At 65.5% G+C, this 57,351-nt stretch carries 54 protein-coding genes and 1 pseudogene (2 of these 55 cut by a window edge); 31 read left to right on the top strand and 24 right to left on the bottom strand.

All coding sequences use genetic code 11. From position 1 onward, the window contains the following. The 3 genes from gatC to ACH438_RS09070 form a co-directional block, all read left to right on the top strand. A protein-coding gene (gene gatC / locus ACH438_RS09080) for an Asp-tRNA(Asn)/Glu-tRNA(Gln) amidotransferase subunit GatC (RefSeq protein ID WP_397002943.1) crosses the window boundary here: on the top strand, positions 1–96 show its end. It extends 204 nt beyond the left edge of the window; only the last 96 of its 300 coding nucleotides appear in the window; its start codon lies beyond the left edge, outside the window; the stop codon is at positions 94–96. Next, complete coding sequence (gene gatA, locus ACH438_RS09075; protein WP_397002941.1) at positions 93–1,616, top strand: Asp-tRNA(Asn)/Glu-tRNA(Gln) amidotransferase subunit GatA; 1,524 nt, start codon at positions 93–95, stop codon at positions 1,614–1,616. Before gatC ends, gatA begins: the two co-directional genes overlap by 4 nt. 280 nt (positions 1,617–1,896) lie before the next feature. Further along, positions 1,897–4,038, top strand: a complete 2,142-nt coding sequence (locus ACH438_RS09070) for an ADP-ribosylglycohydrolase family protein (RefSeq protein WP_397002938.1) — start codon at positions 1,897–1,899, stop codon at positions 4,036–4,038. Between the two features lie 3 nt (positions 4,039–4,041). Here ACH438_RS09070 and ACH438_RS09065 read toward each other — a convergent pair whose 3' ends face one another. Together ACH438_RS09065 and ACH438_RS09060 are read right to left on the bottom strand one after the other, a co-directional pair. Beyond that, complete coding sequence (locus ACH438_RS09065) at positions 4,042–5,496, bottom strand: alpha/beta-hydrolase family protein (RefSeq protein WP_397002936.1); 1,455 nt, start codon at positions 5,494–5,496, stop codon at positions 4,042–4,044. A 5-nt stretch (positions 5,497–5,501) separates the two neighbouring features. Next, positions 5,502–6,278 (bottom strand): hypothetical protein, encoded by a 777-nt coding sequence (locus ACH438_RS09060; protein WP_397002934.1) that lies wholly within the window; start codon positions 6,276–6,278, stop codon positions 5,502–5,504. A gap of 166 nt (positions 6,279–6,444) precedes the next feature. On the opposite strand from ACH438_RS09060, the gene ACH438_RS09055 reads away from it, so the two are divergent. The 5 genes from ACH438_RS09055 to ACH438_RS09035 all read left to right on the top strand — a co-directional run bounded on the left by ACH438_RS09055 (position 6,445) and on the right by ACH438_RS09035 (position 11,785). Beyond that, positions 6,445–7,647, top strand: a complete 1,203-nt coding sequence (locus ACH438_RS09055; RefSeq protein WP_397002932.1) for a sensor histidine kinase — start codon at positions 6,445–6,447, stop codon at positions 7,645–7,647. 202 nt (positions 7,648–7,849) lie between these two features. After that, positions 7,850–8,080: a CopG family transcriptional regulator gene (locus ACH438_RS09050; RefSeq protein WP_397002930.1), complete on the top strand. Its 231-nt coding sequence runs from the start codon at positions 7,850–7,852 to the stop codon at positions 8,078–8,080. Then, positions 8,068–8,493: a type II toxin-antitoxin system VapC family toxin gene (locus ACH438_RS09045; protein WP_397002928.1), complete on the top strand. Its 426-nt coding sequence runs from the start codon at positions 8,068–8,070 to the stop codon at positions 8,491–8,493. The genes ACH438_RS09050 and ACH438_RS09045 overlap by 13 nt, the downstream gene beginning before the upstream one ends. A 277-nt stretch (positions 8,494–8,770) precedes the next feature. Next, positions 8,771–9,430 (top strand): response regulator, encoded by a 660-nt coding sequence (locus ACH438_RS09040; RefSeq protein WP_397002926.1) that lies wholly within the window; start codon positions 8,771–8,773, stop codon positions 9,428–9,430. A 66-nt stretch (positions 9,431–9,496) separates the two neighbouring features. Continuing rightward, on the top strand, positions 9,497–11,785 hold the full coding sequence (locus ACH438_RS09035) for a protein kinase (RefSeq protein WP_397002924.1): 2,289 nt from the start codon (positions 9,497–9,499) through the stop codon (positions 11,783–11,785). 15 nt (positions 11,786–11,800) lie between these two features. Here ACH438_RS09035 and ACH438_RS09030 read toward each other — a convergent pair whose 3' ends face one another. Then, positions 11,801–11,977, bottom strand: coding sequence for a hypothetical protein (locus ACH438_RS09030; RefSeq protein ID WP_397002922.1), 177 nt, complete (start codon positions 11,975–11,977; stop codon positions 11,801–11,803). A 377-nt stretch (positions 11,978–12,354) separates the two neighbouring features. Here ACH438_RS09030 and ACH438_RS09025 point away from each other — a divergent pair, with 377 nt between their 5' ends. The 3 genes from ACH438_RS09025 to ACH438_RS09015 all read left to right on the top strand — a co-directional run bounded on the left by ACH438_RS09025 (position 12,355) and on the right by ACH438_RS09015 (position 13,878). Continuing rightward, on the top strand, positions 12,355–13,236 hold the full coding sequence (locus tag ACH438_RS09025) for a helix-turn-helix domain-containing protein (RefSeq protein WP_397002920.1): 882 nt from the start codon (positions 12,355–12,357) through the stop codon (positions 13,234–13,236). After that, positions 13,233–13,436, top strand: coding sequence for a DUF397 domain-containing protein (locus ACH438_RS09020; RefSeq protein ID WP_397002918.1), 204 nt, complete (start codon positions 13,233–13,235; stop codon positions 13,434–13,436). The genes ACH438_RS09025 and ACH438_RS09020 overlap by 4 nt, the downstream gene beginning before the upstream one ends. Before the next feature lie 175 nt (positions 13,437–13,611). Further along, complete coding sequence (locus tag ACH438_RS09015) at positions 13,612–13,878, top strand: hypothetical protein (RefSeq protein ID WP_397002916.1); 267 nt, start codon at positions 13,612–13,614, stop codon at positions 13,876–13,878. 77 nt (positions 13,879–13,955) lie between these two features. Here ACH438_RS09015 and ACH438_RS09010 read toward each other — a convergent pair whose 3' ends face one another. The 6 genes from ACH438_RS09010 to ACH438_RS08985 all read right to left on the bottom strand — a co-directional run bounded on the left by ACH438_RS09010 (position 13,956) and on the right by ACH438_RS08985 (position 21,011). Further along, positions 13,956–14,987 (bottom strand): ATP-dependent 6-phosphofructokinase, encoded by a 1,032-nt coding sequence (locus tag ACH438_RS09010; protein WP_397002914.1) that lies wholly within the window; start codon positions 14,985–14,987, stop codon positions 13,956–13,958. 58 nt (positions 14,988–15,045) lie between these two features. Beyond that, complete coding sequence (locus ACH438_RS09005; RefSeq protein WP_397002912.1) at positions 15,046–15,924, bottom strand: hypothetical protein; 879 nt, start codon at positions 15,922–15,924, stop codon at positions 15,046–15,048. Positions 15,925–16,093: 169 nt separating this feature from the next. Next, positions 16,094–16,930: a hypothetical protein gene (locus ACH438_RS09000; protein WP_397002910.1), complete on the bottom strand. Its 837-nt coding sequence runs from the start codon at positions 16,928–16,930 to the stop codon at positions 16,094–16,096. Positions 16,931–17,036: 106 nt separating this feature from the next. Next, positions 17,037–18,917 carry a protein kinase gene (locus tag ACH438_RS08995; protein ID WP_397002908.1) on the bottom strand — a complete coding sequence of 627 codons (1,881 nt, stop codon included), beginning with the start codon at positions 18,915–18,917 and terminating at the stop codon, positions 17,037–17,039. Positions 18,918–18,975: 58 nt separating this feature from the next. Then, positions 18,976–19,662 (bottom strand): response regulator, encoded by a 687-nt coding sequence (locus ACH438_RS08990; protein ID WP_397002905.1) that lies wholly within the window; start codon positions 19,660–19,662, stop codon positions 18,976–18,978. Next, positions 19,659–21,011: a sensor histidine kinase gene (locus ACH438_RS08985; RefSeq protein ID WP_397002903.1), complete on the bottom strand. Its 1,353-nt coding sequence runs from the start codon at positions 21,009–21,011 to the stop codon at positions 19,659–19,661. Before ACH438_RS08985 ends, ACH438_RS08990 begins: the two co-directional genes overlap by 4 nt. Positions 21,012–21,196: 185 nt before the next feature. Here ACH438_RS08985 and ACH438_RS08980 point away from each other — a divergent pair, with 185 nt between their 5' ends. From ACH438_RS08980 to ACH438_RS08960, 5 genes are all read left to right on the top strand, one after another. Then, positions 21,197–21,526: a hypothetical protein gene (locus ACH438_RS08980; RefSeq protein WP_397002901.1), complete on the top strand. Its 330-nt coding sequence runs from the start codon at positions 21,197–21,199 to the stop codon at positions 21,524–21,526. A 28-nt stretch (positions 21,527–21,554) separates the two neighbouring features. Beyond that, entirely contained in the window at positions 21,555–22,337 is a 783-nt protein-coding gene (locus tag ACH438_RS08975; RefSeq protein WP_397002899.1) for an ABC transporter ATP-binding protein, read from the top strand. After that, positions 22,334–24,829 carry an FtsX-like permease family protein gene (locus tag ACH438_RS08970; protein ID WP_397002897.1) on the top strand — a complete coding sequence of 832 codons (2,496 nt, stop codon included), beginning with the start codon at positions 22,334–22,336 and terminating at the stop codon, positions 24,827–24,829. The genes ACH438_RS08975 and ACH438_RS08970 overlap by 4 nt, the downstream gene beginning before the upstream one ends. A gap of 43 nt (positions 24,830–24,872) precedes the next feature. Next, complete coding sequence (gatB, locus tag ACH438_RS08965; protein ID WP_397002895.1) at positions 24,873–26,387, top strand: Asp-tRNA(Asn)/Glu-tRNA(Gln) amidotransferase subunit GatB; 1,515 nt, start codon at positions 24,873–24,875, stop codon at positions 26,385–26,387. 212 nt (positions 26,388–26,599) lie between these two features. Then, positions 26,600–27,412: a MerR family transcriptional regulator gene (locus tag ACH438_RS08960; RefSeq protein WP_397002893.1), complete on the top strand. Its 813-nt coding sequence runs from the start codon at positions 26,600–26,602 to the stop codon at positions 27,410–27,412. 66 nt (positions 27,413–27,478) lie between these two features. Here the strand turns inward: ACH438_RS08960 and ACH438_RS08955 are convergent, their stop codons facing one another. Then, complete coding sequence (locus ACH438_RS08955; protein ID WP_397002891.1) at positions 27,479–28,630, bottom strand: PQQ-dependent sugar dehydrogenase; 1,152 nt, start codon at positions 28,628–28,630, stop codon at positions 27,479–27,481. 137 nt (positions 28,631–28,767) lie between these two features. On the opposite strand from ACH438_RS08955, the gene ACH438_RS08950 reads away from it, so the two are divergent. Beyond that, entirely contained in the window at positions 28,768–29,673 is a 906-nt protein-coding gene (locus ACH438_RS08950) for a DoxX family protein (RefSeq protein ID WP_397002889.1), read from the top strand. 143 nt (positions 29,674–29,816) lie between these two features. Here ACH438_RS08950 and ACH438_RS08945 read toward each other — a convergent pair whose 3' ends face one another. The 3 genes from ACH438_RS08945 to ACH438_RS08935 all read right to left on the bottom strand — a co-directional run bounded on the left by ACH438_RS08945 (position 29,817) and on the right by ACH438_RS08935 (position 32,462). Further along, entirely contained in the window at positions 29,817–30,116 is a 300-nt protein-coding gene (locus ACH438_RS08945; RefSeq protein WP_397002887.1) for a hypothetical protein, read from the bottom strand. A gap of 15 nt (positions 30,117–30,131) precedes the next feature. After that, positions 30,132–31,973, bottom strand: coding sequence for a dihydroxy-acid dehydratase (gene ilvD, locus ACH438_RS08940; protein WP_397002885.1), 1,842 nt, complete (start codon positions 31,971–31,973; stop codon positions 30,132–30,134). 78 nt (positions 31,974–32,051) lie between these two features. Then, positions 32,052–32,462: a PH domain-containing protein gene (locus tag ACH438_RS08935; protein ID WP_397002883.1), complete on the bottom strand. Its 411-nt coding sequence runs from the start codon at positions 32,460–32,462 to the stop codon at positions 32,052–32,054. A 373-nt stretch (positions 32,463–32,835) separates the two neighbouring features. On the opposite strand from ACH438_RS08935, the gene ACH438_RS08930 reads away from it, so the two are divergent. The 4 genes from ACH438_RS08930 to ACH438_RS08915 all read left to right on the top strand — a co-directional run bounded on the left by ACH438_RS08930 (position 32,836) and on the right by ACH438_RS08915 (position 37,022). Next, a complete protein-coding gene (locus ACH438_RS08930) occupies positions 32,836–34,788 on the top strand; it encodes an acetolactate synthase large subunit (RefSeq protein ID WP_397002881.1) in 1,953 nt (650 codons plus the stop codon). Beyond that, positions 34,785–35,288: an acetolactate synthase small subunit gene (ilvN, locus tag ACH438_RS08925; protein WP_397002879.1), complete on the top strand. Its 504-nt coding sequence runs from the start codon at positions 34,785–34,787 to the stop codon at positions 35,286–35,288. The genes ACH438_RS08930 and ilvN overlap by 4 nt, the downstream gene beginning before the upstream one ends. 48 nt (positions 35,289–35,336) lie before the next feature. Further along, positions 35,337–36,338 carry a ketol-acid reductoisomerase gene (gene ilvC, locus ACH438_RS08920; protein ID WP_397003707.1) on the top strand — a complete coding sequence of 334 codons (1,002 nt, stop codon included), beginning with the start codon at positions 35,337–35,339 and terminating at the stop codon, positions 36,336–36,338. A 72-nt stretch (positions 36,339–36,410) separates the two neighbouring features. Further along, positions 36,411–37,022, top strand: coding sequence for a Uma2 family endonuclease (locus tag ACH438_RS08915; protein ID WP_397002877.1), 612 nt, complete (start codon positions 36,411–36,413; stop codon positions 37,020–37,022). Here ACH438_RS08915 and ACH438_RS08910 read toward each other — a convergent pair. Next, complete coding sequence (locus ACH438_RS08910; protein WP_397002875.1) at positions 36,950–37,654, bottom strand: hypothetical protein; 705 nt, start codon at positions 37,652–37,654, stop codon at positions 36,950–36,952. The genes ACH438_RS08915 and ACH438_RS08910 overlap by 73 nt on opposite strands. A gap of 95 nt (positions 37,655–37,749) precedes the next feature. On the opposite strand from ACH438_RS08910, the gene ACH438_RS08905 reads away from it, so the two are divergent. Further along, complete coding sequence (locus ACH438_RS08905) at positions 37,750–38,499, top strand: TetR/AcrR family transcriptional regulator (RefSeq protein ID WP_397002873.1); 750 nt, start codon at positions 37,750–37,752, stop codon at positions 38,497–38,499. A 63-nt stretch (positions 38,500–38,562) separates the two neighbouring features. Here the strand turns inward: ACH438_RS08905 and ACH438_RS08900 are convergent, their stop codons facing one another. Then, positions 38,563–38,778 (bottom strand): hypothetical protein, encoded by a 216-nt coding sequence (locus ACH438_RS08900; protein ID WP_397002871.1) that lies wholly within the window; start codon positions 38,776–38,778, stop codon positions 38,563–38,565. Positions 38,779–39,045: 267 nt separating this feature from the next. Continuing rightward, positions 39,046–39,819 (bottom strand): SDR family NAD(P)-dependent oxidoreductase, encoded by a 774-nt coding sequence (locus ACH438_RS08895; RefSeq protein ID WP_397002869.1) that lies wholly within the window; start codon positions 39,817–39,819, stop codon positions 39,046–39,048. A 124-nt stretch (positions 39,820–39,943) separates the two neighbouring features. Here ACH438_RS08895 and ACH438_RS08890 point away from each other — a divergent pair, with 124 nt between their 5' ends. Continuing rightward, the gene (locus ACH438_RS08890; RefSeq protein ID WP_397002866.1) at positions 39,944–40,579 is read left to right on the top strand and encodes a TetR/AcrR family transcriptional regulator; all 636 of its coding nucleotides are present in this window, start codon (positions 39,944–39,946) and stop codon (positions 40,577–40,579) included. 89 nt (positions 40,580–40,668) lie between these two features. Further along, the gene (locus tag ACH438_RS08885) at positions 40,669–41,436 is read left to right on the top strand and encodes an NgoMIV family type II restriction endonuclease (protein WP_397002864.1); all 768 of its coding nucleotides are present in this window, start codon (positions 40,669–40,671) and stop codon (positions 41,434–41,436) included. Positions 41,437–41,545: 109 nt separating this feature from the next. On the opposite strand, the gene ACH438_RS08880 is transcribed toward ACH438_RS08885, so the two are convergent. After that, positions 41,546–42,850 (bottom strand): DNA cytosine methyltransferase, encoded by a 1,305-nt coding sequence (locus tag ACH438_RS08880; RefSeq protein ID WP_397002859.1) that lies wholly within the window; start codon positions 42,848–42,850, stop codon positions 41,546–41,548. Positions 42,851–43,142: 292 nt separating this feature from the next. On the opposite strand from ACH438_RS08880, the gene ACH438_RS08875 reads away from it, so the two are divergent. The 3 genes from ACH438_RS08875 (at position 43,143) to ACH438_RS08865 (ending at position 45,541) form a co-directional block, all read left to right on the top strand. Further along, positions 43,143–43,556: a very short patch repair endonuclease gene (locus ACH438_RS08875; RefSeq protein ID WP_397002857.1), complete on the top strand. Its 414-nt coding sequence runs from the start codon at positions 43,143–43,145 to the stop codon at positions 43,554–43,556. A gap of 250 nt (positions 43,557–43,806) precedes the next feature. After that, positions 43,807–44,583: an HNH endonuclease gene (locus ACH438_RS08870; RefSeq protein ID WP_397002855.1), complete on the top strand. Its 777-nt coding sequence runs from the start codon at positions 43,807–43,809 to the stop codon at positions 44,581–44,583. Positions 44,584–44,722: 139 nt separating this feature from the next. Next, entirely contained in the window at positions 44,723–45,541 is an 819-nt protein-coding gene (locus ACH438_RS08865; RefSeq protein ID WP_397002853.1) for a hypothetical protein, read from the top strand. Positions 45,542–45,746: 205 nt separating this feature from the next. Here the strand turns inward: ACH438_RS08865 and ACH438_RS08860 are convergent, their stop codons facing one another. Further along, a complete protein-coding gene (locus ACH438_RS08860) occupies positions 45,747–46,433 on the bottom strand; it encodes a hypothetical protein (RefSeq protein WP_397002851.1) in 687 nt (228 codons plus the stop codon). Between the two features lie 201 nt (positions 46,434–46,634). Between ACH438_RS08860 and ACH438_RS08855 the strand changes: the two genes are divergently transcribed. From ACH438_RS08855 to ACH438_RS08845, 3 genes are read left to right on the top strand one after another with little or no spacing between them, the layout of a single operon-like run. Next, positions 46,635–48,047 (top strand): ParB N-terminal domain-containing protein, encoded by a 1,413-nt coding sequence (locus ACH438_RS08855; protein WP_397002849.1) that lies wholly within the window; start codon positions 46,635–46,637, stop codon positions 48,045–48,047. Between the two features lie 44 nt (positions 48,048–48,091). Then, positions 48,092–49,873 carry a DEAD/DEAH box helicase gene (locus ACH438_RS08850; RefSeq protein WP_397002847.1) on the top strand — a complete coding sequence of 594 codons (1,782 nt, stop codon included), beginning with the start codon at positions 48,092–48,094 and terminating at the stop codon, positions 49,871–49,873. After that, the gene (locus ACH438_RS08845; protein ID WP_397002845.1) at positions 49,857–50,717 is read left to right on the top strand and encodes a protein NO VEIN domain-containing protein; all 861 of its coding nucleotides are present in this window, start codon (positions 49,857–49,859) and stop codon (positions 50,715–50,717) included. The genes ACH438_RS08850 and ACH438_RS08845 overlap by 17 nt, the downstream gene beginning before the upstream one ends. Before the next feature lie 168 nt (positions 50,718–50,885). Here the strand turns inward: ACH438_RS08845 and ACH438_RS08840 are convergent, their stop codons facing one another. The 5 genes and pseudogenes from ACH438_RS08840 to ACH438_RS08820 all read right to left on the bottom strand — a co-directional run bounded on the left by ACH438_RS08840 (position 50,886) and on the right by ACH438_RS08820 (position 55,867). Continuing rightward, entirely contained in the window at positions 50,886–51,254 is a 369-nt protein-coding gene (locus ACH438_RS08840) for a hypothetical protein (RefSeq protein ID WP_397002843.1), read from the bottom strand. A 701-nt stretch (positions 51,255–51,955) separates the two neighbouring features. Next, complete coding sequence (locus tag ACH438_RS08835; RefSeq protein ID WP_397002841.1) at positions 51,956–52,303, bottom strand: hypothetical protein; 348 nt, start codon at positions 52,301–52,303, stop codon at positions 51,956–51,958. A gap of 285 nt (positions 52,304–52,588) precedes the next feature. Beyond that, entirely contained in the window at positions 52,589–53,680 is a 1,092-nt protein-coding gene (locus ACH438_RS08830) for a transposase (RefSeq protein ID WP_397002839.1), read from the bottom strand. A 61-nt stretch (positions 53,681–53,741) separates the two neighbouring features. Next, positions 53,742–53,981: pseudogene (locus ACH438_RS08825) on the bottom strand (transposase); the annotation flags it as partial. 407 nt (positions 53,982–54,388) lie between these two features. Further along, complete coding sequence (locus ACH438_RS08820; protein WP_397002837.1) at positions 54,389–55,867, bottom strand: DUF222 domain-containing protein; 1,479 nt, start codon at positions 55,865–55,867, stop codon at positions 54,389–54,391. A gap of 260 nt (positions 55,868–56,127) precedes the next feature. On the opposite strand from ACH438_RS08820, the gene ACH438_RS08815 reads away from it, so the two are divergent. Continuing rightward, positions 56,128–57,006 carry an alpha/beta fold hydrolase gene (locus ACH438_RS08815; protein ID WP_397002835.1) on the top strand — a complete coding sequence of 293 codons (879 nt, stop codon included), beginning with the start codon at positions 56,128–56,130 and terminating at the stop codon, positions 57,004–57,006. On the opposite strand, the gene ACH438_RS08810 is transcribed toward ACH438_RS08815, so the two are convergent. Next, positions 57,003–57,351 carry the 3' portion of a class II aldolase/adducin family protein gene (locus ACH438_RS08810; RefSeq protein ID WP_397002833.1) on the bottom strand. Its footprint extends 308 nt past the window's final position, so the window shows 349 of its 657 coding nt (coding positions 309–657); the start codon falls outside the window, past its right edge; its stop codon occupies positions 57,003–57,005. The two genes, ACH438_RS08815 and ACH438_RS08810, sit on opposite strands and share 4 nt — an antisense overlap.

Raw genomic sequence — 57,351 nt, 5'->3', positions numbered from 1 at the left:
CAGCCCTGCCTGACTCCCGAGCAGGCGCTGGCCATGGCTCCGGCCGTGGACGAACAGCGGTTCATGGTTCCGCAGATTCTGGGAGAGGGCGAATGAACGCAGCATCGCAGGGCGATTCCGTGAGGGGTGGCGGTCGGGCGACGGGTGGGCCGGACCTGACCAAGCTGTCCGCGGCCGAGCTGGCGGACAAGATCCACTCGCGCGCGGTCTCCTCGGTCGAGGTCACCGAGGCCCACATCCAGCGCATCGCCGAGGTCGACGGGGAGATCAACGCCTTCCTGCACGTCGCCGGCGAGCAGGCGCTGCTGACCGCCGCCGAGGTGGACCGGCAGGTCGCCGATGGCAAGGTCGTCTCGCCGCTGGCCGGTGTTCCCTTGGCGCTCAAGGACGTTTTCACCACCACCGACATGCCGACCACCTGCGGGTCGAAGATGCTCGAAGGCTGGGTGTCGCCCTACGACGCGACCCTGACCAGCAAGCTGCGCGAGGCCGGCATCCCGATCCTCGGCAAGACCAATATGGACGAGTTCGCCATGGGCTCCTCCACCGAGAACTCCGCGTACGGCCCGACCCGCAACCCGTGGGACAAGGACCGCATCCCGGGCGGTTCGGGTGGCGGTTCCGCCGCGGCGCTCGCCTCCTACCAGGCGCCCCTCGCGATCGGCACCGACACCGGCGGTTCCATCCGGCAGCCGGCCGCGGTCACCGCGACCGTCGGCACCAAGCCCACCTACGGCACCGTCTCCCGCTTCGGCCTGGTCGCCTGCGCGTCCTCGCTGGATCAGGGCGGCCCGTGCGGCCGGACCGTGCTGGACACCGCGCTGCTGCACGAGGTCATCGCCGGCTACGACCCCAAGGACTCCACCTCCCGCAACGTCCCGGTGCCGCCCGTCGTGGCCGCCGCGCGCGCGGGCGCGAACGGTGATCTGAAGGGCGTGAAAGTCGGTGTGGTGAAGGAACTTCACTCCGACAGCTACCAGCCCGGCGTCATCGCCTCCTTCGATGCCGCGGTCGCGCAGCTGAAGGACCTCGGCGCCGAGGTGATCGAGGTGTCCTGCCCGCACTTCGAATACGCGCTGCCCGCCTACTACCTGATCCTGCCGTCGGAGGTGTCGTCCAACCTGGCGCGCTTCGACGCCATGCGGTACGGCCTGCGCGTCGGCGACGACGGCACGCATTCGGCCGAACAGGTCATGTCGCTGACCCGCGAGGCCGGGCTCGGCCCGGAGGTCAAGCGCCGCATCATGATCGGCACCTACGCGCTGTCGGCCGGCTACTACGACGCGTACTACGGTCAGGCCAACAAGGTCCGCAACCTGATCGCGCAGGACTTCGACAAGGCCTACGAGACCGTCGACGTGCTGGTCTCGCCGACCAGCCCGTTCACCCCGTGGAAGCTGGGCGAGAAGGTCAACGACCCGCTGGCCATGTACCTGTCCGACCTGTGCACGCTGCCCACCAACCTGGCCGGGCACTGCGCCATGTCGGTACCGTCCGGTCTCAGCGCCGACGACGGCCTGCCGGTCGGCCTGCAGATCATGGCGCCGGCCCTCGCCGACGACCGGCTCTACCGCGTCGGCGCGGCCTACGAGGCCGCGCGCGGTCCGATCGCCTGAGCTCGGTCCTCTGCCCTACGCTTCGCTCCGGGCGGGTTCGCGGCCCCGAAGTCTCGATTCTTCCCTCCCTCCGCTCCTCCGCTGCGCTCCCCCGCTCCACTCAGTCCAGAATCGAGCCGGCCGCGAACGATGAGCGTGGGAGTAGTCGGGCGTTGATGCCGTGGGCGGACAGTGCGATTCGGCTCCCGGCCCGCTCGGCCGGGAGCCGTTTTCGTCGGCGCGTCGGACGCGCCCGGTAGGCTGGCAGGTTGTTCCAGGCGTGAAGGGTTTTCTTGGGGATATGTTGCGACGCGGGGAGTCCTTCGCGGGCTATGTGATCGAGCGCGAAGTCGGCCGGGGCGGAATGGGCTCGGTATACGCGGCGCGCCATCCCCGGCTGCCCCGACTGATCGCGCTCAAGATCCTGCACCGGGAAATGTTCGACCAGAACGAAACCCGCATCCGCTTCGAACGCGAAGCCGATCTGGTCGCCCAGCTCGATCACCCGAACATCATCACCGTGTTCGACCGCGGGGCCGAGGACGATCAACTGTGGATCGCCATGCAGTTCGTCGACGGGGTCGACGGCGCCTCGGTCGACATCCGCGACATCTCGCCGAAACGGGCGGTGCAGATCGCCATCCAGACCGCGGGGGCGCTCGATTACGCGCATGCGCGAGGCGTGCTGCACCGGGACGTGAAACCCGCCAATATCCTGCTGTCCAGCGTCTCCGGCGCGGCCGCCGGATTCAGCGAGCGGGTCCTGTTGAGCGACTTCGGCATTGCCCGCATGCTCGACGACACCGCGCACCTCACCCGCACCGGCATGCTCAATGCCACGGTCGCGTTCGCCTCCCCGGAGCAGATCAGCGGTGGGCCGCTCGGGCCGCACTCCGATCAGTATTCGCTGGCCTGCACCGTGTTCCGGCTGCTCACCGGGCGCGGGCCCTTCGACGCGCCCACGCTGGCGGCGGTCATGCTCGGGCATCTGCAGCAACCGCCGCCCTCGGCTCGCGCGCTGCGCCCGGACCTTCCGCCCGGCCTGGACGAGGTGCTCGCCCGGGGTATGGCGAAACGGCCCGAGGACCGGTACGACTCCTGCTCGGAATTCGCGCTCGCGGCGTCACGCACGCTGCCCAGCGTGCCGGTGACCCTCGACCGGCCGCCGCGGCCGCCCGCCTCGGAACGGCAGAGCGAGCCCGATCAGCACACGGTGCTCAATCACTCCGCGCCCGAATCGCGGACGTTCCTGGACACGCAATACGCCCCCGAACTGCGGCCCGATCAGCGATCCGCCGCGAACCATCAGGTGGCCGAGCAGCGGTCTGTGGCCGAGCAGCGGCCCGCGACGCGATCCACCTATGACGCGATGCTCGGATGCCTGCTCGGCGGGGCCGTCGGCGATGCGCTGGGTGCGCCGATCGAGGCCATGCTGCTGCGGAACATTCAGCAGCGGTACGGGATGCACGGCGTCACCGGGTCACCCGATACCTACCGCGGTCGCATCTCCGACGAGACACAGCTGACCTTGTTCACCACCGAGGCGCTCATCCGCAATGCGGGGCCGCGCACCGGCGCCACCGGAGCGACCGTGGGGCTCATTCAAGAGGGGCTGCTGGTCTGGCTGCAAGGTCAGGGGGAAGCGGTTGCGCCGCAGCCGTATCCGCTGCGCAGCAAGCTGGGCGGCTATCCGGAGCTCATGAGCTATCGCGGCCCGACGCACTCCACCACGGCCGCCATGCAGAAGGCGGCGCTGCGGCAGCAGCCCGCGGCACCGCTGGGGACGCGGGACAATCCGATCAACGATTCCAAGGGTTGCGCGGCGGTCGTGCGCGCGGCGCCGTGTGGATTCACGGGCTCGCTGGAGTACTCGTTCGAATTGGCTTGTGATGCAGCGGCGCTCACGCACGGTAATCCGGGTGGCTGGCTACCCGCCGGGACGCTCGCGGCCACCGTGTACGGCCTGTCGAGGGGCCTCGACCTACGTGCCGCACTGGATCGAGCGCGCGCCGAGCTGGCTCGGCATCGCGATCACGAGGAAACCTCGCACGCACTGGCGCAGGCCGTCCGGCTCGCCGACGAGACCTCCGGCCCCGGCCGGCCGTTGCCCGATCCCGAATCCGTGGAGAAGCTCGGCTACGGCGTGATCGGTCCCGAGGCCCTGGCCATGGCCGTCTACGCGGCCCTCTGCGCGGAATCCGCGGGCGGCAGCCCGGAGCAGATCTTCCGCAGCGGTGTCCTGCTGTCGGTCAACCACTCCGGCGACAGCGACGCGACCGGTGAGATCTGCGGCGCCCTGCTCGGCACCCGTTTCGGTATCCGGGCCATCCCCGAACTCTGGCGCACCCGCCTGGACGCCGCCGCCGTCATCGACCGGCTCGCCACCGAGTTCGCGCACGAGTTCGGGCCTGCCATCCAGCAATTCGGCAACGCGGTGCCCTGACCTTCAGCAGTCCGGCAACGCGGTGCCCTGATCGGTGCCGTAGCGGTGACCGTGCCCGGGCGGCGCGCTCAGGGCGCCCAGCAGATCCATCGAGGTCTGCAGGAAGCTGACCACCGGAATCCACTGCGGGACCGGCGCATCCGGCCGGGTGCCGGTGAGATCCGGCGCCCGCCAGATCAACCGCGGTGACCAGCGCACCACCGGATCCGAGGCATTGGCCAGCACTACCGCGCGCCCGCGATTCACCTGCCCGGCGGGCGGGCCCGCCCACAGCACGCCACAGGTGCGGTGATCCTGGTCGGCGTCACTGGCGAAGACCTTGCTGCCCGCGAACGCGCCCAGACTCTGCCCGTACATGAACAGCTTCGGCGGATGCGGCATCGTCGAAATATGTTGCGCCACCGCCTGGAAGAGCGCCCGCGCCGACTCCCCGGCAGCGCTGCGCCCGAACAAGAACGTCACCCAGCTGGGCGCGTCCGAATACTGCAACCCCACCAATGCGACATTGCCGCCGAACCGTTCATCCATCCCGCGCGCCGCATCCCCGTCGATCCACCCCGATCCGGTCGGCACCGTCACCACCAGATTCGCCCGGTCGAACCCTCCGGTCCGCTCCAGCTCCCTGATCGCGAGCGCTACCCGCGCACCCAAGCTCGGAGCGGAATTCAACCCCACATACACGCGCACCGCCCGCGCCGGTGTCCCGGTCACGAACCGCCGGCCCTCCGCACCCAGTGACGACCAGCTGGCCATCGATACCGGACTACCCGAGCGACTGGGTGAAACCGGCTGCGGCAGAGCCGGATCCACGAACGAATTGGACGCCTCATACGCATCCCGCCGCCACTGCACAGCCGCCGGAATCAACACGAACTGCATCGCAAGCACGACCGCCACTCCGATCGCCGTACTCCGTGCCCGCCCCAACCGCCGCACGGTCCACCGCAATCCCCGGCAGACTCCCACGATCAGACCGACGAGAAAGGCAGTGACCAGAATCCACTGCAGCCAATACACGGGCCCAATGGTCCCCACGCGCATAGCGGCCCGTAACTGGTTCTGCCAGTTCTGCGCATAAACGATCGCCCCCGCACTGGCGAGCACTCCGGCCACCAGCGCAGGCAACGCATACCGCCCGGACCAATTCCGCCCGATATTCGTGCGCCGCAGCACCATTCGCCCGATACCCACCACCGCGAGCCCGATCAACACGAGCAGTGCGGTCAGCACGGCTTGCGCCGACGGCGTCCGCGGCAGCAGGCCGGGAGCCAGCGAGACGAGTACCGCGGCGGTCACGGCCAGCGTGGTCCCGATCCGTGGCGGCACGAATCGCACACGCGCCCAACGAGATCCGCTGTCCAGAGTGATGCCCGGCCCGTTCGGTGTGGCGGGCCGGGGATCGTTCGGTTCGGTCGCCGTGTGCTCGACGCCGGTCATCGTGTCCTCTGCTTTCGTCATCGTGGTCACAGCGGGACCGCCGCTGCGTTCGTGGCGGCGCGCGCGGTCCGGCGGCTACGGACGATCGACCGGATGCCGACCGCCAGTCCGGCGGTCAGGACGCCGAGTGCGCCAGCGCCGCACAGCATTCGGGCCTCGGACGGCCGCCCGTTCTGCGGCTGGAAGAACGGTTCGTAGATCGGGACGCCGTAGTCCTGCCGGATGGAGTTCAGGTCCACCGCGGTGGTCGCGATGCTGGCCATCACCTCGCAGTAGGCGTGCGAGACGACCTCGGTGCGGTCCGCGCAGGCCGCGTGCATGCGCCGTTCCAGTCCGGCGTCGGAGGCCTGCCGTGCCCACGGGCCGAGGGGCTGGCCGCGCCGCGCCGCGTACCGCAGCATGTCGTAGCCGAAATCGTGCGCCTGGCAGGCGGTGACGAACTCGGCCGGCAAGGTCACCGGTGAGGAGCAGCGGCCCTTCGGATCGGTGAGCATGCCGTCCCGCAGGACCGGCTGATACCCCGCCTCGGCGGCGAAGTCGGCCGGGATCACGCTCGTATCCGGATGGTCCGCAACCGATTCCAGCAGCCCGGCCCGCGCCACCGCATTCTCGGGGGCGGGCGGCGTGGCGGCCGTCGCGTCGATGGGCATGAAAACCGCGGACGCGGCGAAGAGTACGGCGGCCGCCGCGGTCAGGGTGCCGGCGCGACCCAGCGGGGCGACGCGGCCGGACCTGGTCGTCGCGGCGCGGGGGCCGGAGCCCTGAGCATTGTCGTGCGAATTCTCCGAGGTGTTCGCTTCCATGGCTCAAAAGCTAGAAATCGGGGTGCTACCGGCACGTCGTGCTGCGGGGCCGTTCCCGCATGAGCGGCCCGGGGGAGGGCCGGTAGCGGCCGGTACCGCGGTAGGGGGTGCTAGATCACCCGGGGGTATGACGTGGGCGGACCGCGAGTTCTCTACCGTCGACGTCATGGTCGGTGAAGTGCGCAACAGGGTGAGGACGGCCCGCGGCCGTCAGTTCTTCGACGGGTTCACGGTGCTGGTGGCCTTCGTCTTCATGGCGGTGGCGTGGCCGACGCTGCACGTGACGCACAAGGTGCCGGCGGCGGCCATGCCGTTCATCGCCATGTTCGCGGCGCTGCCCGTCCTGCTGGTCCGGGTGAATCCCGCGCTGGGATGGGCGGTTTCGGCAGGTTCGGCGCTGCTGATCGCGCTGGCGGTGCCACATCAGCCCGGCAACCACCTGCCGTTCCAGGTGGTCCACATCCTGTCGCTGTTCATCCTGGTGTTCGCGGTCGCGGTGCGGGCGCCGATCCGGATCGTGGGCGTGGTGTGGCTGGCGACCTCGCTGCTGTTCGCCACCACCATGGCGCAAACCGACAGTTTCGCGGAAGCCGGCTTCGGCTGGCCCCTGGCCATCACCGGCCTGGTCCTGGTTGGACTGCTGCTCCGCTGGGTGGTGCTGTCCCGCCGGCAGCTCCTGCAGCAGGCCGAGGAGACCGAACTGGAACGCGCCCGCCGCGCCATCCTCGAGGAGAAGGCCCGCATCGCCCGCGACCTGCACGACGTGGTCGCGCACCACATGTCCATGGTCGTGGTGCAGGCCCAGACCGCCCCCTACCGCATCCCCGGCCTCTCCGGCGACGCACGAGCCGAATTCGAATCCATCGGCACCGGCGCCCGAGCGGCCCTCAACGAAATCCGCGGCCTGCTCGGCGTATTGCGCAGCGACGGCCAACTCCCCGAACACGCCCCCCAACCCACCGGCGCCGACGTCCTGGCCCTGCTCGAAGGCGCCCGCCGCGCAGGCGTCCCCATCGCCTGGACCATCGACGGAGCCCTCGACACCGTCCCCGACACCACCGGCCTGGCCCTGTACCGCATCATCCAGGAGTCCCTCGCCAACGCCAGCCGCCACGCCCAGGGCGCCCCCGTCGAGGTCCGGATCATGTGCGGCACCAGCCTGATGCTCGTAGTCGGCAACGGCCACCCGATCATCGCCAAGCCCCACGACCAGCCCGCCGCCACCGACCACCACGGTGCACCGGGCAGCGGCATCGTCGGCATGCAGGCCCGCGCCGCCGCCGTCGGCGGCATGCTCATCGCCGGCCCCCGCCCCGACGGCGGCTTCGAAGTCCGCGCCGAACTCCCCCTCTCCGTCCTCGCCGTGTGAGCCGCCGCGTTCGTCGTGCCGCGGGGAGCCGATGGCTCCGGACCGCATCGAGCTTCGGGTGCAAGGCGATTCAGTTCGCGCTCACAGTGTGGTGTTCGAGTGACGGACTCGACCGGTCGGCTGTCGCAGTCGCTGTGGGTTTCCGCCGATCTGCTGATGCGTCGACGTGACGGCTGATAACTTGACGGTATGCTGGCATACCATGAGGCGGACCACTGTGAAACTACCTGACGAGCTCGACGAGCGTTTGCGTCATGAAGCGGAGTTGCGGGGCGTTACCGTTTCCGAGCTGACTCGGGAGGCGATTGCGCAGTATCTCTGCGTGCCGACGGGCAAGCCTCGGCGGTTCGGTGCTGCGGGTGCGGGGCGCAGTGGGCGTTCGGACGTATCGAGCCGGATCGATGAGATCCTCAGCCGGGAGTGGGGCCGATAGGCGCCCTGATAGTCGACGCCGGGCCGTTGTACGCCTACGTCGATGCCGACGATGCCCACCATGACGCTTGTCTGGAACTGCTCCAGAGCCACCGTGGCCCCCTGGTTGTGCCAACGCTGGTCATCACCGAGGCGGCATACCTCATCGCTACCCGGCTGGGTACCGAAGCCGAAGTTCGCTTCCTCGGGGATCTGGCCGAAGGGCTGTTCACGATTGAGCCCGTGCACGCGGCCGACTGGCTGCGTATTGCCGAACTGGTAGCGAAATATCGAGACCTGCCGCTGGGAACTGCGGACGCCTCCGTGATCGCCGCGGCCGAGCGGCGGAATCTGAGCACCGTCGCCACAACGGATAGACGGCACTTTTCCGTGGTCCGATCCCGGCATGTGGACAGCTTTACGCTGCTGCCCTGAGCTCGAGGTTTTGATGGGTGAAGTCATTGGTTCATGATTTATCTTGCGACAGAGCAAATCCCGGGTGGATGTGGTGGCTCGGTCGCGGCCTGGCTGGTGGATTTGTCGCAGCTCAGCTGGTTGATTCGTCGCCATCGGTCGAAGGGATCGGTTGCCCCCGGCTTCTCCGATCGTCGAGGCGACAGTTGATCGGGCGCGTCCGCCCGCGTGAACCGGTCATGCCGCAGCAGTCGTATTCGCGGCATGGCAGACTCGTGTGGGTGCGTGAGGTGGGACTGTGGCGATAACGGTGTTGATCGCCGATGACCAGGCGATGGTCCGGCAGGGATTCGGGGCATTGCTTGCCGCGCAACCCGATATCAGTGTGATCGGGGATGCCGCGGACGGGAAAGCGGCTGTGGCGGAAGCCAAACGGTTGCGGCCCGATGTGGTGCTCATGGATGTGCGCATGCCCGAGATGAACGGGCTGGACGCGGCGCGGGCCATTCTGTCGGCCGCGTTCGATCCGCCGGTGCGGGTGCTCATGCTGACCACCTTCGATATCGACGATTACGTGTACGAGGCGCTGGGGATCGGGGCGAGCGGGTTTCTGCTCAAGGACGCGCCTGCCGAGGAACTCGTGCGCGCGGTGCGGGTGGTGGCGGCGGGGGATGCGCTGCTGGCGCCCACCGTGACGCGGCGGCTCATCGCGGATGTCACGCGCCGGCGGGCTCGCCGGGCGCCCGCGCCCGCACTGTCGGTGCTGACGCCGCGGGAGCGGGAAGTGCTGGAACTGGTGGCGCGCGGCATGTCCAATGCCGAGATCGCGGAATCCCTTTTCGTGGCGGAGCAAACCGTGAAGACGCATGTGTCGAAGGTGTTCACGAAACTGAATCTGCGCGACCGGGCACAGGCCGTGGTACTCGCGTACGAGTCCGGATTGGTGACTCCCGGCTGAGCCGTCCACGAGACGCGCAGACGGTAGGCTCACGGACTTGTACGTCACCGGAAGGGGGTCGTCGAAGTGTTGAAGAACGGCGACGTGTTCGCCGGGTTCACCATTGAGCGACTGCTCGGACAGGGCGGGATGGGATCGGTCTATCTCGCCCGGCACCCACGCCTGGGCCGGTTGACGGCCTTGAAACTGCTGAACCGGGAACTGTACGCGGACAGGGAGATCCGCGCCCGCTTCGAACGCGAGGCGGATCTGGTCGCGCAACTGGATCACCCGAACATCGTCGAGGTGTACGACCGCGGCTCCGAGGACGAGCAGCTGTGGATCTCCATGCAGTACGTGGACGGCGTCGACGCGGCCGGCGTGAATGTCCGCACCCTGCCGCCCGAACGCGCCGTGCAGATCATCGAAGGCGTCGCCGCCGCACTGGATTACGCCCACTCCATGGGCGTCCTGCACCGAGACGTCAAGCCCGCCAACATAATCCTGGCCCGCGCCGTCGCCGGGCACGGCGAACGCGTCTTCCTCACCGACTTCGGCATCGCCCGCCTCCGCGAGGACTCCACCCACCTCACCCAGGCCGGCATGTTCACCGCCACCCTCGCCTACGCCTCGCCCGAACAAATGACCGGCGCCCACCTCGACCCCGGCACCGACCAATACTCCCTGGCCCTCTCCCTCTACTGGCTCCTCATCGGCGCCGGCCCCTTCGATTCCCCCGACCCCTCCGCCATAATCCACGGCCACCTCCAACTCCTCCCACCCCCGGTCAGCCTCCGCCGCCCCGGCCTCACCCCCGCCATGGACGCCGTCCTCACCAAAGCCATGGCCAAACGCGCCCCCGACCGCTTCCCCTCCTGCGCCGCCTTCGCCAAGGCCGCCCGCCAAGCCCTCACCGCCCCCACCACCCCCCACCCCGTCTACCCCACCCCCCAAGCCCTCCAGCCCTACCCACCCGCCTACCCGCCCCAGCCCGCCTACCCCCAGGCCTACCAACCCCCACCCGGATACCAAGGCCCCCAACAGCCCTACCCCGCCACCTATCCCGCGCCCCCCGCCGGATATCCAGCCCCGCAACAACAATCCCCCCAACCCGCCGGCGCACCAGCCCCCGCCTACCCGGCCTATCCGGCCCCGGCCCACCCCGCCCCACAACAGCAACCGCCACCCCAGCCTGCCGGCCCGCCTCAGCCCGCCTCCCACGCGGCCGGGGCGCCACAGCCTGCGTCCCACACCGCGGGGGCGCCACAGCATCAGTCCGCATCCCCCGCCCACTCCATATCCGGAGACGCTGCGTCACAACAGCATCCGTCGCCGCGGCCCCAGCAGTTATCGGCGCCGAGTCCGGCATCCGGGCCAGAGTTTGTAGCCCACGACGAGCCCACCCCGGCCGACCGAGCAGGTTATGTCGCAGCGTCGAATTCGCCGGACCAGCGCACTGACCTCCTCACGCAGCCTGGTGTGCCGCAGCAGCATCCGGCCGACCGGTCCGCGCCGGCCAACGCGCAACCGTTCGACGCTGCGCCGGAGGAATCGTCCGAAGAGCGCAGCGACGCGCCACAGCCGGGCAATTCGACTTCCGCGGCAGCCGGAGAGTCCGCTATCGCTGAGGGCGGGGCGTCTAGCGGCGCCAGCGGGCAGCTTGGCGCGTCGGGCCCTCCTCCTTCCGCGCAGGCGGGGTCTCCTCGACCCGGCGGTCTTGCCGGTGGTGTGCCGGCTGCTGCGGGTCCGGTGACTGCGGCGGCCATTGCATTGCAGAGCGCAGGATCGTTGGCGGGCGGCACCATTTCAGCGACTGGGGCCGGGCCGAAGTCCGCAGCGGCGACAGCGGACTCGGAGTCGGTGGGCGCTTCCGCGACGGATGATGCGGAGGCAGTGTCCCGTGAGCCGGAAGGTCCGGCGCGGGCAGTTTCGCAGGATGAGATTGTGACTGCGGTGAGTGCGCCGGTGGTTCGGCCTGCGCCTGAGCAGGTGCCTGCGGGTTATCCCGGGGCGGAGTTGCGGCATCCGGAGTCGGGGGCGTTCGTGCCCGCGTCTGGCGAGGCCGGTGGGGTGAGTGGGCGCGGAGAGAGGGATCCCGGTGTGTCGGAGGGGTATTCGGCCGGCCCGGCGACCTCTGGCGGGCTTCCGGTGATTTCGGTGGGGCAGGGGGAGTCCGGATTCGGCGCTCCGCCGGCTGTTTCCCCGGGAGCGCCTTACGGGGCGGCTCCTGGATCCTTCGGCCCGAATCACGTGCCGCCGCAGCGGGTTCCGGGTCAGGGGAGGTCGTCGCAGGTGGCTGCGATGGTGATGGTGGGGTTCACGGCGGTGGTGCTGGTGCTGTTGGTGGTGATTGTGTTGGTGCTGGTGGCTCGGTAGCGGCCGCCTCGGTGGTCAGGGGTTGGCGCGGTCGCCTAGGGTCATCTGGCCGGTGTCGACGAGGATCTGGCGGGCGCGGCGGCGGACGAGGCAGTTGTCGACAGTGCAGCATTTGTGGATTTGCATGGCTTGATGGGCCACCGGGAGGGTCAGCTCGCCGGGGTCCATCGTGCAATCGAAGAGATACATCATCGTGTACACCGGGGCAGCGCGGAGGTCGGGGGACTGCACGGTCCGGCGCGGGGTGATCGGGCGGGCGGCGCACGCTCGCGCCGGGCCTGAGGTACAGGGTATCGAGGTTCGCCGGGGCGCACGGCGGTATGCCGGTTGTCGCTGCGGCGCAGCGGGTGTCGGAGTGTGGTGCGCCCGGCTCGGGGACGAGTGGGTCCAGAGATATCAGGGCTCCGGCTCTCACCGGGCGCGACTTCCAGTTCAGCATCCGCGGCGCTACCCGACAATCGAACATTCGCCGGATCCTGAAAGTTTGTCAAAGCTCCAGGTCGGAATTCATAACGCATGGGAGCATCGTTCAGAGTGACTCACACTGCGTTCGCGGGGGAGGACTACGGATGTCCGACAACGGTTCCACGCTGCCGCGCCGTCAACTGGGGCGATACCTGCGCGAGGGTCGGATGCAATGCAATCTGACCATTGCCGAGGCGGCCGCGCTGATGGAGTGGAGCGAATCCAAACTGCAACGGCTGGAAACCGGTAATGCCGAGAAGATTCGCGTACTCGACATCCGGGAATTATGCCGCATTTACGATTTCGACGACGAATTCACCACGGCCCTGGGCGGTCTGGCGCAACAGGCCAGTGTCAAGTCCTGGTGGCACGAATACGACGACCTCATACCCGAGGGCTTCAACGTGTATGTGGGCCTGGAGGCTTCGGCCCGCGGCCTCATTTCCTACCAGCCGGACCTGATCCCCGGACTGCTCCAGACCGCCGACTACGCACGGGTCCTGATCGGTGATTACTGGCCGGATGCTGGTGACGACCAACTCGACCGCCGTGTGCAGCTGAAGGTCCGCCGCCAGAGCCTGCTCACCCGCAAGCGCAACCCCGCCACCTTCGAGGTGGTCGTCCATGAAACCGCACTACGACGCGTTGTCGGCAGTCCGCGCGTGATGGCCGCGCAACTGCGCCGCGTGGCGGACATGTCGACACTTCCAACGATTGCTGTTCGTGTACTACCCTTCTCGGCGGGCGTCCCGATCGGTCATACCGTGGGCCCGTTCGTGATTCTGGACTTCGGTCACGACGGCGGCAACCGACCGCTCGAGCCCACCGTGGTGTACCTGGAGAACTTCCTCGGTGACCTCTATCTCGAAAAGCAGGCCGCCGTCGACCGTTATCTGCAGGCGTACCAGGCGATCCAGCGCGCGGCGCTGGACGAGACCAGTAGTAGAGACCTCTTGCGCAAGGCAGCGAAGGAGTACGCGACGTGAACGTCGAACCGTCCGGCGTCCGGTGGTTCAAGAGCGCCCGCAGTACGGGCGCCAAGGAATGCGTGGAAATCGCTTTCCTGTCCGGCGGAGTGGGAGTCCGCGATAGTAAGAATCCGACCGGTCCTGCGCTTATCTTCGCACCGGCCGAATGGGATCGCTTCACCGACGCGCTCGCCGCCGGACGTTTCGACGCACACTGATCAGCATCGAGGATGACATCCCACGGCGGATGCGCCGATCCGGACTCATCCTCACGACTGGCAAAAGCATTGCGGCCGGGCAACTTCAGGCCGATGCGCGGCCGGTGCCCCACGCCGGAGACTGCTCTGAGCAAACAGTTCGGAGTCGGGAATGTCCGGGAAGTGGGGGTAAGCCATGTCGACCGATCCCAAGGAGTCGGCGAATTCGAAGCAGCAGAGCCAGACCGTCTGGTGGACCATCGGATTCGTGCTGCTGATACAGGGTTTCGGGTCCGGTATCACCGACCTGCTGTGGCATCACTCGTTCGGGGTATCCGGGCTCGTCATCCGCATGGGAGCACCGGTCTGGATCTCCTGGCTGATCGGAGTGGCCGGGGTCGCGGCGGTAGCGGTCGCCATGCGCCGGGAAGCGGCCGAAAAGGCGCGCATGACACCCGAATAAGGGCGGCCCGCCGGCGCATATGAGACCGGCCCCCGCACTGGAGTGCAGGGGCCGGTGAAATTCGTCGAGGGGGCTGATCAGCCGAAGAACGCGGCAGCCTCGCGGTAGCGGTCCGCCGGAACGAGTTTGAGCTGCTTGGTGGCCTCCGCCAGCGGCACCAGATCGATCTCGCTGCCGTGCAACGCCACCATCTGACCGAAGTTCCCGGCATGCACGGCCTCGGCCGCGTGCACGCCGAAACGGGTGGCCAGCACCCGGTCGTACGGGGTCGGTGTGCCGCCGCGCTGCACATGGCCGAGGACGGTCACGCGGACCTCCTTGCCGATGCGGCGCTCGATCTCCGGGGCCAGTTGCTGGGCCACACCGGTGAAACGGACATGCCCGAACTCGTCGATACCGCCGTCGCGCAGGCTCATGGAATTGGGATCCGGGTGCGCGCCCTCGGCGACCACGCAGATGAAGTGCGAATCACCGCGCTGGAAGCGGCGTTTCACCATGGCGCAGACCTCGTCCACATCGAACGGCACCTCGGGCACCAGGGTCAGATGCGCGCCGGACGCGATGCCGGAGTTGATGGCGATCCAGCCCGCGTGCCGGCCCATCACCTCGACCAGCATGACGCGCTGATGCGATTCCGCGGTGGTGTGCAGGCGGTCGATGGCATCGGTGGCGATGGCGACTGCGGTGTCGTGGCCGAAGGTGGTGTCGGTGCAGTCGATGTCGTTGTCGATGGTCTTCGGGACGCCCACCACGGGTACGCCCTCGTCGGCCAGCCACGAGGCGGCGGTCAGGGTGCCCTCGCCGCCGATGGGGATGAGGGCGTCGATGCCGTTGTCGTCCAGGGTCTGTTTGATCCGGGGGAGTCCGGCGCGTAGTACGTCCGGATTCGTGCGGGCGGTGCCGAGGATGGTGCCGCCCTTGGTGAGCAGGCGGTCGGTGCGGTCGTTGTTGAGGATCTGGATCTTGCGATCCTCGAGTAGGCCGCGCCACCCGTCCTGGAACCCCACGATCGCATCCCCCCACCGCCCGTTCGCGGTGCGAACGACGGCACGGATCACGGCGTTCAGGCCTGGGCAGTCTCCGCCTCCGGTCAAGACTCCGATGCGCATGGCACCCATCTTGCCCTGAGTCCGGCAATCCCGGGGATTCGCCCCCGTGAAGCTGTGGTTAATGCGCGGCGCAGGTGCCGCCACGCAGTTCGGTGAGGTGCTTCTGGATCAGGTCGGTGATTTTGGTGAGGATGGTGGTGCCGTCGTCGAAGGTGCCCGAATTGGCCTGGGTGGCAATGGCGATGGCGATCTGGCCGCCGTCCACCGGGATGAGGCCGATCTGGCGGACCAGGTAGTTGCCGTTGGTGTCGGGGCCCCAGCCGCCCTTGAACAGGGCGCCGTCGAGATTGCCGAGTCCCCAGCGCTGACCTGCGCTGATCTTGCCCATCAGGGAGGTGACGGCATCCGAGCCGGGGAGGCAGGGCAGGTGAGCGGCGAAGGTGAGCTGATTCGTGATGGACCAGTCGGCCTGGCCGAAGGCGGAGAAGTCCGCGCGGGCGCGGGTGGCGGGCACCGTGGTCGCGGTGTCGCCACCCTCGCGTAAGACCGCCTGGACGGTCTGCGCGGCGACCTCGGGCGTGCCGAGTGACTGCCACAGCGTGTCCGCGGCCGTATTGTTCGAATATTCAATGGCATTGGTGGCCGCGCCGATCTCCCCGGAATTGGCGCGCAGCGCGGCCAGGCTCAGCGGCACCTTCATGGTCGACCAGGCCGGCCCGGTGGTCCAGTCACCCAGTTCCACCACCTGGGTACTGCCCAGGGGCAACAACCCGATTCCCACCTTGCCGGCCAGCGTCGGTTCCAGCTGATTCACGAAATCCCAGGCCAGCGTGCCCGGCATGGCCGCGACACTGGCGGGCGGGGCCGTGGTCGGCGCGACAGCGGCGGCGCTCGCATTGTCCGGCACCATGACCGGCTTGCTACCGCACCCCGGCAGCGCGACTGCCAGCAGCGCGACCGCCCCGAAAACCGCGGCCCGCGAATACCGTGCGCTCACGCCGTAACCTCCATCATCCCGGTGTGTCCCTGCTTCCTACGGGACACACCCGCCCCCGTCAATCGCAAGGATTGTGGTGCGGTGGGAGGATCATGGTCAAATACCGTGCGTATTGCCGGGTTTCGGAAGATCGTGCCCAGCGGCCGTCCCACTCAGTGGAACGCCCAGGTCAGTGGTTGCACAGCCCCCCAGGCAGATCCGGCAGATGATCGCCGATCATGAGCGCCAGCTTGTCCATCATGTCGGTGGCGTCATCGAAACTGCCGGAAGCGGGTTCGGCCGCCATGGCCACGGCGATCGGCCCGCGCAGCGTCGGGATCACGCCGAACTGCCGCACGGTGTACTTGCCGGTCTCGTCGTCGGGACCCCAGCCGCCCTTGAACTCCGCGCCGATCAATCGCCCCAGACCCCAACTCTGACTGGGCGTTATCTCACTCATGAGCGAGATGACCGAATTGGAGCCGGGCAGGCACGGCAGCTTCGACGCGAAGTGCACCTGATCGGCGAGCGACCAATCGGTGGTGCCGAAGGCCAGCCCGTCATAGGATTCCAGATCCGCCAGCCTGGTGTGTCGCGCCGCGACATCCGTACGGGTGTCACCGGTCTCGCGCAGCACGGCCTCCACGATGTCGGCCGCCTGCCCACCGCTGCCGAGCGAATTCCAGAGCGCCTCCGCGGCATCGTTGTCCGAGTAGGTGATCGCGGCCTCGGCAATGGACTGCATGCCGTCGGGATCCTTGCGCAGCGCGGCCAGCGCGATCGGCACCTTGATGGTCGACCACGCGATACCGCTGGTCCAGGTGCCGAGCTGCGTCATATCACCGCCCCCGACGGGCATGATCGCCAATCCGACCCGCCCGTCCATGGTGGACTGCAGATCCGCGAAATCCGCCGCGAACGTGACATTGTGCGGCAGCCCGAACAGTTCCGGCAGATCCGAGGCGTCCAGGGACATGCCCGGTAGCGCCTCGGTCTTCGCGGCCTGGACGATCCGCGCGACATGCACCGGCGAACCCCCCGGGATACGCGGATTGAAACTGCAAGCGGACACCGCGAACATAGCTGCCAGCGCCAGCCCGGCCGCAATACCGTTGCGACAGGACGGAATCCGGTCAGTAGACATACACCACCGCGTTCTCACCACCGATGCAGGTAACCAATTTGCCTGCCGCACTGCAATTCATCGTGTAAGGCCGGTTCGTGACCGGGCTGACGACCACCACACTCGTCGTCACCCCCGTCTGACCCGACGTCGCCTGAGCATAGGCCCGGCGTACCTCTTCCGCGAAAGGACAGCTGGTAACAGTATTTCCGATCGCGGAATTGTTGTAACCGTTGAGGTTTCCGTACACCACCGAGCACGGCGTCGCGCCGGCGGGCAACTGTACCGCAGTCGTCGTCGGCGCCGCCGACGTCGTTGTCGGACCTTTGGTTCGGGACAGCGGCTGGGTTACTCCACCCGGATTCCCCTGTACCGCTGTCGTACTCGGTGATTCGTTGCGGGAGCCGTCGAGGACTTGCCAGCCGATGGTGCCGACGATCGCGATGATCGCGATCACCAGCACGCCGAGCGACAGCGGCACCGCGATCGACTTCCCGCGGCGCGGACGCCGGGCCGGGGGCCGCGGCGTCTCGACCCGCGGATGATCCGCCGTCGGGTAGAGCGACGGATCCGGTGCGGGCGCATAGGGAAAGTCCCGTTGCTGCGCCTGCGCATGACCCCAGGCCGCGCGTTCCTGCGCATCCTCGGGCAGTGGCGTGAAGTGAAAGTCGCTGACCCGCACCGTGGTCGGATCCGACGGCACGATGACCAGCTCGCCGGTCTCCGGCGGTTCGGGCTCGGTCGCCGGGAATCCACCGGTGATGAAGGCCGGGAAGGCGCCCGTATTCGGTTGCCGCAGCGTCGGATCCGGTCGCCGGCCGCCCTGGCCCGGCGCGTTCGGACCGGCATTCCCGCCCGGCGGGCTACCGCCCGGGCCCGCGGAAGCCGAGCCGGGACCCCGCACCGTCTGCGCACCCGGACCGCTGATCGGACCCGGTCCGACCGGCGGCTGACCGGCCGGTCCCCGGGCCCCGCCGAGGCTGGGCATGATGGTCGTCTCGGCCGCGGGCGGCACCGTGCGCGCGGGCGGCAGCATCTCCGTCGGCGGCGCGACCACGCCCCCGGCGAGCGCGGCCCGTGCGGCGCGGGCGAATTCGCCCGCCGTCAGGAACCGTCCGTTCGGATTCTTGGCCAGCGCGCGCGCCACCACCGAATCCAGCGCCGGCGGAATCCCGGCCCGCCGCAGACTGGGCTGCGGCGGCGGATCGGACAGGTGCGAGCGGATCAGCACACTCATGTTCTGCGCCGGGAACGGCTTGACGCCCGTGAGGCATTCGTGCAGCACGCAACCCAGCGAGTAGATATCCGCGCTGCCCGTGACCGGACCCGAATCGAACCGCTCCGGCGCCATGTAGGCGTAGGAGCCGACCGCGGTCCCCGTCACGGTGATGGTGGTGTCGCCCTCCGCGCGCGCGATGCCGAAATCCGCGAGATAGGCGAAATCCGCATCGGTCACAAGAATGTTGGCGGGCTTGACATCCCGGTGCACCAGTCCCGAGTAGTGCGCCGCGTCCAGTGCGGCCGCGATCTGCTCGATGATGCCGACCGCCCGGATCGGCGACAGCGGGCCCTTCACATCCAGCATGGTGCGCAGATCGTGCCCGCGCACCAGCCGCATATCGATGTAGAGCACACCATCGATCTCGCCCCAATCGTGGATGGGGATGATGTGCGGTTCGGCCAGCCGCGCCGCCGCCTGCGACTCGCGGCGGAAACGTTCCTGGTAGGAGGGATCTTTCGCGAGATCGGCGGGTAGCAGTTTGAGCGCGACTATCCGGTCCTTGACGGCATCGTAGGCCTCGTAGACCTCACCCATGCCGCCCCTGCCCAGCAGCGCGCGCAACTCGTACGGACCGAAACGGCTACCGGCCCGCGATGGTGGTGCATCCACCCCGTCCAAACCTCCAACTCCAGGGAGGGTCGCGACGAGATCATTCGCCACCCGGCCCTCAGGAAGTGGATTCTCCCGGTGCGACTACGCCGTGGTCAAACGCAAACACGATCGCCGCCGCCCGATCACGTAACCCCAGCTTCCCGAAGATGTGCCCCACATGGCTCTTGACGGTTACCTCCGAGATACCCAGCGCGCCCGCGATCTCGCCGTTGAGCCGCCCGCGGCCGATCAACTCCAGCACCTCGAGCTCCCGCACGGTGAGATCGGTGAGCCGGCTGTCGCCCGGCGCGGGCACGGGACGCGCCGAGCGATAGGCCGACAGGACACGCGGAGTCACCGACGGATCCAGCCACGATCCACCCGTGGCGACCGTCCGTACCGCGCGGATCAGATCCTCCGCGGGGGAATCCTTGAGAATGAAACCGGCCGCCCCGGCACGTAATGCGCCGGACAGTAATTGGTCATCATCGAACGTTGTGAGAACCAGCACAGGCGGCGCGTCCGCGCACGTACGCAATGTCCGTGTCGCCTCGATACCGCCGATCCGCTTCATCCGCAGATCCATCAGCACCACATCCGGGCGCTGCGCGGCCACCGCCGCCGGCACCTCGTCCCCGTCCGCGCACTCGCTCACCGCGAAACCGTCACGGCGGCGCAGGATCCGCCGCAAGCCGCCGCGCACCAGCTCCTGATCGTCGACGACCAGGACATCGATCAACTCCTCGTCCGGACGATCGCTCACCGCTCACCCTCCCCGCGCGGACCGTCCGCCGCCGGCTTCCGAATCATGGAGAACAACATCGTGCGCACATGCTCCTCGGCGGTCGACGCCAGACATTCGAACTGACCGGACAATGGAATCCGGGCGACGACCCGCCAGCGGTCGTCCTCGGCCGCCGACGACAAAGTGCCGCCGAGCAGTGAAATACGCTGCTGCATACCGGAAATACCCATACCGTGCCCGGGCCGGGGGAGCACCCCGGGCGGCAGCGGATTGGCGACCGTCAAAGTGATTTCCCTGGCGGACATTTCGATTCGCAGCCGCGCCTCGGCCCCGGGCGCGTGCTTGGCGATATTCGCGAGAGATTCCTGGCAGATCCGATACAGCGCCAGACCGACACCCGCGGACACCTCACGCGCACTGCCGGACATCCGGAAATCGATCTCCATGCCCGCGCGCACGAAATCCTGGATCAACTCGGGGATATCGTCCAGGCCGGGTTCCGGGGTCTGCAGCGAGGGCTGCTGACCGAGCAGCCCGACCGTGCGCCGGATATCGGCCATGGCCTGCCGGCCCAGCCGCTCGGCATCGGTGAGCGCATCCACCGCCTCGTCCACGTCCCGGTCCGTCTGCAAGGCGTGCCGGGCCGCGGTGACGTGCAACAACGTGATGCTCAGCGAATGAGCGATGACATCGTGCACCTCACGAGCGATCCGGCGACGCTCGTCATCGGCAGCTTGCACGGCTCGTACCGCCTGGTTCTCTCGCTCCTGATAGAGATAGCGCCGCTGGTAGTTCATCATCTGCCCGGCCATCCAGCCGCAGGCCACCGCGAAGGCCCAGACCGGCATGCCGATGTCCAGGTGGCCGATGGCATGGAAGAACCACAGTTCCGCGATCATCGCGCAGGCCACCGGCACGCTGACGAGCAGCGATCCGAGCGCGGCGATCTCCCCGGCGGCGGCGATCAGGACGAACGGGGCGCTGTCGGTCGGCACCGGCTGGGCCAGGAACACCGCCTCGGCGCCCATGGTGAACCCCGCGATCACCAGCGGTTTCGGCATCAACCCGAAGGCCACGTAGAGCGGACCGGTCAGATTCGCGAGCAGCAACGCCACCATGGGCAGTACGCTGGGGAAATACCCCGACGAATAACGCTGGAACACCGCGATGACGCTGACCGCGAGCAGGATCATGTCGATGAGCACGACCACATTGGCCGGGTAACCGAACTGCTCGGCATGACGGCGGAACTCACTGGCCGGATGCCGCAGGAACAGCCGGATACGCCCGCGACTGGCCCTCGCCTCGGCCCGCAGCTCCCGCAACGCCTGCCCGACCGCTTGCGGGGTGGCGCTGGTCACGTTCATTCTGCAAGGCTAATCGGCGAGTTCGACGGCGTACATCGTTCGACGGCAGGGGTCCCGTCTCCTACCGGGGTAGGAGGTCAAGTCGCGTCCACGGCACGACGACAGGGACTCGGCGCGTCCGTAGCGTTCAGGACATCGGCACAGCACCCGGAACCGACCGGGCGCGTTACGAAAGGTTGGGGGCCATGTCTTGGCAAGACCTGCACGCTCGCACCGATATCCTGCACGCCGTCCTGGACCGGGCGGCGCGAAATCCCACTGATCCCAAGCTCTTCGACGATCTGCCCGAGCTGGAACGGCTCTTCGGCGGCCCGGACGGCGTACTGCTCGCGCTGCGCCACCGGTGGGACAACCACATGAATGTGAAACTGGATCACGCACTCGCGCAAGGCAAATCGACGGTCGACGTCTACCTCGAATTGTCCGCCGAACAACCCGCGCTGCGCGCGATCCTCGACAGCTACGACACCGCTCAGCACCACCGCAGTTCACGTACACGCGCCATGGCCAGCTGAAACCACAGCCGGCCACGAGGGGAACGACATGCTGGAATTGACCGACGTCACCAAGGAATACCGGGTGGGCGAGCAGACCGTGCGCGCCCTGGACGGCATCAGCCTGACCATCGCGGCGGGGGAGTTCACCGCGATCATCGGCCCGTCCGGATCGGGCAAGAGCACCCTGCTGCACCTGCTCGGCGCGCTCGACTCACCCGATTCCGGCTCGATCCGCTTCCAGGGCAACGAGATCGGCGGACTCGACGACGACCGGCAATCCGAATTCCGGCGGCATCAGGTCGGTTTCGTCTTCCAGTTCTTCAACCTGCTCCCCACGCTGTCGGCCTGGGAGAACGTCGCCATCCCCAAACTGCTGGACGGCACCGGCCTGCGCAAGGCCAAACCCCGCGCCCTCGAACTGCTCGACCTGGTCGGGCTCGGTGAACGCGCCGACCACCGGCCCGGTGAGCTGTCCGGCGGCCAGATGCAGCGCGTCGCGGTCGCCCGCGCCCTCATCATGGACCCGCCGCTCATCCTCGCCGACGAACCCACCGGCAACCTCGACTCCAAGACCGGCGCCGCCATCCTCAAACTGCTCGGGGACATCACCAAGGAGGGCAACTCCGTGGTCATGGTCACCCACGACATGGGCGCGGTGCGGTACTGCGACCGCGTCATCACCCTGCGCGACGGGCACATCGGCTCCACCGAACGCGTCGAACGCGGCGACGACGGCGAAATGCGGACCGTGCCCGAGGAACTCGCCGTCTCCATCCACGACGCCAACGGCGCCGCGGCCGACGAGAACACCGGACCGGTGCACGCATGATCCGCGCCGCCTGGGATCGACTGCGGCTGTTCAATATCGGCGAACTCTTCGCCCACCGCGGGCGCACCATCATGTCGATGGTGGTCATGGGAGTCTCCGCCGGACTGCTGGTCTCCGTCTTCAGCATCTCCGGATCCATCACCGGATCCGTCGACAAACTCACCCACAGCCTCGGCGGCAATGCCGTGCTCGAGGTCAGCGGCATCACCGACGCGGGCTTCGATCAGACACTGCTGCAACAGATCCGGACCGTGCCCGGCGTGGCCGCCGCGGTACCGATGATCCGGCAGCCGATCGGCGCGGACGCCGACCGCGCGCTGCTCGTCGGGGCGGATCAGAGCATCTCCCAGCTGGGGACATCCCTCGACGGGGCGCTGAAAGATCAAGCGGGCAAACTGCTCACGGTGCCGAACGGCGTGCTGCTCGGCAAGGCCATGGGGCACAAGCCGGGCGACAAGTTTCAGCTCGGCACGCTGACCGCCACCGTCGCGGGCGTCCTCGACGACAGTGCCGCGGGCGATATCAACGGCGGTCACATCGCCATCGCGCTGCTGCCGGTGGCGCAGAAGATCACCGGGCGGGTCGGCCGGCTGGACTCCGTGCAGATCGTCGCCGCGCCGAACACCGATGTGGGCAAGCTGCGTTCGGCGCTCACCGATGCGGTCGCGGGCCGCGCGATCGTCGCGGATCCCGCGTTGCGGACGGCGCAGGCGAGCAGTTCCGTCATGCTGGTCAGCTACGCGACGCTGGCCTCCGCGGCCGCGGCGCTCGTCGTGTCCTCCTTCCTTATATACAACGCCATGAGCATGGCTGTGGCGCAACGGCGTCCGATGCTGTCGCTGCTGCGCGCCATCGGCGGCAAACGCGGGCCCATGGTGCGGGACCTGATCGCCGAGGCCGCGCTGCTCGGACTGTTCGGCGGCGCGATCGGCTCGGTCATCGGAATCTTCGCGGGCCGCCAGGCGATCAACCAGCTGCCCGCGGCCATCCTGAACTCCGTGGAATCCCGCACCCAATACGAGGTGCCCGGTTATGCCGTCCCGGTGGCCGTCGCCGCCTGCGTGCTGGCCAGTATCGCCGCCGCCGCGATCGCGGCCCGGCAGGTGTACAAGGTCGCGCCGATCGAAGCGCTGGCTCCGGTCGGTACATCCACCGCGGACGCGGTGAAACCCGTATTGCGCTGGACCGCGGCGGTTCTCGGCCTCGCCATGGTGGTCGGCGCGGTTGTCGTCGCCAGGGCCGACGTGGGCAAGCTCTCGATGGCCGGGATCTCCCTCGCCATCGTGGGCTCCGTCATCCTCTGTTTCGCCGCGACCGAACCGATCGTGCGTGCTTGCGCCGCCATCGCCCGGCTGTTCGGCGCGCCCGGCGCGCTCGGCGCCACGACCGTCGAACGCGCCCCGCGCCGGGTCTGGGCCACGGCCATGACCGTCATGATCGGTGTCACCGCCGTGGTTTCCATCGGCAATGCCACCCGCAATATGGTCTCCGCCGCAGGCGACAGCTTCGAAGGCCTCGCCGGCACAGACATTTTCGTCAGTCCCACGTCCATGGCGCAGTTCCCCACCGGCCCGCTGCTTCCCTCGGATCTGAAGGCCACCCTCCAGAAGATCCCCGGGGTGGCCGATGTCGGCTCCGCCCAGATGGCCTTCTCCACTCTCGGCTCGGGCCGAGTCATGTTGCAGGCCTACGAGGGAGGCGCCGCCCGCACCTCCGCCCTCGACGGTGTCAGCCAACCCGACCTGGCCCGCCTGGCCGCGGGCCAAGCCGTCGTGATCTCCCGCGACATAGCCCGCACCCTCGACCTCCACCCCGGCTCGTCCCTGGACCTGCCCACCCCCACCGGGATTCACAAGGTCCAGGTCCTGAAGGTCATCCCTTACTTCGCCGCCATCTCCGGCACGGTGGTCCTCGATCTCGACGTCATGCGCCAGTGGTACCAGCGCCCCGGCGAAACCATCCTCGGCATCGACATCGCCCCCGGCGCCGACCACGCGGCCGTCATGTCCGCCGTCCGCGCCGCCGTCCCCGCCGATATCCACGTGACCACCGGAAAAGACGCTGTCACAGCCATTTCCAGCAGCGTCCGCCAAGGCACCTCGATCAGCAACGCCATCCTCTGGATAGTCGTCCTGGTAGCAACGGTCGCCTTGCTGAACACCTTGATGCTCTCCGTCCTGGAACGCCGCCGAGAACTGGGCGTCTTCCGGGCCATGGGCACCAGCCGCCGCTTCCTCCTCCGCACCGTCCTCACCGAAGCCGCCGGCATAGGCATAGTCGGCGCCCTCCTGGGCCTCGCCGCTGGCTCCGCCACCCACTACCTGGCGACCGTCGCCCTGGGCCACGCCATAGCCCTCGACATCCCCTACCACCCCACCCCCCTCCTGGTGGTCTACGCGGTAGTCGCCTTGATCCTCGCCCTACTCGGTTCCATCCCCCCAGCGGTCCGAGCCTCCCGCCTCCCCATCATCGAAGCCATCGCCGTCGACTGAGCCCTTGCATTCGCGCCGACCAGCCAGACATAGGATGGTCGGCATGAGTGCAGCCACGGTCGAGTTGATGGATTACTCCGACGTCATTGATCGGTACGAGCCGGTGATGGGTATGGAAGTCCATGTCGAGCTGGGGACCGCTACCAAGATGTTCTGCGGGTGCCCGACCACGTTCGGTGCGGAACCGAATACGCAGGTGTGCCCGGTGTGCCTCGGGCTGCCCGGCTCGTTGCCGGTGGTCAATGAGAAGGCGGTGGAGTCGGCCATTCGGATCGGGCTGGCGTTGAACTGCTCGATCACGCCGTGGGGGCGGTTCGCGCGGAAGAACTACTTCTACCCGGACCAGCCGAAGAACTACCAGATCAGCCAGTACGACGAGCCGATCGCGACCGACGGCTACCTGGACGTGCTGCTCGACGACGGCTCGACCTTCCGGGTCGAGATCGAGCGTGCGCACATGGAAGAGGACACCGGTAAGTCGCTGCACGTGGGTGGCGCGACCGGTCGTATCCACGGCGCCTCGCACTCGCTGCTCGACTACAACCGGGCGGGCGTGCCGCTCATCGAGATCGTCACCAAGCCCATCGAAGGCGCGGGGGAGCGGGCGCCGGAAGTCGCGCGCGCCTACGTGACCGCGCTGCGCGAAGTGCTCAAGTCGCTCAACGTGTCCGACGTGAAGATGGAGCAGGGCTCGCTGCGCTGCGACGCCAACGTCTCGCTGATGCTCAAGGGCGCCAAGGAATTCGGCACCCGCACCGAGACCAAGAACGTGAACTCGCTCAAGAGCGTCGAGGTCGCGGTGCGCTACGAGATGCGCCGGCAGGCCGCGGTGCTGACCGCGGGCGGCGAGATCCTGATGGAGACCCGCCACTTCCACGAGACCGACGGCACCACCTCCGCGGGCCGCATCAAGGAGACCGCCGAGGACTACCGCTACTTCCCGGAGCCCGACCTGGAGCCCGTCGCCCCCGACGCCGCCTGGGTCGAGGAGCTGCGCGGCACCATCCCGGAATACCCGTGGCTGCGCCGCGCCCGCATCCAGGCCGAATGGGCGCTGTCCGACGAGGTGTTCCGCGACCTGGTCAATGCCGGCGCCCTGGACCTGATCATCGCGACCGTCGACGCCGGCGCCTCGGTGGAGGCGGCCCGCGCCTGGTGGGTCAACTCGCTCACCGAAAAGGCCAAGGAGCGCGAGGTTTCCCTCGAGGACCTGCCCATCACCCCGAAGCAGGTCGCCGAGGTAGCGGCCCTGGTCGAGGCCAAGACCATCAACAACAAGGTCGCGAAGCAGGTCGTCGACTTCGTCCTCGCCGGTGAGGGCGAGCCCGCCGCCATCGTCGAAGCCAAGGGCCTGGGCATGGTCTCCGACGACTCCGCCCTGCAGTCCGAGGTCGACAAGGCCCTCGCCGCCAACCCCGACATCGCCGAGAAGATCCGCTCCGGCAAGGTCCAGGCCGCCGGCAAGGTCGTCGGCGACGTCATGAAGGCCACCCGCGGCCAGGCCGACGCCGCCCGCGTCCGCGAACTCGTCCTCGCCGCCTGCGGCGTCGAAGGCTGACCCGCCTCGAATCGAAAAGCTTGTGGCGCACGGCAAAAGCCGTGCGCCACAGGCATTTCTGGCATACAGGTCCGCGGGTGGGAGAGTCGCTGCGCCGGTCGAACGGGGCGCGTTGCGCAGGCGCGAGGCCGGTGATCCCCGCCCATCCGGGCGCGGCGCGCGATCATGGGGTTGACCCTCACACGGTGTGAGGCCATAGACCTGGAGGAGTCATGTTCAGTATCGGAGACTTCGCCAGGTTCGGCCGGGTATCGGTGCGAATGCTGCGGCATTACGACGAGATCGGTTTGCTGACACCGATACAGGTCGATCCGTCGACCGGGTATCGGTTCTACGCGGCCGGTCAGCTGGCTCGGCTCAATCGGATCGTCGCGCTCAAGGATCTCGGGTTCACCTTGCAACAGGTGGCGGATCTGCTCGACGGCCGGCTGACCGCGGAGCAGTTGCGCGGCATGCTGCAGTTGCGCCGTGCCCAGCTGGCCAACCAGGTCGCCGCCGACACCGTGCGGCTGGCGGGCGTGGAGGCGAGGCTCCGGCGTATCGAAAGCGAGGGGCAGATGCCCGAGAACGAAATCGTCGTCAAGACCGTCCCGGCCCTGGTACTGGCCGAACTCACCGATATCGCGCCCGAGAACGGCGATGCCGTCGTCGGCCCGATCATCGGCCGCCTGTACGAACGGCTCGGCAAGCTCATCCCGGATGCGGGCCTCACCATCGCGGGCCCGTCACTGGTCTACTACGAGATCATCGACGAGGGCCTGCGCGTGCACGTCGCCCACCAGGTCGCGGGCACCCCGATCGAGGGCACCCTGGACCTGCGGCAGCTGCCCGCCGGCGAGGCCGCCACCCTGGTGCACCGCGGCCTGCTGTGCGACCTCCCGCCGGCGTGCGACGCCGTCGGGCGCTGGGCGGATGAGAACGGTTACACCGCAACCGATCCCATCCGCGAGTTCTACCTGGTCACCTCGGAGGATCCCGCCTCCGATCAGTGGGTCGTCGAAATCCAGCTCCCCGTACAGCGCTAGACCGTCTAGCCCCTGAAATACATTGCGGCGCACAGCAATAGCTGTGCGCCGCACTGCGTGGAGCGATCAGTCGCGCGTGCCGCCGCCCTTACCGTCATTGATCGGAATCCGGACGACCCGATCGTCGTACTGATTCGGATTCCCGTCCGGCTTGTTGACCGTCGCCACCCAGATCATGCCGTCGCCGCCGATGGTCGCCCCGTCGAGCCGCCCGTACTTGTCCTGCGCGATCAGCGAGGGCGCCGCCGTGACCGCATGCGTGTCCTTGTCCGCACTGGCCAGCGCCAGCGCCTTCTGATTGGTCAGCGAGATCGCCACCGCATCGGTCGCCGCCGCGCACCCCGCCACACCCGGATGATCGGGCCACGTCCACGCCGTCTGCGCCACCCCGTCGGGACCGACCCGCTGCAGGCGATCCTCGGTCGCGGTCCGGTCGGTGATCCAGATGGTGTCCTTGTGATCCGAGCACACCCCGCCCGCGACGCCGATCCCGGAGACCATCACATCGGCCGTGGCCCCGGGCGCCGGCGAATTGATGCCGAGCAGCTTGCCCGCCAGCGAACTCACATCCGAGGCCGCCGACGGATTGCCCGCGTCACCGGTCAGCACCAGCATCCGATCCGGTGTATGGAAGTCGATCGATCCGCGATTCCCGGTGGCCCCCTTGGGAATTCCGGTGAGGATCGGTTTCGGGTCCCCGCCGCCCTCGGTATTGATCCGCACCACGCGGTTATCGGAGGCGGTGGTGATGTACGCGTAGATCAGCCCGTCCTCACCGAAACTGGGGGACAGGGTCAGCGCGGTGATGCCGCCGTCCCCGGTCGGATCCACATCCAATTTGGCGACTTCCACCGGCGCGGGCGGCACTCCCGAATCGGTGGCCACCACCTTCAGAATGCGGCCCGTGGTGCGTTCGGCGACGAGCGCGGTGCCGTCGGGCAGGGCGACGATGCCGCCCGTGGTGTCCAGGCACGAGACCACCACCAGCGGATCGGGATCCACGCACGGCAGGTCCGGTCGCTTGGCCGCGCTCGGCGGCGCCTTCGGAGTGCTGGTGCCCTGATCGGCGTCCTGCCAGGTCGGCTCGGCGGTGAACTTGCTGGACGCGCGATCGTCGAAGCTGGCGCAGCCCGAGGACAGCAGCACGGCGCCGAGCGTCACGCCCAGCACGATTTTCCGTGCGCCCACCCCGACCCGGCCCGCGGCAACCAAACTCATGCTCCAGACGTTACGGAAAACCTGCCGCCCATGCGCGGACGGGGGTGACTCATTATGTCGAGGCGGCCTGAATCGGACAGCGGACACGCCCGGTAACTGTCGTGTGTCCGGTGCTTCGGGCGCATACTCTGACCGGCGTGACAGAGAAGCCGAACGAGCCGTCCGCCGGCGCGCCGGACAGCCCGGCGCTCGATACGATCGCCGGTGCGATCGGTGAGCCGTCCGCCCAGGCGCCCGCATTCCCGCGGCCGGTAGGTGAACCGGTCCGCAGTCCCTTCGATTCGCCGACCGAACAGTTCGCCGCCACCGGCGACAAGGTCACCGAGAAACTGCCCCGCACCGACGAGGAGCTCGGCCTCGACCCCGAGGTCCCGCTCTACTCGGAGCTGAAGAACTCCATCCCCGGCGCCGCCAACAGCACCACGGCCGAACCGTCGCCGACCTATTCCTTCGCCAGCATCCCGCCGGCCCCCTCGGGCTCGACGGAACCGACGACCAAGCTGCGCCGCCGCGACGACCGCCGCGGCACGCTCGACGTCGGACTCCTGTTGCTGCGCTTGGTGGTCGGCGGCACCTTCATCTACCACGGCCTGCAGAAGGCCTTCGGCTGGTTCCACGGCCCCGGCTTCGACGGCATCAAGACCGCCATGGAGCACGGCGGCTGGAAGGAAGTGAACCTGGCCGCGCCCATGCTGATCGCGGGCGAACTCGGCGGCGGCATCCTGGTCGTCCTCGGCCTGGCGACTCCGCTCGCCGCGGGCGCGCTGGTCGCGGTCATCCTGGACGCCTGGATGTGGAAAGAGGCCGCCGCCACCGGATTCCAGTACAAGAACGTCGAACTGGAATCGGTCCTGGCAGGCACCGCCGCCGTCATCATCCTCACCGGCCCCGGCCGCCTCTCCTTCGACCGCAACCGCGGCTGGGCGACGCGGCCCTTCCTCGGTTCCTTCGCGGCCTTGATAGCGGCGATCGCCGCCGCGATCGGAGTCTGGTACTGGCTGCACGGCGGCAACCCGCTGCACGGCATCGGCCCCTGGAAGTAGCTCTCCCCGAACACAAATCGGCCGGGATGATCCCAGATCATCCCGGCCGTTTCGTATTTCCCCTGGAAGGGGTCCGGGGGCAGCCCCCGAAATCCCTTCCCCCCTTCAGAGGTTCGCGGGGGCTTGCCCCCGCGAACCCGCCCTCACCACTGGGTTGTGGTGAACCGCTGCCATTCCTCGAACGTCTCCTGGTGCAATCGCATCACCTGTCCGGACTTGGCATCGATCTGGTCGTGCAGGAACGCGCGGTGCGCGTCGATCCGCAATGCCTCGTCGGGCGTCGCCATGAACTCCGTGGAGGCGAGTTCACGCGACTCCCCGGCTAGCTCCTCCGCCTCGGCGAGTAGTACCCGGGCCTGGGCGTTGCGGGCGTCGCAACGTTCCAGCATCGCCGAGTACTCGGCCAGCATGGTGTCGGCCTTACCGATGTATTCGATTGTCATGCCCCTGCATTCCTCCTACGGCACACGCCGGACTGCACCCTTGTCTGCCGAGGTAGCCAGTGCGGCGTACGCGCGCAGCGCCGTGGTGACGGGCCGATCGCGTTGCACCGGCTGCCAAGGCCGTTCGGACGCCTCCATTTTGGCGCGTCGCTCCGCGAGAACCTCATCGGGGACCAGCAATTCGAGAGCACGCGTGTTGACGTCGATCTTGATCCGGTCGCCGTTCTCGATGAGACCGATGGCGCCACCGGCCGCGGCCTCGGGCGACATATGCCCGATGGACAGGCCCGATGTACCACCGGAGAAGCGTCCGTCGGTGATGAGCGCGCACACCTTGCCCAGTCCGACACCCTTCAGGAAGGAGGTGGGGTGCAGCATTTCCTGCATGCCCGGCCCGCCCTTGGGGCCTTCGTAGCGAACCACGACCACATCGCCCGGCTGGATCTCCTTGGCGAGGATCTTCGACACCGCGTCCTCCTGCGACTCGACCACGACTGCCGGTCCCTCGAAGGTGAACAGTTCCTCGTCGATGCCCGCGGTCTTGAGGATCGCGCCGTCCGGTGCGATATTGCCGCGCAGCACACACAGCCCGCCCTCGACGGTGTAGGCGTGCGCCTTGTCGCGGATGCAGCCGCCCTCGGCGTCGATGTCCAGCGACGACCAGCGGTTCTCGGTGGAGAACGGCACCGTGGTGCGCACCCCGCCCGGCGCGGCGTGGAACAGTTCGACGGCTTCGTCGGAAGCCTTGCCGCTGCGGATGTCCCAGGTGTCCAGCCACTCGTCGAACGAGGCGGTGTGGACGGTGGTCACATCGGTTTCCAGCAGTCCGCCGCGGCGCAGCTCGCCGAGGATGGCCGGAATGCCGCCGGCCCGGTGCACGTCCTCCATGTGGTAGTCGGAGTTCGGCGACACCTTGGACAGGCAGGGCACGCGACGCGAGATCTCGTCGATGGTCTGCAGATCGAATTCGATCTCACCCTCCTGCGCGGCGGCGAGGGTGTGCAGCACGGTGTTGGTGGAACCACCCATGGCCACATCGAGGGCCATCGCATTGCGGAAAGCCTTCGCATTGGCGACATTTCGCGGCAGCACGGAGGCGTCGTCGTCGCGGTACCAGCGGTTGGCGATATCGACGATCACCCGCCCGGCGTTCTGGAACAGCGCCCGGCGCGCGGCATGCGTGGCCAGCGTGGAGCCGTTGCCCGGCAGCGCCAGGCCCAGCGCCTCGGTGAGGCAGTTCATGGAGTTGGCGGTGAACATGCCGGAGCAGGAACCGCAGGTCGGGCAGGCGGACCGCTCGACCTCGGAGAGCCCGTCATCGGTCACGTGCGGCGACGCGGAGGCGGAGATGGCGGTGATGAGGTCGGTCGGCGCCTGCGCCACACCGCCCACCACGACGGCCTTACCGGCCTCCATCGGCCCGCCGGAGACGAACACGGCCGGGATGTTCAGCCGCATGGCGGCGTTCAGCATGCCGGGAGTGATCTTGTCGCAGTTGGAGATACAGACCAGCGCGTCGGCGGTGTGCGCATTGGCCATGTACTCCACGGAGTCGGCGATGATCTCGCGCGACGGCAGCGAGTACAGCATCCCGCCGTGACCCATGGCGATGCCGTCGTCCACCGCGATGGTGTGGAATTCGCGGGGCACGCCACCGGCCGCCCGTACCGCCTCGGCCACGATTTCGCCGACGTCCTTCAGGTGCACGTGGCCGGGGACGAACTGGGTGTAGGAGTTCGCAATGGCGACAATCGGCTTGCCGAAGTCGGAGTCGGTGAGACCGGTGGCGCGCCAGAGGGCGCGAGCGCCCGCGGCATTGCGACCGGCGGTGGTGGTGCGTGAACGAAGCGGTGGCATGGCTATAGGTCCTCGGATTCTCGTCGCAGTGGGCTGTTTAAAGCGACTGCACCGAATACTTTCGATGGACCTACAACGTTAGTCCTCGGCGGATTCCCGGTCGTCTTCCGGTTCCTCGTCGTCCTCGGGTTCGGCGAACGGATCGGGAATTCGCCCGCCGGATGCTGCGGCGAGATCACGCAATCGGTCGTATCCGACTGCGGGCAAGGTCACATCGGTCTCGTCGGTGAGGTGCACCCGCAGGAATCCGCGCTTCGGAATCTTCAGTCCCTGCACCTCCGACCAGTCGATATGCCGGCCGCCGAACATGGTCCGGGTATCGATCCCGGCCTCCGACACCGTGGTTCGGGTCCGTTCGATCCACACCGCCACCGCGATCGGGATCGCGAACAGGATCCACAACACCGCGGGCCACCCGAAGAAGGGGAAGGCCACGCAGAAAAGCAGCATGAACACCCCCACATGGGCGAGCCGGGGAAGGCGGATCACGCGACCCGTGTCCGATCCTGTCTCGGCGGTATGGGAAGATTCAGCAGGTGGCACGGACTGATGCTGTGAGGACACACCCATATCCTTGCATCACGGTGAACGAACCCGAACAACCGCACTGTCTCACATAATGAGACGCATCAGGTCAGATGTTTGACTGTACGACTCACGCACGCATACCGTCGTGCGCGTGAATCGAATCGAGTTGCTCGTAATCGGCCGGCGCGTCCAGCGCTGAGCCGACGACTGTAGGTCAATTACGTCAGCTCGCAGCTGCGACGCGCCACCCTCGAACAGCCCCGGCTGTCGAGGGCTTTTTTGTGTTCAGGCAGTCCCTGTTGGACTCGAACGACAAGCAGTAAGGAACCAGACGGTGAGCGCACCTACCGCACGGCCCGGGCCTTCCGCCCGTAAGCCAGCGCCCTCGGCCTCTCAGCCGACCGCGGCTCCGGCCGCCCCGAATCGACGCCAGGTCCCGCCCGAGCGGGTCACCGGCGCGCAGTCTGTTGTCCGCTCCCTCGAGGAGCTCGGCGTCGACACGGTATTCGGTATTCCGGGCGGTGCGATTCTCCCCGTCTACGACCCGCTGTTCGACTCCACCAAGGTGCGGCACGTGCTGGTGCGTCACGAGCAGGGCGCCGGGCACGCCGCCACCGGATACGCGCAGGCCACCGGCAAGGTCGGCGTCTGCATGGCGACCTCCGGCCCGGGCGCGACCAACCTGGTGACCCCGATCGCGGACGCGCAGATGGACTCGGTGCCGCTGGTGGCGATCACCGGCCAGGTCGGCCGTTCGCTGATCGGCACCGACGCCTTCCAGGAAGCCGACATCTCCGGCATCACCATGGCGTGCACCAAGCACAACTTCCTGGTCACCGACCCGATCGACATCCCGCGGATGATCGCCGAGGCCTTCCACCTGGCGGCCACCGGCCGGCCGGGCGCGGTGCTGGTCGACATCCCGAAGGACGTGCTGCAGGCGCAGACCACCTTCTCGTGGCCGCCGGAAATGCGGCTGCCCGGATACCGTCCGGTCACCAAGCCGCACGGCAAGCAGGTGCGCGAGGCCGCCCGCATGATCATGGAGGCCAAGGCCCCCGTGCTCTACGTCGGCGGCGGCGTCATCAAGGCCGACGCGTCCCCGGAACTGCTGGAGCTGGCCGAGCTGACCGGCATCCCGGTGGTCACCACCCTGATGGCGCGCGGCGCGTTCCCTGACACGCACACCCTCAACATGGGTATGCCCGGCATGCACGGCACTGTGGGAGCCGTTGCGGCACTGCAGCGTTCGGATCTGCTGATCACTCTGGGCGCGCGTTTCGACGACCGTGTCACCGGTCAGCTGGACTCGTTCGCGCCGAACGCCAAGGTGATCCACGCCGATATCGACCCGGCCGAGATCGGTAAGAACCGCCACGCGGACGTGCCGATCGTGGGTGACTGCCGCGAGGTGATCACCGAGCTGATCGAGACCCTGAAGGCCGACCCGGCCGCGGGCAAGGCGCCGCTGCTGGAGCTCACCGACTGGTGGAAGTACCTGAGCGGCGTCCGCGACAGCTACCCGCTGGGTTGGAAGACCCCGTCCGACGGTTCGCTGTCGCCGGAGTTCGTCATCGAGAAGCTGGGCCAGATGGCCGGTCCGGACGCCATCTACTGCGCCGGCGTCGGCCAGCATCAGATGTGGGCCGCGCAGTTCATCAAGTACGAGAAGCCGCGCACCTGGCTGAATTCCGGTGGCCTGGGCACCATGGGCTACTCGGTGCCGGCCGCCATGGGCGCCAAGATGGGCATGCCGGACCGTGAGGTCTGGGCCATCGACGGTGACGGCTGCTTCCAGATGACCAATCAGGAACTGGCCACCTGTGCCGTCGAGGGCGTGCCGATCAAGGTCGCGCTGATCAACAACGGCAACCTGGGCATGGTTCGCCAGTGGCAGACGCTCTTCTACGAGAAGCGCTACTCCAACACCGATCTGGGCACGCACACCCTGCGCATCCCGGACTTCGTGAAGCTCGCGGAAGCCTTGGGCTGCCACGGAATTCGCGTCGAGAAGGAAGAGGACGTGGAGGCTGCGATCCGTGAGGCGCAGTCCATCAACGACCGTCCCGTGGTGATCGATTTCATCGTCGGCAAGGACGCGCAGGTGTGGCCGATGGTCGCCGCCGGCACCTCCAACGACGAGATCATGGCCGCGCGTGGCATCCGCCCGCTGTTCGACGACGACGAGTCGATCTCCGAACCGGCCGTGATCCACGAAGCCATGTCGCACGAGCAGGCGTCCGTGTCCGCGCACGAGCGTGCTGCCCAGAAGGGGACCGAGGAATGAGCACCACCCACACCCTCTCCGTGCTGGTGGAGGACAAGCCGGGCGTGCTGGCGCGCGTAGCGTCGCTGTTCTCCCGTCGCGGCTTCAATATCGAGTCGCTCGCGGTCGGCGGCACCGAGATCCCGGAGATCTCCCGCATGACCATCGTGGTGACGGTCGAGGATCTGCCGCTCGAGCAGGTCACCAAGCAGCTCAACAAGCTGGTGAACGTCATCAAGATCGTCGAGCAGGACGCGGACGCTTCCGTGGCCCGCGAGCTGATCCTGGTCAAGGTGCGCGCCGACGCGAGCGTCCGGACACAAGTCATAGAATCCGTTAACTTGTTCCGCGCTAAGGTCATCGACGTGTCGCCGGACGCCCTCACGGTGGAGGCGACAGGCACCCGCTCGAAGCTCGATGCGCTGCTGCGCATGCTGGAGCCCTACGGGATCCGGGAGATCGTCCAGTCCGGTGTCGTGGCCGTCGGCCGCGGACCGAAGTCGATCACGGCAACCCGCTAAACACAGATAAACGAATCCAGAAGGGAACCAATAACAGTGGCAGTCGAGATGTTCTACGACGATGACGCCGACCTGTCGATCATCCAGGGCAAGAAGGTCGCGGTCATCGGCTACGGCAGCCAGGGCCACGCGCACTCGCTGAGCCTGCGTGACTCGGGTGTCGACGTGCGCATCGGCCTCAAGGAAGGCTCGAAGTCGCGGGCCAAGGCCGAAGAGGCCGGTCTGACCGTCGGCACGCCCGCCGAGGTTTCGGAGTGGGCCGACGTCATCATGGTGCTGGCCCCCGACACCGCGCAGGCGTCGATCTTCACCAATGACATCGAGCCGAACCTGAAGGACGGCGACGCGCTGTTCTTCGGCCACGGCCTGAACATCCACTTCGGTCTGATCAAGGCTCCGGCCAACGTCACCGTCGGCATGGTCGCCCCGAAGGGCCCCGGCCACCTGGTGCGTCGTCAGTTCGTCGACGGCAAGGGCGTTCCGGCCCTGATCGCCATCGACCAGGACCCGACCGGCAACGGCCAGGCCCTGGCCCTGTCCTACGCCAAGGGCATCGGCGGCACCCGCGCGGGCGTCATCAAGACCACCTTCAAGGAAGAGACCGAGACCGACCTCTTCGGTGAGCAGGCCGTGCTCTGCGGCGGCACCGAGGAACTGGTCAAGACCGGTTTCGAGGTCATGGTCGAGGCGGGCTACGCCCCTGAGATGGCCTACTTCGAGGTGCTGCACGAGCTGAAGCTGATCGTCGACCTCATGTACGAGGGCGGCATCGCGCGCATGAACTACTCGGTCTCCGACACCGCCGAATTCGGTGGCTACCTGTCGGGCCCGCGCGTCATCGACGCCGGCACCAAGGAGCGCATGAAGGACATCCTGAAGGACATCCAGGACGGCACCTTCGTCAAGCGCCTCGTCGCCAACGTCGAGGGCGGCAACAAGGAGCTCGAGGGTCTGCGCAAGGCCAACGCCGAGCACCCCATCGAGGTCACCGGCGCCAAGCTGCGCGGCCTGATGAGCTGGGTCGACCGCCCCATCACCGAGACCGCTTGATCGTTTCGGCTTCGACGGCCCGGCATCCGATGGATGCCGGGCCGTCGGCGTTCGGCGACTAGGATTGCGTCCGTGACCGAATCGCCTGCGGACGACGACAGGTACGTGACGGCGGAGCAGTTCCTGTCCGCCGAGCCCGATGCGTGGAGCGTGGCGGCGGGCGATATCGAGATCGTCGACGGCCACCTGGTCAGGCTGATGTCACAAAGCCCGGCGCACAGTCGAGTCGTCCGGCGGCTGACTTCCATGATCGAGGCCGCACGCCATCCGTCGGGGCCGTGTCTCGTAGTCGATTCCGATGTCGCGGTGCGCTTTCCGGACGCGGAGGCGACTCGCTCCGACAAGCGCCTGAACATTCGGTATCCCGACATCATGGTCCGTGACTGCGAGCCGTATGACGTGAACACGGTCGGTGACCACATTCAGCTCGTAGTCGAGGTCGTGTCGAAGGATACGGTCGACACGGACACCGGCTTCAAACGAGTCTTGTACGCGCGCGCCGGAATTCCGATTTATCTCGTGGTTCACTTCGACAAGACGTGGGAAGCGATCGACCGTATCGAGGAGTACCGTCTGGACTGGTCGGGCCTCCGGTATGTGCCGCACCAGGTTCATCGCACAGCTTTGGTGTTGGACACTCCGGTCACACTCGCAGTCACCTTCGAGTCGTTGCATTCGCCGTAAGGGCCGGTCTTCACGCGTGCCAAGGCGATTCCGATGGTGAGCAGCCAGATCATGGTGAGTCCGCCCATGGTGGCGGTGGTGCCCCAGCCGTTGGCGGCGTAGAAGTCGGCGGGCTTGTTCCCGAAGAAGATCGACGGGATGAAGGCGAAGTTGATCGCCGCGAGGATCCAGGCGGAGGTTTTCGCCCAGCTCGGCAGCAGGCCGGTGTTGCGGACCGCAATGCCGAAGGCCACCAGGAACATTCCCTCGAGGATGCGGGAGATGGTGCCGTAGATGATATATGTGCCGGATACGGTGATCGTGGGGTCGATGGCGGTGGTGGATTGGATGACCGCGCCGGCTTCCAGGCCCGTGCCGACGAACAGCATTGTCACCCAGAGCGATCCGGTCCTGGACGCGAGTGCGCCGATCCATTCCTGCTCGGGGTCGATGCGTTTCACCAGCTGCCCGAAGAGGGTCATGAACACGACCAGGCAGGCGAGTCCGGCGAGGCCGAAGAGGCTACGCGTGAGGACGTTGGAGGCCGGTGGGGGACCGGAGTAGACGAAGTACAGGGGTATTTCCACCAGTATGCAGACCGCGCCGAGAGTGGCCGCGGTGCCGGTGGTGCGGCGGATTGTGCTGTTGTCCATGAGGTCTCACACTCCCAGTTATTTGTATAACGCTTATACTATAAGCACTATGCTAAGTTCGGCGCCAGGAGATTTTCTGGAGGTGGTGTAGGGCGATGGCGGACCCCGAGGTGCCGGGCGATCTGGTGCGACTGTGGCGCCTGCGCGCGGGCCCGCGGCTGGGCCGGCCCGCCGAACTCGATGTGGATCGAGTGGTGAACAAGGCTGTGGAGCTGGCTGACGGTGGCGGCGTGAGCGCGGCCTCGCTGCCGAAAATCGCCGCGGCCCTGAAGGTCACGCCCATGTCCCTGTACCGGCACATCGGTTCGAAGGATGAGCTGACCATCCTGATGGCCGACGCGGCGCAAGGTCCGCCGCCGGTCGATCTCGACCCTGCGGCCGGTTGGCGTGCGGCCCTGCGTCGTTGGGCGGAGGCGCATCGCGCCGTTTGTCTCCGCCATCCCTGGTTGGCTCAACTGCCGATCAGTGGCCCGCCCCGCGGACCGAACGCCATCGGCTGGATGGACGCCGGCCTGGGCGCACTGCGCGACACGGGCCTGAACTGGCCGTCGCTGCTCGGCGTGATCTTCCTGCTGGACAGCTTCGTCCGCCAGTCCGTCGCGGCCACGCAGCAGCTCGAAGACCACCGCAGCGCAGCGCATCTCGACGAATCCCAGGCCCTGCGCGCCTATCGTGCCGAATTGTCTCCCCTGGTCGATCCGGCCAGATTCCCGCACGCCGCAGCCCTTTTCGCCTCGGGCCTGTTCGACGCGGTGCCCCAGCCGGAGACTTCCGGTGACGAGGAGTTCACCTTCGGCCTGGACCTGATCCTGGACGGCGTGGCGGCTCAGCTACCCCGCCCGTGAAAAACCGCAACGACCCGCCGAATCCTCGGCGGGCCGTTGCGGTTCTCTGATCGTGGTTACGGCTTAGGAGCTACCGAACGCGCCGTCCGGCACACCGTCCGGCACGTACTGGTTCCACCAGTCGTTGTCGTGGTGCCAACGCCAGTCGTGGTCGTGGCGATCGCGCCAGTGGTCGCGATCGTGGTCGTGGTGCCACCAGTCGATATCGGTGGCAGTGGGCTGGCCGGCCACCGGCTGGCTCGGCTGCAGGGGAACATCGGCCGACGCGGTACCCGCCACGGCCCCGAGGGGAATTGCAACAATCGCACCGGCCGCTGCCACTCGCGCAAGCGTCCGTCGAACAGAACCAGACTTCATGAAGGACACTCTGCCCCAATTCACGGGAACGCGAAAATTGAACAGCTGTGAATTCTGGTGCCGATTTCACAGGAAAGTCACCGAATTCACAGGATTGTCCGAATCCGAAACCCGTTGCACGCCAACGGCCCCGCAGGATCTCTCCCGGCAGGGCCGCTGTAATGGGTCTATACGCAATCGCTCTGACTCTCAGGCGTGTGTACCCCCGTCGATCCGAATCTCGGTCCCCGTAATGAACGCCCCATCATCCGAGGCCAGCATGGCCACAACCCCGGCCACAGTATCCGCTGAGGCAAACCCTTGCCCGATAGCCGGAATCAACTTCGAAAACAGCGTGAAATCAGCATCTTCCGGAATCCCCGGCCCCCGCCCATCGGTCATATCACTCGAGATCGACCCCGGCGCAACAGCAACCACCCGCAACCCCTCCTTGGAGTACTCGGAAGCCAGCGCATGCGTCATCGACATGATCCCACCCTTCGATGCGGCGTAAGCCGCCATGTACGGGTGCGCAAAGAAGGTAGACGTAGACGCGAAGTTCACGATCACCTTCTTCTCCGACCGAAGGAGCGTCGGCAACGCCTCCCGAATCATCAGAAAGGTCCCCGTCAGGTTGACCGTGATGATCCGATTCCAATCCTCCAACGGCATGTCATGCGTATGCGCCGACCGAAGGATGCCCGCCGCATTGATCAGCGCATCCAGCCCACCACCAAGATTCTCAACAGCCTGAGCAACCCCGGCCTTGACCGACGCTTCATCCCCAATGTTGATCTTCACGGTGCTGAGCCGATCGCCATTCCCATTGGCAGCAGCCTGCTTAGCAGTCTCGGCAAGCCCATCCTCATTGATATCGGCAGCCACAACCTGCCCACCCTCAGCAAGGATCCGGTGCACAGTAGCCCGGCCGATACCGGACCCACCACCAGTGATCAGTACTCGGCGATCAACGAAACGCTCCATTGCAATCTCTCCTAACGGTGTTCCAACCTCTATCTGACACGCTACGCCTATATGACACAGCGTGCCATAGTGGCATCCCATCAACTAGGATCAAAGCTTGAACCCCACTCCGAAGGAGGTGACAATGTCCGCTCAGCCGCCCCGCCGCCCCTCCCTGGCCGAACGCCGCAAGGCAGAAACCCGCCTGGACATAGCCCGCACCGCAGCCCGCCTCTTCGCCGAACACGGCACCGCCGACGTCACCGCCGAACAAATAGCCGCCGAAGCCGGCATAGGCCTCCGCACCTTCTACCGCTACTCCCGAACAAAGGAAGAAGCAGTCGAGCCGCTCCTAGCCACCGGCGCCCAACGCTGGCTAGAAGTAGTAGCCTCCGGCCCCCACCGCTTGCCGATGCTCCCCGAGCTCGAACAAGCAATCCGGGCCGCCCTGACGTTCGATGGTGCCCCCGAAGACCTCGAAACCACCCGAGGCCTCATCCGTGCCATGGACGATGACCCGGCACTTCGTACGATCTGGCACCGCATAAACATGGAGTCCGAACGCGACTTGTATCGAGTCCTGGCCGACCTGGTGGGCCCCACCGCAGATCTCTTGCAACTCAGGTTGATCGCGGCGGCTGCGGCGGGCGCCATCCGGATTGCTGTGGAACAGTGGGCTTCCGGCAGCGGGCCGACCTCTGGGACTGGCTCTCCGGTGGATCTTGCGCTTCATGCTCTTCGGATTCTCGCGGCGGACGCCCTGCCGATCAATTCCGAGTAACCGGCGAGATGGATGGATTTTGGTATTCTTATTGAAGATACTCTATTGTGGATTGAATATACATTCTCTATGACAGTTGGAGGTTCTTCTTGACCGATGCGCCATTTGCGACGAAGCTTCTCGGGTGGAAATCTGGGAAAAAAGGGCTTCTGCCGAATACTGCGGACACCAGCAACAAGCCTTCGATCGCAATTGCGGCGGCTGTGCTCGATAACTTGGGGGTTCCAAGAGGGATTGCATCCGGAATTGTTGATCCGAAAAGTGGCAGGCCACTTGAGGTTGCGGTCGCTTCCGATCTTGCAGCTGAAATTCCTAAGCTATCTCCGGGGCGTATATGGATGATACCGAAGTCGGCGAAGCCTATAACTAATTTCGTGCAATATGAGCACCTGAAGCGTGTCGACCTGCTTGTGAACAGTTACGAAGAGCTCAAGGCTGCTCTGGGCACGGACTATATTATAAAGCCTGATGTCGTGGTGGGGCTTCATTCGGGGGAGAATGGCGATCTGCCATTCCTGCATGCTGCAGTCTCATGTAAATGGACAATCCGCAGTGATCGAGTGCAGAATATTCGGCACGAGAATAATCAGATGATTCGCCACAGGAGAGATCGGCTTCCGCATCTTGCAGTAGTTACCGCGGAGCCACTTCCGAGTCGCCTCGCCTCGATTGCTCGCGGTACCGGGGAGGTCGATGCGGTTTACCACATCGCCTACGACGCCCTTGATCAGGCTATATCAAGTCTGGCTAAGTCTGGTGAAATAACCAATGATCAGTTGAGCGACTGGCATGAGGTGAAGGTGCATAGTCGTGTGCGACCGTACTCTGATCTTGCCGATACTTTAGCTCGATGGTAGTGGTGGTCGGATCGCTGCTGAATTCCTGAAGTGTGCTGTACTGCAACGGCTCGGCGATACTTTTCCGCTGAGCCGTTGCCAACAGATGCTCTACTCTCTGCAGAAGCTGTTACGAAGCGCGCAGCGCAGGTTCCGGCGCGAGCTTGTCCAGCGGGAGCTCAAGTTGTGACTGATCGGATTCACTCTCGTCGGGGGCATCCAGACTGCCGTCGCGTTCTCGTGCCGACCTCAATACCTCAATAATAGATTTTCCTACTGCAGCAGCTACTGGTGGCGGAAAAGCATTTCCGACCTGTCGATATTGTGCGGTCTTTCCGCCTGAGAACTTCCATTCGGTCGGAAATCCCTGGATGATGGCAGCTTGGCGCACGGTCAACATAGGCCCATCGGGGCCGAATAGATCTCGCCCTTCAGTCTGCTTTTGTATGCAGGTCTCGATATCGTTTGCGACGCCCATTCCTGAGATCCCGAGTTGCTTCCATGTTGCTTTGGCACGGCTGGGACCGAGGTCTGCGCCTCCATGCTTTTTCGAACCACCGACCAGCGTTGGCGCTATACCACCGCCCTTGCCTTTGAGTTCACTATCGCGTTGAAGCGCAATACTGTGCCAACGGTTGAATGACGCGTGAGCCTGCTGTCGGCGATCGCCCGTGAAGTATCGGCTGAATCGCTCATGCATAGAGGCTTCAAGGCTGTCTGCGACGCTCATCGGCTCCTCATGGGTAGCCGTCGGCCACTCGTACTTCAGATCTTTAATGATGTCGTTCCGGAATGCGACAAGTATCGCGCGCGGACGAAGCTGGGGAACCCCGAAGTCGCTGGCCTCCAAGACGTCCCAGTTAGCGACGCTGTATCCGAGTCCCTCCTCCTTCGCGACTTGGTTGTCGTCGCCGCGGTAAGTGCCTCCCTGAAGCCGCGCTATGATCCAATCCCGGTAGTGCTTGAACTTCGGATCCATGATCCCGCGGACATTTTCGATCATTACTGCGCGCGGATTGAGGATTTCGACAAGCTCCAGCATGCGTGGAAATAGATCTCGCTCATCGTGTTTGCCCAGCTGTTTTCCTGCGTGTGAGAACGGCGGGCACGGAACGCCACCGGCTAGGAGGTCCAGCCCGCGCTTATTCAGGAGCTTTTCACCTTTGCGTACATCACGAAAGGGATCGAAGAGGTTTACATCGGCAGACAGTACGTCGCAGTGATCTCTCTCCCACACCCATCGTGGGTGGGCGTTGATGTTGAGATTGAGAGTCTCGACTGCGTGTTCGTCGATTTCGACCAGCGCCAAGTGCCCGAAGCCTGCCTCGTGCAGGCCTACTGCCTGGCCGCCGGCTCCAGCACAGATCTCGATGGAGGTGAACTCAGGTTCTGCCGGCGTTGCAGCAGCGCCGTTGGACTTGCCTTTACGGCTCATGCGGCGCCCTCCCGGTTGCCCCAGCGCGCCAGAGTGACCTGGCAATCCGTCGTTTCTGCTCGTCCGCTAGCGCCGGGATAGAGCTCGACGACGCAAAGGTCGGTCATTCGGGTACCTTTCGATGCGGAGGCTGGGGTAAGGCGGCCGGGTATGCGGGAGTATCTTTCCGCACGAGATTCATTCACCTCGAACCGGGACAGATGTGACTGAGAGCCGATCGGAAGAAGCCCGCAGGAAGGCCCATGAACGAGGTCTCTACCCTGCGCCTCTCAACGAGGGACGTTCCCGGAACATGAGGGCCAACCGGCGGTCTGATACTAAGCCAGAAGTTGTTCTGCGGCGCGAGCTGCACCGGCTGGGGTATCGATACCGCAAGGATCTCAGACTTGACCTCGGATCGGCGAAAGTCCGGCCAGATATTGTCTTCACTGCTCGTAAGGTCGCTGTCTTCGTCGACGGTTGCTTCTGGCATGTCTGTCCCGACCATGGTCGGGAGCCCACAACCAACGAATGGTATTGGGCCCCAAAGCTTCGCCGGACCATTGAACGTGACCGCGCCACGAACGAGGCTCTCACCGCTGCCGGCTGGCAGGTGATCCGCCTGTGGGAACACGAGAGCCTGGACAGCGCGGTGGCGGCTGTCACCAGAGTCTTGGATGGCGGATCCGAACATGTGAGCGATCATATGGGATTGCAGCAGGGATAGTCAGCAGACGCTCCAGACACGCGCTCTTCTGCTGCACCGTGTGATTTGGCGTCTTGGGTCAATGGATGGCATCGAGTCGGTGTGAAGAGGCAGGCATCCCTGACATCGGAGCGCCTCGGAATCGACTGAGCGGGTAGGAGACCTGGACAGGCCTGCTTCATTGGGGTTGCGTGAGAGTAGCTGAACCTCGATGTCGGTGGCACCTTGTATAACCGAACTAAGTACTGGACGTTCGGAAGAAGGTGGCCGCATGGAGTATCCGCCCGAGGCGTACGGAGCGGAAGGGGTTCTCTGGTGGGAGCTGAAGACCTGGCCGGGCACATCGCGGCGATACGGCGACGAGCGGAAGGCTGCCGCATGGCTGGCTTTCAACAAGAAGGTCGGGGATACGTTCAGTACCAAAGAGCTACGCCGGGCGATCGGTGAGGACGGTGCGCCGAACTCGAAGGAGCACACGCAGCGCCGACTACGTGAGCTCCGGAAAGACGGATGGAACATTCCGTCGCCGAAGTATGCTCGCGACTTGCCGGCTGAGCAGTACCGGATCGACAAGATTGGCTGGTACCCCGGCTGCGGGAGTGACAGGCCACGGAATCCCTCTGCGATCAGCGCCAGGATCCGGTTCGAGGTCCTGAAGCGAGACGGATCTCGCTGCCAGATGTGTGGGATCGGTGATGGAGAACCGTATCCGGGAGAGCCTGACTCGCACGCGGTTATGACAGTCGGCCATCTCGTATCCGACGACTTCGGAGGCAAGGGCGATCTCGCCAATCTCCGCACGGAATGCTCTCGATGCAACGAGCCACTTCGTTCCGAAGGCGGCAAGCCCGAGTCGGCCGAAGAGGTGATCTACGCGGCACGACTGCTGAGGAGAGAACAGATCACACGGCTTGTCGGCTGGATCGAGAGCGGCAGTCGAAAACGAGACTCGCTCGACGAACTCTATGACCGATACCGCAAACTCGCGCCTGGTGACCGGCAACAGGCGCGATTGGAGATCCTGAAGCTCTTGGGCAAGTCCACGTAGACCGCGGGCGTGCCTCGTTGAGACGGATCGAAAGTGCAACGGCCAGAAGGTATTTAGCTGCGTCCAACCATTCCGGGGTTTGTCTTGTGAACCTGGCAATATGGATAAATCGGTCTATTGGGACTCGAGGACACTCGGTATGAAGGAACAAGTCAACGGTCGGGACGTGGCGCTCTTCTTCGGCTCGAGTGGGAAGGCCAAGAGGCGGCTGCAGCAGTGGAGGACACTTCAGGGACGTGAGTACGTGGCCGAGAAGGTCCTCGCTCATGTCAGCTCGTCACTCTATCGGGTTGAGCCAGAAGAGGTTCGAACGTTGGACACGGAGCATCCGCTGGGTGTCCTGCGAGAGAACTTCGAAGACACAGTGCATCTGATCAGAGATTGGCGTCCAGACTTTGCCTTCTCCCACCTGTTCCACTTCTGCCTCGAGGATCTAGGCCGACTATTCAGCTGGCAGGAGTTTCGTGACGAGTGGAGTGCAGCGCCCTCGCGGCGGGACTGGCTATGGAATCCTGCGCGGCAGAAGCAGTCTGAGGCCGCGAGTTACCTGGTCGACCGTAAGGGCTATGGCGAGAAGCAGGCGCTGGCAGCGGTTCATGATGCGTTGCAGTGGCGAATCGGCGCCTTCTACTACTCATTCCTGCGCGAGGTCTACACCTTGGGCTGGCTTCGCAGGGCCGGGTTGGAGGTTTTCGGCCACCCGCTTGCTGATGCGCTCTTCCGGGCCGACTTATGGTGTGGCACGGCAGTTGTGGGTATCTACATCGAGAACCCTAACTATCGACGCGGCAGACAGGGGCGAAAGCACCCGGCGCAGTTCTACTTAGGTGATCAGAGTCAGTTCAGCTTCGTCGACCTCCAGATGGCCGCGCCCGGCCACTTCGGTAGCGTCGCTTTGCCTACGGACGATGAGATGAAACGGTGCGGAAACAGCTTACGCCTCGCGCTTCGGCCGTGATGTACTCCGGCACGTCTGAACGGTCGCTGCTGTCGACAAGCTCGAGGAGCATGACTCCATGGAAACTCCAGCAGGTAGACGCAGAGCGCCTGCGCCTACCTGGGCCGGCAGTCGTGAGAACGGTTGGGTGACCGGCCATTTGAGTCAGCCTGCCTGCCTGCCTGCCTCGCGTGGCTGTCGGAATGGGTTGTTCTCCGCCAGTGCTCTATGCCTGAAGTTCTGACTGGACTCTCTCGCGTGCATCTGCGGGAAGACGGCGGAATCCATTCCATGCGCGTTCGAGCGGTGTAGATCCCCGGCGTCCGCGGTCTATCCATCGTGCAAGGCGGCGGCGATCGCTGGGATCGAGCGCGTGGATCTCGGCAAGTACTTCCGATGCATCCGTTGTCTTGTCGCGAGCGCCAGTGTGGCAGCGTTTGCACTCGGTGACGAGCAGGACATCTTCCTCCCCGCTTGGAAGGATGCTCTTGCGACGTGCGACTTCCAATACCGCGGTCGTATTCGAGTCGTCGACGTACGGTTCAGCGCCCCCGATTCCGCACACGGTGCACATATAGCCATCACGCTCGAAGACGGCCTGTCGGTCGGTGGCGGGAACTGCGATGGCCAGGTCGGCTTTCCGCCGCTCGTTGCGGTCCCAAACGGCCACGCCGGCCTTGACGAACCGCTGCTCGTCGGGTAGCAAGTGGCTGTCTTCGGTGTTGGCCAGAATGACCCAGTTGTACTTGCGAAGGTCGCGTACTCGTCGGTCGACCTGGGATACGCCGGGAAAAGCATCTCGGAGCTGTTCTTTCGTGAACACGTTGCCCTCGCCGATCTCGAGTACCAGCCACAAGCCGCTGCGGATCATCGTGCCGCCGGTCTTGTCGTCGCGCCAGTCGGGGAGGGGCATCAGTACTCCGTTTCGTGCTGTAATCGGTCTGGATCATCGTTGCAGGCGCTCCGTCCCTCGGCTATGCCTTACGTCGGAAGCTGGTACGAGGCTAGCGGTCTCGGTCGGCTGACAGTATTGCATTTGTCCGTTTTATCGGATGTCTGTGTAATGATGCGCGGGCAACGTGGATGATGTCGTGAGCATGGGAGGTGTCCAAAGATGGCGGGACAGTTCGGAATTCCACCCGAAGGGGACAAGATCGGTCTGATGGTGGCCGAGCGACTGCGGCAAGCCAAGCAGGATGACGGTGCCAAGGTGACGGTCGACTGGCGAGGGGAGCAGAAGCACCTATACGTCGTCTCGATGCCGGTGGACATGCTCTACTTCAATCCCGATACCCATCGCATCAGGGCTCAGCGTACGCTCGATCCGGTCCGGAACCGCGTGCTCGAGGAGAATCCATGGAGCGACGAAGCGCAGGACTATCTTGCTTACTTGTTGCGTTGCAAGCCATCGAATCTCGATCAGGTTGACCCGGACTTCGAAGCCCTCATGGACGAGCTGGACGATAGCGGCCAGCGCGATCCGGGCATCATAAGTCCCAAAGGTATTCTTGTAGACGGGAATACGCGATGTGCAGCGCTTCGTGAGCTGGGAATAAAGGACATTCGCGTCGGTGTACTACCCAGCGATACCTCTCGGCGAGACATCAATGAGGTGGAGCTCTCACTGCAGCTTCGTCGTGACAAGCGGCGCGACTACTCCTACATCAACCGGCTGATTGCGATCGAGGACGAGCTGGCCGGTGGCCGCCAGCCCGAGGATGTGGCTCGGGATTTCAACATCAAGCTTGCGACCCTGAAGGGAGATCGGTGGGTCTATGGGTTGATTCGGGATGCTATTGATCGGAGCCGGACCGAGACGGGGGCGCAGCTGCGCCTGATCGATTTCGAGGAGCATCAGGAAAAGTTGCGTGAGCTCCGCCGGGATTACGCGAAACTGGCTGAGACCGATCCTGACGGCGCTGAGCGGCTGAAGGAATCACGGCTGGCCGCTGTTGTACTGAACTATTCGAAGACCACCCTCCGTCTCATGGAACTCGATTTCTACGACCGATACCTGGAGCGGCAGCTACCGCAAGAGCTTAAGCCCGCTGTTGTCGATTCGGTGGCAATCCAAATTCCGGGGCTGCCCGGCGTGGCGGTCCCTGGCGCCGCTGCGGACGTCAAGACAAGTCAGACGCTTACCGACACGCTGCTCAAGGCGAAAGCGCTGTCGCAGGTGGGAGACGGTCTTCCTCCGGCTGAGCTGGCCACAGCGGATCGTATCCTCAAGAACGCGCGCGAAAGCTTCGACACCGCAACGAGGATGGCTGGCAAGGATGCCCAGTATCAGAAGCGACAGGTGGCTGTCCCTGAGCGGTTGACTGATGCTGCTGATTACGTCAGCCAATGTGTGGCAGAGTTCGCGGAGGCAAAGAGCAAACGCGCTCTGGATGAGGAGGCGTTCGACGATGCATTGCTGGAATTGAAGGCCAGTCTGGTCCGCCTCGCGAAACTTGCGGCCCGAGCATTCGATACTCCGAGCGATGGTGTGGAGTGGTTGCTTGCGTCCACACGGGAGAAGGAATGACCCTACCTGCGGATCCAAGCTTGGAGATCGGCTTTGGAGACGACGTGACCAAAGCTCGCTTCAGGGCAGGGCCGGGATATGAAGATGCGCTACGCAATTTCGTCCTCAAGTTCCGGACGCCTGTTCAGCGGTCGGTGGCGACAGTCGATGTGGATCTCGAAGAACTGCTGACAAACCTTGTGGTGCTTGCAAGTTGGCCGGCCCCGGGTAGCGTCGTCTGGGATCAGCAGCTCGCTGCCCTTGCGAGTGACACCGCGCGGGATGCACAGATAGTCGGGGGGCGACTTGGCGAGACTGCAGTCACCGCAGACGATCCGCACCCGGAACGCGTCGATGAACTACTGGGGTCGCAGTGGCGGGCCGATCTGACGCCCTTTCAACGCAGGGACATAGCCAAGCTTCTCTTGCTTCGGCACGGCGCAAACTTCTCTGTGCCTGGTGCAGGTAAGACGCGCGTTGGTCTTGCGGTCTTTCAATCCATACGCAATTCCCGTGGGATCGAGAGGCTGCTGATCGTCGGTCCGAAATCGGCTCACGAGTCATGGCAATTCGAGAACATCGAATGTCTGTCGGCACCGCTGCGCATGGATGTTTATTCGCGAGGTGCCGATCCCGCGGCAGAGGCCCTGATCATCAACTACGAGCGATTGGATGGTGCTGTCAACGAACTGGGCCGGTGGCTGGCGGCTCGTCCGTCGATGCTGCTGCTCGATGAGGCGCATCGGATGAAGTTGGGTGCCGAGGGGACCTACGGCTCAGCCTGCCTCGCACTCGGTCCACATGCCCGTCATCGGCTGATTCTCACCGGTACTCCCGCACCCAACGGCGTCAAAGACTTGGAGAATCTGTTCGGATTCGTCTGGCCTGGATATGGGCGGCAGAAGGTTGTTCAAGCTGTTGCCGGCGGCGATCTTGCCCGTGCCAGTAGGGTTCTGCAGCCTCTCTTCGTGCGAACAACGAAGGGGGAATTGGGGTTACCTCCGGTCACGTCGACGCTTCGGCTGGTCTCGTTGCCTCCCACTCACAAAGAGATCTATGACGCACTGATTGGGCGATACACGGCTCGTGCAAGTGCGTCCGAATCCGATTTCCAGGCGATGGGGAAGGCTGTTGTCTACCTCTTGATGGCTGCCACAAGTCCGGCATTGTTATCGGTGGGAACGACGCGATATGAGCCGCTGCCGTATCAGGTTCCGCCACTTCCTCTATCGGAGAACTCATCGCTTTTCGACCTTATGAGGGACCTTCCTGCGTACGAGATGTCACCGAAATACCAAGAAGTACTGGCGATTGTGGCTGCCAATGCTGCTCAGGGACGCAAGACGCTCGTGTGGTCGACTTTTGTGCGCAGCTTGCTCACGCTGGAACGCATCCTCGATGAGTTCTCCCCGGTTGTGGTGCATGGGGGAACCAACGATCGTGAAGCTCAGATCGCCAGATTTCGCAACGATCCGGACTGCATGGTCCTGCTGTCTAACCCCGCTACACTCGGCGAAGGCATCAGTCTCCACCACCATTGCCACGATGCGGTCTATGTCGACCGAGACTTCGCAGCTGGAAGATTCCTTCAAAGCTTGGATCGTATTCACCGTCTTGGCCTTGCCCCAGAGACGGAGACTCGCATTGCGGTGCTCGCATCTGAGGGCACGATCGATGAGGTTGTCGACCAACGGTTGGGAGACAAGCTCACCTTCATGGGCACAATCCTCGACGATCCGGCCGTACGTATGCTCGCCGATCTCGAAGAGGAGCCGCCGATAGGCGGCGGCCTGGACCGGCGCGATCTGGCGGCGTTGATGGGTCACCTCCGTGGCCATTCCGCCTGAACCGGTTCTGCGGGCGGCTGTCCGCTGGCTGGAGAAGCTGCCGGTTAGCGGACAAGCCCGGACTCGCGCACTTTTCACAACCGTCGGTGAGTACAGCGACTTGACCCCGACGCAGTACGACGCAGGGCTTGCTTGGCTGCGTGAGGTTGGTTTGCTCGACAGCGCATGTTCTTCGCCGCCAGCATTTTTCCGGGTTTTCGACGCGGTCGTCGAGCATAGCCAGGCATCCTGGCTACCGGATGCTGACATGCTGATCCGCTCTTCTGAAGAGTTGCCGGCCGATCTCTTGGCGGTTGCGCATGCGTTGGGTTTTGATGGCAGAACGGCGTTTTCGCGCCTATCTGCCGTCTGGGGGAAGGTCGATGCTGACCAACGGCTCCGTATTGGCAACGCGGGAGAGCTCGCTATCATAGAGCTACTGACGGAGGCTTCGGCGAGTATCGAGGTTGATCATGTTGCAAGCTGGTCGGATTGGTTCGGCTACGATATTGCGGTCTCGCATTCTGACGGCGATATGCATCTCGAGGTCAAAACGACAATGCGGCGGGGACGTGTGTCCTTCTATCTGAGCCGCAACGAGTATCGGGTCATGCAGGATGACGCGACTTGGAGCTTGATTGTGGTCAGAATTGATAGCCGTCTCGAACCGCAGGCTATAGGGACCGTCTCCAAGGAATGGATCGCGGCCCATGTCCCAAGTGATCGCAGCCTGCTCGGAACGTGGCAATCCTGCCGACTTGACGTACCACCGCACGCGCTGGTGCCTGGCATCCCAACTGGTTTGCCGCTCGGCAGTGGGCGAGCAGCATCCTTCCTTCGTGGGCTCGAAGGGTGGCCGGGTTGAGATTTGGGTCGCCGTCCCCGCCGGGTTGGAGGCGTTGCAGGCTGCCGTTGCGCGACCGCGGACAGGGCGAGCACGTCGTCGATCTCGGCGGCGGACGGGCGGTGCTTTCGAATCGCGCAGAAGCCGGTAGTAGGCGATGCTTCGTATTCGTCTCTGTGGCAGTTCGTTTCACACGTGCTGTGGACACTCCGCTCTGTCGGCGAGATCCCGTGCGGTGGGAACGTTGTCGGGATCGGTGCCGCGTGGCTGATGTTGTACTGCTCGGGCCGCCTGGGAGAAATTGATCAACTGTGCTGTGCCGCAGGCCATCCGCTCTGCGCGGTCGCGTGTCCACACGAGCTTTTTCTTGAACCCGATCCCGGCAGTTGCGGCCGATCCGTGGGGCGCCAGGCAGCACAGGCCGCCCTCCAGCGCCCGGGTGTGACGGATGGGTGCGTGTACTGCGAAAGAGCTCGGCAGTTGTCGCACGATCACCGCGGCGGCGGTTCGGGAGAATCGCTCGGCAGGACATTTGCCTTGCCCCTTGCCGAAGACCACGAATCCGCCCTCGGCCCGGCTGCGCTGTTCCCATTTTTCCGGGATGAACGCGTCTGGTTGCTCGTGGTCCTTCGCTCGTGGCGGCTGATGTCCAGCAGGAGCTGTGTGCCGCGCGGGACCGTCACGGTCGGGCTCAAGGTGATGTCGTCCGACACGAGGTGCTGGATCGTGGCGTGCTGGGTGTAGAGCCGCAATGTTTCCGTCAGGACGTCGTCGAGGTACCCGGTGTCGCCCTCGAGGAATCGGTCGATGACGTGTGGATGCTGGGATGCCGCGAGCATGGCATGGCAAACAGCGAGGTCGGAAACCGCACAAGACCCGAGCCTCACCTACGGAGGCTCTCATGAGCGTTCTCCCGATCTTGCTGAACGCCCGGAGCTTCAGTATGAGGGTTTCGTGCAGCGCTGGCAGCGCTGTCACTGCATTCGTGAGCACGGGTGGATGAGCCGGTCCGCCGGATGGCTTCCGGCCGTGGGCAGGGCGGCAGTCAATGGTATGGAGCCAATCCAAAGCTGTTGTGATGTGGTGCCGTTCGAGATCATCGTGGGCAGAGATTCTCGCGATGATGTCCGCGACGACCGGGGTGGCACGCCGCATAGCGGCGGACCTTACCGAAGCGGTCCGACATATTCGGTTGCTGAAGGCGGAGCCAGTCTGCGCCCGACCGCGCCCCTGTCGGCCGGCCGGCGAGTCACCTGGCCCTACAAACGGCTGACGTTGTTCGTACCGGCCGCCGGAGACACTTTGTGCATCTCGTAGAAGTGGAGGCCGCCGCCGGACTGGAACTCGACCCGGTACTTGAATCCGGTGTTGCTCGCTATCCACAGCTCGTCGTCGGTCCAGAAATCAATGCTTGTGGCACCGGAATCCAGAGTGAACAGGTAACGGTACTTCCCGCCGGCTCGCCGGAGGATCGTGATGCCGACAGGAAAATCGTTGTACAGCTTGCACGTTGCCGCACGAGATGCGTGTGGTTCATCGGGCACGTCCCCGCCCAGCTCCGACAACGGAACGAACAGGTCCTCGCCTTTGCCTTCCAGGTCGGTCACTTGCTCCTCCATCAGATGTGTGCTCTCGGACAAGTAATCAGCTGCGAGAACACCGGCCGGATTGCGTTGAGCTGCGCCAGCTTTGGTGTGAGAACCTGGCTGGACAAGTATGGACTCGGCTCACAACCGCCGCGGCGGTTTCGGTCGAACAGGACGCCCGGCTGATTGTCCTCGGCGCCGTGACATTCACTACCGACGGGCGTCCGGTCCTGGCGGACACCGCCGGCCTCGACAACTCGATCGGGGAGTTGATATGTCAGGACCGGTACTGCCTCAGCTTGTTCTTTAACCTCTGCGATCTTCGGGTCGGTTGCGTTGGTAGAGGGCTGTGAGTCGTTTGACTGTTTTGCCGACGTCGTAACGGGTTGCGGGGCAGCGGTTTCGGTGGCCTGGCGGCCTTCCTGGTCCGGGCCGTGTGGGTTTGGGTGCGGCGGCGGGAGTGCCCATGGTTGCGCGCAGGTTCCGAAACCCTCGACGGACCCGCGCCGGGGTGAGCCGCTGCGGGTCGGCCGGTTTCTCCCAACGGTGGCGCAGATCCGCCGCGAGCGGTCGGGCGAGCCGGAGTTGGGTGTGGGCGGCGATGATGAGCCAGGTCCAGCGATCCGCGGCCTCGGGGGTGCGGAGTTTAGGGCGGGTCCAGCCGAGAGTCTGCTTGACGAGCCGGAAGGTATGTTCCAGGTCGAACCGGCGCAGGAATGCCTGCCAGGCCCGGTCGATGTCCTCGACGGCAGCGCCGGTCTTCGACGACCACAACCAGATCGGCGGTGCGGCACGGTCTTTGGCAAGGTGTTCGACCTCGAGCCGGATCAGGGTGCCTTCGATCACGGGTAGGGCTTCGTCATGGTCGAGCCAGGCTGCGCGGCGGGTCAGCCTCGGGTGGACCCGGTCCCATGCCTGGGCGGTGGCCTTGCCGTAGTTGGCGGTCGCGGTAGTCGTGGCCAGGGTCGGTTGCGGCCAGGACTGTGGATCGGTGAAGCGGAACTCTGGCCCGTGCATGGGCGGGCGGCCGTTGGTTCCGGGCAGCCGAGGCGGTTTCGGTAGTCGCATCACCCGATCCGACCGCAGTCGACCCACGACTTCGACCGGCAGATCACGCAGCGTCCAGCCCAGTCGGCTGACGTCGTAGCCGGCGTCGGTCACAATCATGATCTCGGGGTCTCCGGGATGCCATTGACCTGCGGCGATCAACCTTTCGACGACTCCGCGCAACTGGGTGGCGGTGATGGCGGCCGCGTCGTCTTCGGGACCGAGTCGTACCGCGTCCAGGATCTGGGTCCACGAGCTCGGACCAGGTTCGAGCACGGCCACGAACGAATACGGCCAGCCCGGAATGAATTGCGACGCCGATTTCGCTCGTCCGTAAACGTGGCAGAACAAGCCGGTCCGGTGAACATGCCGCGTCCGAGCGCAACCACGCCGACATGTCCACCGCCAACACCAGCCGGCCGTCGCCGAAGCGCGGTAACACGGTGTTGGACAACAGCTTCCGCAAACGGTCAGTGTCGATCCGTCCGTCGCCCAGGCCGTCGTAGAGCGCGCCGTGCCCGCGGCGATGCTCCGGAATCAGCGTCAACTCCGGTATCGACCGCACCGCACCGTGAGCACACAGCACCGCGTCGGTCAGCTCGAACAACTCATCAGCTCGCGCGGTCAAACACGCATACAACTCGTCTCGCATACGTGACAGTTGCGCGATCGCACCTCGCGCCCGGCCTTGAACCGGCAGACTCATCCTCGCGGCCTTCGTCTTCGTTCACGTGCATTCCTTGGTCGGAGCACATGATGAAACGAAGGCCGCCTGCCTGTCCGGCGAACGATCAAGCAACCCAGCCGGTTTGAAATCCGAGGTTAAAGAACAAGCTCAGTGCAAGTTACCGACAGGTCGCCGGTCCACAGGGTTGGCGCCAAGCTCCGAGCCCGGAGTCAAGGATGGACTCGATCCCTTCGTCGGCGATGGGTGATTGTGTGGCAGTGGAAGTTTGGCGCACTGGCTGTCGGTCGGCGTGCAGCTCGTGAGCATGCTCGTACCCCGGCCACATATCTGGTGGCCGGAGATACGGGCATTGCCGAATGCCGTTGTGGCGGTTACGTCTGCAAGCGGCTCGGGGAGCGTGGGTTCGTGTGGCAGCGCTGACCTCGTAACCGCGTGTGGCGGGCACGTGCCGCGGTTGTCACGCGTGCGATTTGTTCCTCTGGGTGATGGCGATGATTTACTCGCGCTACCCCGGACGGGTCTATGTGCGTCGGGGCGATCCACCCGGTGCGGCCCGGGAACTGTGAATCCTTGCCCATGACTACGGTTTTCCAGCCGTTGTCGCTGTCGTTGACCAGGGCGTGGCAGTGATCGCAGGCGAGGGTGAGGTTGTCGATGTCGGTGGGGCCGCCGTCTGCCCATTCGGTGATGTGATGGACCTGGCACAGTGCGGCGGGAGCATCACAGCCGGGACGGGTGCAGCCACGTTCGGAGGCGATGAGTGCGTACCGTTGCGCCGGGGTGGCGAGCCGTTCGGAACGACCCATGTGCAACGGCATGCCATCGTGGTTGAACAGGGCCAGGATCGGCTTGGACTTCTCCGCCAACCGCAGGGCGTCGGGGATCGAGACGTGTCCCCCGGAGGCGGTAGTGGCAATGCCCGCAGCCTCTTCCAGCTCGGCCAGGCTCATGGTGATGATGGCCTGTACCGGGACACCCCGATGCGTACCCAGCTTGCTTGCCGACACCTGCGGGGCCAGCAACCCCAGCAGGGCGTCGTGATTGCGTTGAGCGGCATCACGACGGTCACGAGCGGCCGCCGCGTCCAAGGTGTTGGAGTCGATTCCCTTGGTGGTGTGGGGGCTGTGCGGGTCGTCGGGGTTGCACATGCCGGGGCGGGCGAACTTCGCAAGCACCGCATCGATCACAGCCCGCACTTCGGGAGTCAGCCAGCCCTCTACGTAGGACATGCCGTCGATCTGCTGTCGGCCCAGGTGGATTCCGCGGCGGCGTTGCTGCACCTCTCGGCAGCAGAACTTTCCCTCCGGATCGACTCGTGCCAGAATCTCGCGGCCGACCCGCGGCAGATCGTCCGGGCAGCAGGAACGGGAGAGCTGGACCAGGATCTCCTCCACCGTGCCCCGATCCTCGCCGGGAAGCTCCTCCGGAAGACCCTTCATCACTTCGACGATCCCGCGCACGTGGTCGCGAGAAATCGCGCCCTCGGCGAACGCGGCGCCGGTGGATTCCAGGACGGCGGGCTTGAGATGCCCGTCGATCTCTCGCAGCCGCCCGCACTGGCGCGCCACACTCAACCGTTGCCCGGCCTCGTAGGTGCTCACCCCGAACACAGTGCGCAACAACCCTGTCGGGGATTCCCCGTGCTTGTGTGGCAGCCCTCGCTCCATGGCTTCGACCACGAACCGTGTATCCACCGCCGACAGCTGCCGCTTGCAGGTTTCGAACCGGCGCGCCACCGCCACCAGATCGGCATCCGAGAGCGCGGTGAGGTCCGCGCCGGACACGGCCGCGATCGCAGCAGTCAACTGATCCACCGCCATCCCGATCGCCGCATCCGCGTCTGTGCCCATGCCTCGATTCTACGCTTGCTCGACGACAGAAACCTCGAATTATGTTGTGATATAACGTCTTTCAGACAACCACACTGCGCGACATGCCATCTCGAACGCTCGTCGGCGACAGCTGGTGTCGAGTTTCCACTATGCGCTGTCGCATCGTCTACCTGGAGAACCTCAGCGGTTGCATGAATCTCGAAAGGGACGACGATGTAGAGCGGTACCCTGCGGGAGGATCGCGATGGTGTGGCCGGAGCCGTGCGTTAGCGTGGGCTGTGGCTGCTGAACAGAGTCCGCCCGCCATTGCGGGAGTGCGCCGGAGCTTCGTCGAGGCTCGTGGCATCCGATTTCATGTCACCGAGTCCGGGAGCGGGGTCCCGGTGCTCGCGTTGCACGGGTGGCCGCAGCATCACTACACGTATCGGGACCTGCTCGCGAATCCGCCCGAAGGGATGCGGATCATCGTGCCGGATCTGCCCGGGTATGGGTGGTCGGGTCCCGCGCCGCATCGGTGGGCGAAGGACGATGTGGCCAGCGATCTGTTTGCGCTGCTGGATGCGTTGAAGATCGATGAGAAGGTGTTGCTGGTTGGGCATGACTGGGGTGGGTTTATCGGGTATCGGATGATCCTCGGGGAGCCGGAGCGGTTCAGGGGGTTCCTTGTTATGAATATGGCCCACCCGTGGGTGCCGAGGAATGACCTCTTGCGGCAGAGTTGGCGGTTTTTGGCTTATCAGCCGCTGGTGGCTGGGCTGGGGATGCCGTTGCAGACTCGGACTCGGTTTTTGGATCGGCTCTTCGAGACTGCGGCCAAGGGGGAGAACGCTTTTGACGCGGAGACGGTGGAGATTTTTGCTGGGAGGTTCAGGGATCGGGGCGTTGCTCGGGCGGGGACGGATACGTATCGGACGTTCCTTTTGAAGGAGGTGCCTGGGTCGGCTCGGAACCCGGAGACCCGGCGGGCGACTGTGCCGGTGCGGGCGTTGTTCGGGAAAAATGATGCGGCGGTGCATTATTCGCTGGCTGCGGCTGAGACTGCGCGGGCGGATGACTACACCGTCGAGTACGTCTCTCGGTGTGGGCACTTCATCGTGGATGAGCGGCCTGAGTTGGTGCGGGCCAAGTTGGTTGAGTTGGCGGAGGAGACTGCTTAGAGGGGTTTTGTTGTGCCGTAGGCGGTGCGGAGGGTTACCTCCAGCACCGCTTGTTGCTGTTCGGGGGTGAGTACTCGGGGGGTGCCGAGGGATGCGGCGTCCAGGTACAAGGTGCAGGCCCATTCGAGGAGGAGGGCGTTGTCTACCGCCTCCTTCAGGGTTGAGCCCAGGGTGACTGCGCCGTGGTTGGACAGCAGCGTTGCTTGTTTGCCCGTGGAGAGGGAATCCAGTACTGCGGCAGCTAGTTCGGGGGTGCCGAACGGGTGGAATGGGACTACTGGGGTCGCGCCGCCGAGGGGGAGTTGCTGGTAGTGGAGGACGGGGAGTTCGTTCAGGACGCAGGCG

Origin of the sequence: Nocardia sp. NPDC020380 (genome assembly GCF_044386975.1) — a bacterium.
GTDB lineage: Bacteria > Actinomycetota > Actinomycetes > Mycobacteriales > Mycobacteriaceae > Nocardia.
This window is presented reverse-complemented; position numbering and strand designations above follow the sequence as displayed.

Bases quoted from the DNA above. Each gene is read 5' to 3' on its own strand.
- gatA (WP_397002941.1), top strand. From the start codon at position 93: ATGAACGCAGCATCGCAGGGCGATTCCGTGAGGGGTGGCGGTCGGGCG.
- ACH438_RS09070 (WP_397002938.1), top strand. From the start codon at position 1,897: ATGTTGCGACGCGGGGAGTCCTTCGCGGGCTATGTGATCGAGCGCGAA.
- ACH438_RS09065 (WP_397002936.1), bottom strand. From the start codon at position 5,496: ATGACGAAAGCAGAGGACACGATGACCGGCGTCGAGCACACGGCGACC.
- ACH438_RS09060 (WP_397002934.1), bottom strand. From the start codon at position 6,278: ATGGAAGCGAACACCTCGGAGAATTCGCACGACAATGCTCAGGGCTCC.
- ACH438_RS09055 (WP_397002932.1), top strand. From the start codon at position 6,445: ATGGTCGGTGAAGTGCGCAACAGGGTGAGGACGGCCCGCGGCCGTCAG.
- ACH438_RS09050 (WP_397002930.1), top strand. From the start codon at position 7,850: ATGAGGCGGACCACTGTGAAACTACCTGACGAGCTCGACGAGCGTTTG.
- ACH438_RS09030 (WP_397002922.1), bottom strand. From the start codon at position 11,977: ATGATGTATCTCTTCGATTGCACGATGGACCCCGGCGAGCTGACCCTC.
- ACH438_RS09025 (WP_397002920.1), top strand. From the start codon at position 12,355: ATGTCCGACAACGGTTCCACGCTGCCGCGCCGTCAACTGGGGCGATAC.
- ACH438_RS09015 (WP_397002916.1), top strand. From the start codon at position 13,612: ATGTCGACCGATCCCAAGGAGTCGGCGAATTCGAAGCAGCAGAGCCAG.
- ACH438_RS09010 (WP_397002914.1), bottom strand. From the start codon at position 14,987: ATGCGCATCGGAGTCTTGACCGGAGGCGGAGACTGCCCAGGCCTGAAC.
- ACH438_RS08985 (WP_397002903.1), bottom strand. From the start codon at position 21,011: ATGAACGTGACCAGCGCCACCCCGCAAGCGGTCGGGCAGGCGTTGCGG.
- ACH438_RS08980 (WP_397002901.1), top strand. From the start codon at position 21,197: ATGTCTTGGCAAGACCTGCACGCTCGCACCGATATCCTGCACGCCGTC.
- ACH438_RS08975 (WP_397002899.1), top strand. From the start codon at position 21,555: ATGCTGGAATTGACCGACGTCACCAAGGAATACCGGGTGGGCGAGCAG.
- ACH438_RS08970 (WP_397002897.1), top strand. From the start codon at position 22,334: ATGATCCGCGCCGCCTGGGATCGACTGCGGCTGTTCAATATCGGCGAA.
- gatB (WP_397002895.1), top strand. From the start codon at position 24,873: ATGAGTGCAGCCACGGTCGAGTTGATGGATTACTCCGACGTCATTGAT.
- ACH438_RS08960 (WP_397002893.1), top strand. From the start codon at position 26,600: ATGTTCAGTATCGGAGACTTCGCCAGGTTCGGCCGGGTATCGGTGCGA.
- ACH438_RS08955 (WP_397002891.1), bottom strand. From the start codon at position 28,630: ATGAGTTTGGTTGCCGCGGGCCGGGTCGGGGTGGGCGCACGGAAAATC.
- ACH438_RS08945 (WP_397002887.1), bottom strand. From the start codon at position 30,116: ATGACAATCGAATACATCGGTAAGGCCGACACCATGCTGGCCGAGTAC.
- ilvD (WP_397002885.1), bottom strand. From the start codon at position 31,973: ATGCCACCGCTTCGTTCACGCACCACCACCGCCGGTCGCAATGCCGCG.
- ilvN (WP_397002879.1), top strand. From the start codon at position 34,785: ATGAGCACCACCCACACCCTCTCCGTGCTGGTGGAGGACAAGCCGGGC.
- ilvC (WP_397003707.1), top strand. From the start codon at position 35,337: ATGTTCTACGACGATGACGCCGACCTGTCGATCATCCAGGGCAAGAAG.
- ACH438_RS08910 (WP_397002875.1), bottom strand. From the start codon at position 37,654: ATGGACAACAGCACAATCCGCCGCACCACCGGCACCGCGGCCACTCTC.
- ACH438_RS08905 (WP_397002873.1), top strand. From the start codon at position 37,750: ATGGCGGACCCCGAGGTGCCGGGCGATCTGGTGCGACTGTGGCGCCTG.
- ACH438_RS08895 (WP_397002869.1), bottom strand. From the start codon at position 39,819: ATGGAGCGTTTCGTTGATCGCCGAGTACTGATCACTGGTGGTGGGTCC.
- ACH438_RS08890 (WP_397002866.1), top strand. From the start codon at position 39,944: ATGTCCGCTCAGCCGCCCCGCCGCCCCTCCCTGGCCGAACGCCGCAAG.
- ACH438_RS08880 (WP_397002859.1), bottom strand. From the start codon at position 42,850: ATGAGCCGTAAAGGCAAGTCCAACGGCGCTGCTGCAACGCCGGCAGAA.
- ACH438_RS08875 (WP_397002857.1), top strand. From the start codon at position 43,143: ATGAGGGCCAACCGGCGGTCTGATACTAAGCCAGAAGTTGTTCTGCGG.
- ACH438_RS08870 (WP_397002855.1), top strand. From the start codon at position 43,807: ATGGAGTATCCGCCCGAGGCGTACGGAGCGGAAGGGGTTCTCTGGTGG.
- ACH438_RS08865 (WP_397002853.1), top strand. From the start codon at position 44,723: ATGAAGGAACAAGTCAACGGTCGGGACGTGGCGCTCTTCTTCGGCTCG.
- ACH438_RS08860 (WP_397002851.1), bottom strand. From the start codon at position 46,433: ATGCCCCTCCCCGACTGGCGCGACGACAAGACCGGCGGCACGATGATC.
- ACH438_RS08855 (WP_397002849.1), top strand. From the start codon at position 46,635: ATGGCGGGACAGTTCGGAATTCCACCCGAAGGGGACAAGATCGGTCTG.
- ACH438_RS08820 (WP_397002837.1), bottom strand. From the start codon at position 55,867: ATGGGCACAGACGCGGATGCGGCGATCGGGATGGCGGTGGATCAGTTG.